54 protein-coding genes and 4 tRNA genes (2 of these 58 running past the window's edge) are annotated in these 56263 nt (G+C 69.0%); 35 read left to right on the plus strand and 23 right to left on the minus strand.

Features of this window, described 5'->3' with window-relative positions:
- The 3 genes in view from PYV02_RS02605 to PYV02_RS02615 are tightly spaced (at most 2 nt apart) and all read right to left on the minus strand, a layout consistent with a single transcriptional unit that may run on beyond the window.
- Positions 1–360: the 5' portion of a hypothetical protein gene (locus tag PYV02_RS02605; RefSeq protein WP_275755895.1), read on the minus strand. The gene continues 195 nt to the left of window position 1, outside the view; the window shows 360 of its 555 coding nt (coding positions 1–360); its start codon is at positions 358–360; its stop codon lies beyond the left edge, outside the window.
- Positions 357–977 (minus strand): hypothetical protein, encoded by a 621-nt coding sequence (locus PYV02_RS02610; RefSeq protein ID WP_275755898.1) that lies wholly within the window; start codon positions 975–977, stop codon positions 357–359. The genes PYV02_RS02605 and PYV02_RS02610 overlap by 4 nt, the downstream gene beginning before the upstream one ends.
- Before the next feature lie 2 nt (positions 978–979).
- A complete protein-coding gene (locus PYV02_RS02615) occupies positions 980–1468 on the minus strand; it encodes a YajQ family cyclic di-GMP-binding protein (RefSeq protein ID WP_275755900.1) in 489 nt (162 codons plus the stop codon).
- Between the two features lie 22 nt (positions 1469–1490).
- On the opposite strand from PYV02_RS02615, the gene PYV02_RS02620 reads away from it, so the two are divergent.
- The gene (locus PYV02_RS02620) at positions 1491–2240 is read left to right on the plus strand and encodes a lytic transglycosylase domain-containing protein (protein ID WP_275755901.1); all 750 of its coding nucleotides are present in this window, start codon (positions 1491–1493) and stop codon (positions 2238–2240) included.
- Here PYV02_RS02620 and PYV02_RS02625 read toward each other — a convergent pair.
- The 7 genes from PYV02_RS02625 to PYV02_RS02655 are packed head-to-tail and all read right to left on the minus strand — an operon-like array spanning position 2225 to position 10646.
- Entirely contained in the window at positions 2225–4348 is a 2124-nt protein-coding gene (locus PYV02_RS02625; RefSeq protein ID WP_275755903.1) for a hypothetical protein, read from the minus strand. The genes PYV02_RS02620 and PYV02_RS02625 overlap by 16 nt on opposite strands.
- The gene (gene tatC, locus PYV02_RS02630; protein WP_275755905.1) at positions 4345–5145 is read right to left on the minus strand and encodes a twin-arginine translocase subunit TatC; all 801 of its coding nucleotides are present in this window, start codon (positions 5143–5145) and stop codon (positions 4345–4347) included. Before tatC ends, PYV02_RS02625 begins: the two co-directional genes overlap by 4 nt.
- 28 nt (positions 5146–5173) lie before the next feature.
- Positions 5174–5464: a twin-arginine translocase TatA/TatE family subunit gene (locus PYV02_RS02635; RefSeq protein ID WP_275755907.1), complete on the minus strand. Its 291-nt coding sequence runs from the start codon at positions 5462–5464 to the stop codon at positions 5174–5176.
- Positions 5465–5484: 20 nt separating this feature from the next.
- Positions 5485–5667, minus strand: a complete 183-nt coding sequence (tatA, locus tag PYV02_RS02640) for a twin-arginine translocase TatA/TatE family subunit (RefSeq protein ID WP_275755909.1) — start codon at positions 5665–5667, stop codon at positions 5485–5487.
- Between the two features lie 40 nt (positions 5668–5707).
- On the minus strand, positions 5708–7297 hold the full coding sequence (locus PYV02_RS02645) for an FAD-dependent oxidoreductase (RefSeq protein ID WP_275755912.1): 1590 nt from the start codon (positions 7295–7297) through the stop codon (positions 5708–5710).
- Complete coding sequence (locus tag PYV02_RS02650) at positions 7294–8973, minus strand: FAD-dependent oxidoreductase (protein ID WP_275755913.1); 1680 nt, start codon at positions 8971–8973, stop codon at positions 7294–7296. Before PYV02_RS02650 ends, PYV02_RS02645 begins: the two co-directional genes overlap by 4 nt.
- 41 nt (positions 8974–9014) lie before the next feature.
- The gene (locus tag PYV02_RS02655) at positions 9015–10646 is read right to left on the minus strand and encodes an extracellular solute-binding protein (RefSeq protein WP_275755915.1); all 1632 of its coding nucleotides are present in this window, start codon (positions 10644–10646) and stop codon (positions 9015–9017) included.
- Positions 10647–10871: 225 nt separating this feature from the next.
- On the opposite strand from PYV02_RS02655, the gene PYV02_RS02660 reads away from it, so the two are divergent.
- From PYV02_RS02660 to PYV02_RS02680, 5 genes are all read left to right on the plus strand, one after another.
- Positions 10872–12449 (plus strand): FAD-dependent oxidoreductase, encoded by a 1578-nt coding sequence (locus PYV02_RS02660; RefSeq protein ID WP_275755917.1) that lies wholly within the window; start codon positions 10872–10874, stop codon positions 12447–12449.
- A complete protein-coding gene (locus tag PYV02_RS02665) occupies positions 12446–13507 on the plus strand; it encodes a LacI family DNA-binding transcriptional regulator (RefSeq protein WP_275755919.1) in 1062 nt (353 codons plus the stop codon). The genes PYV02_RS02660 and PYV02_RS02665 overlap by 4 nt, the downstream gene beginning before the upstream one ends.
- 74 nt (positions 13508–13581) lie before the next feature.
- Positions 13582–14490: an ABC transporter permease gene (locus PYV02_RS02670; protein ID WP_275755921.1), complete on the plus strand. Its 909-nt coding sequence runs from the start codon at positions 13582–13584 to the stop codon at positions 14488–14490.
- Entirely contained in the window at positions 14487–15395 is a 909-nt protein-coding gene (locus tag PYV02_RS02675) for a carbohydrate ABC transporter permease (protein WP_275755923.1), read from the plus strand. Before PYV02_RS02670 ends, PYV02_RS02675 begins: the two co-directional genes overlap by 4 nt.
- Positions 15392–18571, plus strand: a complete 3180-nt coding sequence (locus PYV02_RS02680; RefSeq protein ID WP_275755925.1) for a GH92 family glycosyl hydrolase — start codon at positions 15392–15394, stop codon at positions 18569–18571. Before PYV02_RS02675 ends, PYV02_RS02680 begins: the two co-directional genes overlap by 4 nt.
- Here the strand turns inward: PYV02_RS02680 and PYV02_RS02685 are convergent.
- Positions 18568–19581: a LacI family DNA-binding transcriptional regulator gene (locus tag PYV02_RS02685; RefSeq protein WP_275755927.1), complete on the minus strand. Its 1014-nt coding sequence runs from the start codon at positions 19579–19581 to the stop codon at positions 18568–18570. The genes PYV02_RS02680 and PYV02_RS02685 overlap by 4 nt on opposite strands.
- Positions 19582–19696: 115 nt before the next feature.
- Here PYV02_RS02685 and PYV02_RS02690 point away from each other — a divergent pair.
- The 3 genes from PYV02_RS02690 (at position 19697) to PYV02_RS02700 (ending at position 21982) form a co-directional block, all read left to right on the plus strand.
- A tRNA-Tyr gene (locus PYV02_RS02690) sits at positions 19697–19778 on the plus strand.
- 156 nt (positions 19779–19934) lie between these two features.
- Entirely contained in the window at positions 19935–20732 is a 798-nt protein-coding gene (locus PYV02_RS02695; RefSeq protein WP_275755929.1) for an inositol monophosphatase family protein, read from the plus strand.
- 203 nt (positions 20733–20935) lie between these two features.
- On the plus strand, positions 20936–21982 hold the full coding sequence (locus PYV02_RS02700; RefSeq protein WP_275755930.1) for a M23 family metallopeptidase: 1047 nt from the start codon (positions 20936–20938) through the stop codon (positions 21980–21982).
- Positions 21983–21985: 3 nt separating this feature from the next.
- Here PYV02_RS02700 and PYV02_RS02705 read toward each other — a convergent pair whose 3' ends face one another.
- On the minus strand, positions 21986–23710 hold the full coding sequence (locus PYV02_RS02705) for a glycoside hydrolase family 13 protein (protein ID WP_275755932.1): 1725 nt from the start codon (positions 23708–23710) through the stop codon (positions 21986–21988).
- Positions 23711–23823: 113 nt separating this feature from the next.
- On the opposite strand from PYV02_RS02705, the gene PYV02_RS02710 reads away from it, so the two are divergent.
- From PYV02_RS02710 to PYV02_RS02725, 4 genes are all read left to right on the plus strand, one after another.
- A tRNA-Thr gene (locus PYV02_RS02710) sits at positions 23824–23895 on the plus strand.
- Between the two features lie 33 nt (positions 23896–23928).
- Positions 23929–24002, plus strand: a tRNA-Met gene (locus tag PYV02_RS02715).
- Between the two features lie 240 nt (positions 24003–24242).
- On the plus strand, positions 24243–24785 hold the full coding sequence (locus PYV02_RS02720; protein ID WP_275755934.1) for a sigma-70 family RNA polymerase sigma factor: 543 nt from the start codon (positions 24243–24245) through the stop codon (positions 24783–24785).
- The gene (locus PYV02_RS02725; protein ID WP_275755936.1) at positions 24782–25585 is read left to right on the plus strand and encodes a hypothetical protein; all 804 of its coding nucleotides are present in this window, start codon (positions 24782–24784) and stop codon (positions 25583–25585) included. Before PYV02_RS02720 ends, PYV02_RS02725 begins: the two co-directional genes overlap by 4 nt.
- A gap of 43 nt (positions 25586–25628) precedes the next feature.
- Here PYV02_RS02725 and PYV02_RS02730 read toward each other — a convergent pair whose 3' ends face one another.
- Complete coding sequence (locus tag PYV02_RS02730) at positions 25629–26294, minus strand: hypothetical protein (protein WP_275755938.1); 666 nt, start codon at positions 26292–26294, stop codon at positions 25629–25631.
- Positions 26295–26369: 75 nt separating this feature from the next.
- The gene (locus PYV02_RS02735; protein WP_275755939.1) at positions 26370–26585 is read right to left on the minus strand and encodes a hypothetical protein; all 216 of its coding nucleotides are present in this window, start codon (positions 26583–26585) and stop codon (positions 26370–26372) included.
- Between the two features lie 465 nt (positions 26586–27050).
- Between PYV02_RS02735 and PYV02_RS02740 the strand changes: the two genes are divergently transcribed.
- The 3 genes from PYV02_RS02740 to PYV02_RS02750 are packed head-to-tail and all read left to right on the plus strand — an operon-like array spanning position 27051 to position 28967.
- Complete coding sequence (locus PYV02_RS02740) at positions 27051–27497, plus strand: FAS1-like dehydratase domain-containing protein (RefSeq protein WP_275755941.1); 447 nt, start codon at positions 27051–27053, stop codon at positions 27495–27497.
- Complete coding sequence (locus PYV02_RS02745) at positions 27490–27894, plus strand: MaoC/PaaZ C-terminal domain-containing protein (RefSeq protein ID WP_275755943.1); 405 nt, start codon at positions 27490–27492, stop codon at positions 27892–27894. Before PYV02_RS02740 ends, PYV02_RS02745 begins: the two co-directional genes overlap by 8 nt.
- Entirely contained in the window at positions 27894–28967 is a 1074-nt protein-coding gene (locus PYV02_RS02750; RefSeq protein WP_275755945.1) for a UDP-N-acetylmuramate dehydrogenase, read from the plus strand. The genes PYV02_RS02745 and PYV02_RS02750 overlap by 1 nt, the downstream gene beginning before the upstream one ends.
- A 152-nt stretch (positions 28968–29119) precedes the next feature.
- Here the strand turns inward: PYV02_RS02750 and PYV02_RS02755 are convergent, their stop codons facing one another.
- Complete coding sequence (locus PYV02_RS02755; protein WP_275756028.1) at positions 29120–29725, minus strand: LysE/ArgO family amino acid transporter; 606 nt, start codon at positions 29723–29725, stop codon at positions 29120–29122.
- Between the two features lie 75 nt (positions 29726–29800).
- On the opposite strand from PYV02_RS02755, the gene PYV02_RS02760 reads away from it, so the two are divergent.
- Positions 29801–30694, plus strand: coding sequence for a LysR family transcriptional regulator ArgP (locus tag PYV02_RS02760; RefSeq protein ID WP_275755947.1), 894 nt, complete (start codon positions 29801–29803; stop codon positions 30692–30694).
- On the opposite strand, the gene PYV02_RS02765 is transcribed toward PYV02_RS02760, so the two are convergent.
- Positions 30691–31899 (minus strand): pyridoxal phosphate-dependent aminotransferase, encoded by a 1209-nt coding sequence (locus tag PYV02_RS02765; protein ID WP_275755949.1) that lies wholly within the window; start codon positions 31897–31899, stop codon positions 30691–30693. The two genes, PYV02_RS02760 and PYV02_RS02765, sit on opposite strands and share 4 nt — an antisense overlap.
- Before the next feature lie 85 nt (positions 31900–31984).
- Positions 31985–33919, minus strand: a complete 1935-nt coding sequence (locus tag PYV02_RS02770; protein WP_275755951.1) for a choice-of-anchor G family protein — start codon at positions 33917–33919, stop codon at positions 31985–31987.
- Between the two features lie 256 nt (positions 33920–34175).
- On the opposite strand from PYV02_RS02770, the gene PYV02_RS02775 reads away from it, so the two are divergent.
- The 6 genes from PYV02_RS02775 to PYV02_RS02800 all read left to right on the plus strand — a co-directional run bounded on the left by PYV02_RS02775 (position 34176) and on the right by PYV02_RS02800 (position 37438).
- Positions 34176–34248 (plus strand) — tRNA-Trp (locus PYV02_RS02775).
- Between the two features lie 58 nt (positions 34249–34306).
- The gene (gene secE, locus PYV02_RS02780) at positions 34307–34588 is read left to right on the plus strand and encodes a preprotein translocase subunit SecE (protein ID WP_275755953.1); all 282 of its coding nucleotides are present in this window, start codon (positions 34307–34309) and stop codon (positions 34586–34588) included.
- Positions 34589–34642: 54 nt separating this feature from the next.
- Positions 34643–35656, plus strand: a complete 1014-nt coding sequence (gene nusG / locus PYV02_RS02785) for a transcription termination/antitermination protein NusG (RefSeq protein ID WP_275755955.1) — start codon at positions 34643–34645, stop codon at positions 35654–35656.
- Positions 35657–35733: 77 nt separating this feature from the next.
- Positions 35734–36165 (plus strand): 50S ribosomal protein L11, encoded by a 432-nt coding sequence (rplK, locus tag PYV02_RS02790; RefSeq protein WP_179493805.1) that lies wholly within the window; start codon positions 35734–35736, stop codon positions 36163–36165.
- 2 nt (positions 36166–36167) lie between these two features.
- Positions 36168–36857, plus strand: a complete 690-nt coding sequence (gene rplA / locus PYV02_RS02795) for a 50S ribosomal protein L1 (RefSeq protein ID WP_275755958.1) — start codon at positions 36168–36170, stop codon at positions 36855–36857.
- A gap of 56 nt (positions 36858–36913) precedes the next feature.
- Positions 36914–37438, plus strand: coding sequence for a GNAT family N-acetyltransferase (locus PYV02_RS02800; RefSeq protein WP_275755960.1), 525 nt, complete (start codon positions 36914–36916; stop codon positions 37436–37438).
- A gap of 6 nt (positions 37439–37444) precedes the next feature.
- On the opposite strand, the gene PYV02_RS02805 is transcribed toward PYV02_RS02800, so the two are convergent.
- Both PYV02_RS02805 and PYV02_RS02810 read right to left on the minus strand, forming a co-directional pair.
- Positions 37445–38629: an ROK family transcriptional regulator gene (locus tag PYV02_RS02805; protein WP_275755962.1), complete on the minus strand. Its 1185-nt coding sequence runs from the start codon at positions 38627–38629 to the stop codon at positions 37445–37447.
- 58 nt (positions 38630–38687) lie between these two features.
- Positions 38688–39644 carry an NADP-dependent oxidoreductase gene (locus tag PYV02_RS02810; protein ID WP_338056601.1) on the minus strand — a complete coding sequence of 319 codons (957 nt, stop codon included), beginning with the start codon at positions 39642–39644 and terminating at the stop codon, positions 38688–38690.
- Between the two features lie 119 nt (positions 39645–39763).
- Between PYV02_RS02810 and PYV02_RS02815 the strand changes: the two genes are divergently transcribed.
- Complete coding sequence (locus PYV02_RS02815; RefSeq protein ID WP_275755966.1) at positions 39764–40435, plus strand: DUF998 domain-containing protein; 672 nt, start codon at positions 39764–39766, stop codon at positions 40433–40435.
- Here the strand turns inward: PYV02_RS02815 and PYV02_RS02820 are convergent.
- The 3 genes from PYV02_RS02820 to PYV02_RS02830 are packed head-to-tail and all read right to left on the minus strand — an operon-like array spanning position 40419 to position 43219.
- The gene (locus tag PYV02_RS02820; protein ID WP_420833589.1) at positions 40419–41027 is read right to left on the minus strand and encodes a YqaJ viral recombinase family protein; all 609 of its coding nucleotides are present in this window, start codon (positions 41025–41027) and stop codon (positions 40419–40421) included. The two genes, PYV02_RS02815 and PYV02_RS02820, sit on opposite strands and share 17 nt — an antisense overlap.
- 41 nt (positions 41028–41068) lie before the next feature.
- Positions 41069–41740, minus strand: coding sequence for an ABC transporter ATP-binding protein (locus PYV02_RS02825; protein WP_275755970.1), 672 nt, complete (start codon positions 41738–41740; stop codon positions 41069–41071).
- 27 nt (positions 41741–41767) lie between these two features.
- The gene (locus PYV02_RS02830; RefSeq protein ID WP_275755972.1) at positions 41768–43219 is read right to left on the minus strand and encodes an ABC transporter permease; all 1452 of its coding nucleotides are present in this window, start codon (positions 43217–43219) and stop codon (positions 41768–41770) included.
- A gap of 109 nt (positions 43220–43328) precedes the next feature.
- On the opposite strand from PYV02_RS02830, the gene PYV02_RS02835 reads away from it, so the two are divergent.
- The 9 genes from PYV02_RS02835 (at position 43329) to PYV02_RS02875 (ending at position 52489) form a co-directional block, all read left to right on the plus strand.
- Positions 43329–44054 (plus strand): response regulator transcription factor, encoded by a 726-nt coding sequence (locus PYV02_RS02835; protein WP_275755974.1) that lies wholly within the window; start codon positions 43329–43331, stop codon positions 44052–44054.
- A complete protein-coding gene (locus PYV02_RS02840) occupies positions 44051–45517 on the plus strand; it encodes a sensor histidine kinase (RefSeq protein ID WP_275755976.1) in 1467 nt (488 codons plus the stop codon). Before PYV02_RS02835 ends, PYV02_RS02840 begins: the two co-directional genes overlap by 4 nt.
- A 78-nt stretch (positions 45518–45595) precedes the next feature.
- Positions 45596–46441 (plus strand): NAD-dependent epimerase/dehydratase family protein, encoded by an 846-nt coding sequence (locus PYV02_RS02845; RefSeq protein WP_275755978.1) that lies wholly within the window; start codon positions 45596–45598, stop codon positions 46439–46441.
- Positions 46434–47588: a hypothetical protein gene (locus PYV02_RS02850; protein ID WP_275755980.1), complete on the plus strand. Its 1155-nt coding sequence runs from the start codon at positions 46434–46436 to the stop codon at positions 47586–47588. The genes PYV02_RS02845 and PYV02_RS02850 overlap by 8 nt, the downstream gene beginning before the upstream one ends.
- A gap of 245 nt (positions 47589–47833) precedes the next feature.
- Positions 47834–48349 carry a 50S ribosomal protein L10 gene (gene rplJ, locus PYV02_RS02855; RefSeq protein WP_275755982.1) on the plus strand — a complete coding sequence of 172 codons (516 nt, stop codon included), beginning with the start codon at positions 47834–47836 and terminating at the stop codon, positions 48347–48349.
- 39 nt (positions 48350–48388) lie between these two features.
- Positions 48389–48778, plus strand: coding sequence for a 50S ribosomal protein L7/L12 (rplL, locus tag PYV02_RS02860; protein WP_275755984.1), 390 nt, complete (start codon positions 48389–48391; stop codon positions 48776–48778).
- 323 nt (positions 48779–49101) lie between these two features.
- A complete protein-coding gene (locus PYV02_RS02865; protein WP_275755986.1) occupies positions 49102–50442 on the plus strand; it encodes an ABC transporter substrate-binding protein in 1341 nt (446 codons plus the stop codon).
- Positions 50443–50543: 101 nt separating this feature from the next.
- Positions 50544–51512, plus strand: a complete 969-nt coding sequence (locus PYV02_RS02870) for a carbohydrate ABC transporter permease (protein WP_275755988.1) — start codon at positions 50544–50546, stop codon at positions 51510–51512.
- On the plus strand, positions 51509–52489 hold the full coding sequence (locus PYV02_RS02875; RefSeq protein ID WP_275755990.1) for a carbohydrate ABC transporter permease: 981 nt from the start codon (positions 51509–51511) through the stop codon (positions 52487–52489). The genes PYV02_RS02870 and PYV02_RS02875 overlap by 4 nt, the downstream gene beginning before the upstream one ends.
- Positions 52490–52541: 52 nt before the next feature.
- Here PYV02_RS02875 and PYV02_RS02880 read toward each other — a convergent pair whose 3' ends face one another.
- Complete coding sequence (locus PYV02_RS02880; RefSeq protein WP_275756030.1) at positions 52542–53864, minus strand: LssY C-terminal domain-containing protein; 1323 nt, start codon at positions 53862–53864, stop codon at positions 52542–52544.
- A 124-nt stretch (positions 53865–53988) separates the two neighbouring features.
- Between PYV02_RS02880 and PYV02_RS02885 the strand changes: the two genes are divergently transcribed.
- Positions 53989–54810, plus strand: a complete 822-nt coding sequence (locus PYV02_RS02885; protein WP_275755992.1) for a putative ABC transporter permease — start codon at positions 53989–53991, stop codon at positions 54808–54810.
- 59 nt (positions 54811–54869) lie between these two features.
- Positions 54870–56263, plus strand: partial view of an adenylate/guanylate cyclase domain-containing protein gene (locus PYV02_RS02890; protein WP_275755994.1) — the 5' portion only. Its footprint extends 784 nt past the window's final position; 1394 of the gene's 2178 nt are visible here — the first part of the coding sequence; it begins with the start codon at positions 54870–54872; the stop codon falls past the right edge of the window.

The following is a 56263-nucleotide window of genomic DNA, read 5'->3' on the forward strand; positions in this document are numbered from 1 at the left end:
CGTGCGATAGGCGAACAGCCTCCAGGATTCCGCGTCAGCCAGCCACCGGGCCTGCGTCGCGTCCGGGGCCGCCCAATCGGGCGCGGCGGCATCGGCGTCGATGGGCGGACGATGGAAGACCTCGAGTGCGACCGCGGGAGGCACGAAGGTGGCGCTGACCGTTGCGACCAGCCCGAGCCCGGAGACCGCGCCGAGCAGCGCGAGCAACAGCAGCCGCGGCACCGCGGGCGGTCGCAGAACTGGCGGCGGCGGGGGTGGCGGTGGGCCCGGGGCATCCCGAGCGAGCTCGGCCTGCGCCGCGGCGCGATCCTGGTCGGTGGACTCGCGGGAGAAGGCGCGACGCAGCAGCTCGTCGGTCACGGCACGCGTTCCTCGATCCCAGCCCGGTACAGCTCCTCCGGCACCCGGTCGTACACCCGGGATGCTCCGGTGGGGCCCCAGAAGATCGAGATGTAGTCGGGGTCGGCGACCGGTCGGGTGGCGAAGCTGTACACGATCCCGTAGCGCTCGAAGGCGGCGAGGCTCGTGCAGGTGCCGCCGCCGGAGAGCCCGCTCGCCGTGCGCAGGCAGAGCCCGTCGGTCTCGGTGAGATAGACGTAGACATCCCATTCGTCGACGCTCGTGAGCCAGCGCACGCTCGACAGGTCGGGGTGGTCGCCGACCCGATTGTGGTAGCTGGTCACCGGCAGCCAGGTCGGTGCCGCCCGGTCACGTTGGTTCTGCGCGCGTTCGAAGATCAGCAGCGAACTCGGCGGATGCTGCGCGCCCGCGACGATCGCCCCGCCGAGCAGCAGGGCCACGACGATGCCGAGGATCCACAGGCGATGCGGTGGCGACCACAGCGTCGCACGGGGAGGATCGAAGGTCGGCGGCATCCGGCCGCGCAGCGAGGCGAGCTCTGCCTGTGCACGCGCGCGCTCCTCCGCGGAGGAATCGCGCGCGTAGGCCCGCCGCTGGAGTTCGGCGAGCCGGGACATGGCTACCGGAAGTTCACGAACTGCAGCGCCACATCCAGGTCTTTGCCCTTCAGCAGCGCCATCGTCGCCTGCAGGTCGTCGCGGCTCTTGGACTGCACCCGCAGCTCATCGCCCTGGATCTGCGACTTCACGGTCTTGGGCGCCTCGTCGCGGATGATCTTGGAGATCTTCTTCGCGTTCTCGGAGTCGATGCCGTTCTTCAGGCCCACTTCGATGCGGTACTCCTTGCCGCTGGCGAACGGCGCACCCGAATCGAGGGAGCGCAGCGTGATCCCCCGCTTGATGAACTTCTGCTCCAACACCTCGAGCACCGCCTTCACGCGCTCCTCGGCGCTGGCCTTCAGCAGCAGCTTCTCGCCGCTCCACTCGATCGAGGCGCCGACGCCCTTGAAGTCGTAGCGCTGCGCGATCTCCTTCTGCGCCTGGTTGACCGCGTTCTCGGCCTCCATCTTGTCGACCTTGCTGACGATGTCGAATGAGGAATCTGCCATGTGCCCATGCTAGAACGTGACGGTGACCGGGCGCCCATGGATCGTCGCCGCCAGCGTGCTGGCGGTCATCGCCGCGATCGCGCTCGGTGTGCGCCTTGCGACGACTCCGGATGCCGCCGCGCCCCCGTACGCGCTGCAGGCGGCACCGCCGCCCACCGCCGAGTGGGAGGGCGGACCCCCGTACCTCGAGGCAGTGGACCCGGGCTGGGTGGAGCGCGCGGCGGCGGCCACCGGCATCCCGCCCGTCGCCATGCTCGCCTACGCCCAGGCTGCCGTCGCGACGGGCAACGCCTTCCCGGAGTGCGGCATCGGCTGGAACACGATCGCGGCGATCGGCCTGATCGAGAGCGATCACGGGCGGCACGGCGGTTCGCAGGTCGGCGAGGACGGCCGGGTGGACCCCCCGATCTTCGGCGTCCCGCTGGACGGCGACGGCGTGGCCCTCATCGCCGACACCGACGGCGGCGCGATTGACGGGGACGCCGAGCACGACCGCGCGGTCGGGCCGATGCAGATCATCCCGGACACCTGGCGCAGCTGGGCGGTGGACGCGAGCGGTGACGGCGCCGGCGACCCCCAGAACATCATGGATGCCGCGTTCGCCGCGTCCAACCACCTCTGCCGCTCGAGCGGCTGGGACATGGTCAGCCGCGAGGGCTGGCGGGCGGGGATCGCCGGATACAACGCCGGAGAGCAGTACCTGCGGGACGTGGCATCCGCGGCACAGCACTACCGCGAGGCGGTCGACTCGGCCGGTCAGCCGACCAGCTGATACGCGAACTGCACGGTCAAGTCCTCCGCCCCGGACGCGTCGCTGACCCGCAGACGCAAGCGCCGTGGCGACGAGAGACCGTTGATGCCGAAGGGGGCCGAGAGCGTCGTCGCCCCGGTGCTCGTGCTCGCCGTGATCGCCGCCGAGCCGGCGGGATCCCCATCGACGAGCATGCGCACCTTGGCGCTCCCCGCGCCGGTGCTCCTGATGATCTTGAGCACGAGCACGCGTCGACCGTCCAGGTAGAGCAGCTCGGAGAAGTCGTACTCCCCGTTGGCGACCGAGCCGGGGATGCGGCAGGCGAACCAGCCGTCGAGCTGCGCGATCCCCTTGTTGTCCGTCACCCGGGACGCCGGGCCGAGCGCATTGAGGGCGTAGGGTGCCTCGAGGTTGCCGTTCAGGTCGTTCGTGGCGATGAGCACGTCCTGCGCGTCGCTGACGATGCCGTAGCGCTGCCGGTTGGCGCCCTCCGGCAGGCCGCCGATCGAGTTGCCCGTGATCACGACGCGCGTCGCGTTGCCACGGATGTTGATCCCGGCGCCGTGACGATACGCGGAACCACCACCGCCGTAGCCGCCGAGCGAGGCCCCCGGCAGGTCGAAGTGCGTGTCGTCGATGACCGTGATGCGCCAGGTGCGCTCGATCGCCGCCCCTCCGGTGCCGGTCACAGAGACGTAGTCGCCTGTCTCCCAGCCGTGCGGCGTGGCCGTCTCGATGCGCACATCCGCCCCGCTCGCCGCGGCGGAGATCGGGATCGCGAAATCGGGATGCGCCGCCCGGCCGTTGTTGCCGATGACACTGCCGGTGACGACGATGCGGGTGGAGTCGATGTCGATGCCGTTGCGACCGGCGCCGCGCACCACCACGTCCGCGAACATCGCGGTGCCGGTGAAGCCGTTGGTGATGCGGACGCAGTCGAGCAGCCCGTCGGTGGAGATGTAGGTGTTCGAGAACTTGGCGTCTGCCCCGGCCTCGAGCAGCACCGGATAGCCGTGACTGTTCTCGAACCCGCCCGCGTTGAAGTACAGGAACTTCGGCAGACTCGCGGAACCGGTCGTGTTGCGCATCCAGATGCCGTGCCGGCCGAACAGGATCGCGGTCGAGATGAACTTGATCGAACCCCCGAGGCCATCGAGGACCACGTTGTCGGTGCCGCGATTCTTCGTGCCGGCCGAGATCGCACATTGCACGAACTCGATCGGGTCGGCACGGAATGCGTCACCGACACCGTTCAAGAGCACGACCTGCTCACCCCTGAAGCCGTTCCAGACGCAGTGCTGAAAACGAACCGTGTTGCAGCCGCGCAGCACGATGCCGTTGTAGCCCTCCTTGAAGCGGCAGGCATAGAAGGAGAGGAAGTAGTTGCCCTGGTCCGGGTCATCCGGATGCTTGTCAGTGCGGATGAACGCGCCGCCGGTGAGCGTGGGGATGCCCTCGGCATCGACGTCACCGCGCATCTGCAGATCGCGGAAGCCGCCGCCCCGCACACCGCGCAGCACGAAGGCGTCCTGGTCGCCGGTCGTGATCCGCAGTTGGGTGCCGAGGTCGAACTCGGCTCCGGTCGTCGAGTCCCTGCCATCGCCGGCGCCGGTGCCGACGAAGGTGACCGGCGCGGTGGTCACGGTGATGGTGCTCGCGATGCGGAACACGCCCGTGCCGAACTGCAGGATGCCGCCGTCGGGCAGCGCGTTGACGGCGGCCTGGATCGCGGATGCCTGGTCCGTGTCCGGATCGGGCAGCACACCGAACCATGCCAGCGGCACCGCACCATCGGCGACCGGGCGACGCCACCGACCGGTCGAGACCCCATCGACGGCGAAGACGAGGCCGCCGTCGTCCGCGCTCTCGTCCGCGTCATCCCAGCGGAGCATGCCACCGCCGACACCGGGGGCCGAGGCGTGATAGCCCAGCAGGTAGGCGACTTCGCCCTCCTCGCCCTCGGCGGCCCGAGCGGCGGCCACGCTGTCGAACACACGCATCGACTCTGGCGGGTCGGCGTGCGCGGCCGGAGCGGCCGCGAAGACCGTTGCTCCGGCCGCGAGGCCGCCGATCCCCAGCATGGTGAAGGCCCTCCGGCCGACGGCTGTCTCGGATTGCTCCTGGCTCATGCTTGTGTTCCCTTCTTCTCGCGCGGGACTCGGCCCGCGACCGTTGTGGAGTCGGCGGCCACCTCGCGGCGCGCTTCGGAGCGTCGAACGCTGCGGTCATGCAGCAGGGCCGTGCCGGCCGCGCCGAAGTACAGCGCGAGCATCGGGATCGCGAGCAGGAACATCGACAGCACGTCGGCGGCAGGCGTGGCGAGGGCCGTGAAGATGCAGATCGCGACGATGGCGTAGCGCCATCCGGCGAGGATCGTGCGTCCGGACAACACCCCCATCCAGTTGAGCACGACCAGGAAGAGCGGCAGCACGAAGGCGATCCCGACCGCGAGCACGAGCTTGAGCGCGAAGTCGTAGTAGATGCCGGCGCTGAGCAGGGTGGCGGAGGCCTCGGGTGCGAAGCCGGTCATGAGCACCACGATGTGGGGGAGCACCACGGCCCCGGCCACGCATCCTCCGGCGAACAGCGGCACGGCGGCGCCGACGAAGGCGAAGGTGCCCTTTCGTTCCGCGCGGGTGAGGCCCGGAACGACGAAGGCGAAGGCCTGGAACAGCCACACGGGCGCCGCGAGGATCAGGCCGATCTGCAGCGACAGCCGCAGGCGGAGGTCGAACGCCGAGGTCACCGTGTCGAAGTTGAGCGCGGCCTGACGCCCGCCCTCGTCGCCGGACTGCGTGATCGGCTGGATGAGCAGCGCGAGCACCGCATCGGCGAGGAACCATCCCACCACCGTGCCGATGAGCACGGCGATGGCGGCGATGAACACTCGACGGCGCAACTCCGCGAGGTGAGCGCCGATCGACATGCGCCGCTCGGGCGTTCGTCTGGGCTTCTCAGCGCGCATCGGACGTGCCCGCCGAGGGAGGGTGGGCGGCGTCGTCGCCCATCAAGGCGTCCCGGATGACGCGGCGCGGGTCGTAGCGGCGGGGATCGAGCGTGCGCCAGTCCGCGAGGTCGATGCCGGCGTCATCCCGCAACCGGCGGCGCGTCTCGTCGCTGAGGCCCCGCATCCGCCGTACCGCTCGGCGCAGCGTCGCGACCGCGCCGGGCAGCCGTTCGGGTCCGATGACGAACGCCGCGATGGCCAGGATGATCAGCAGCTTCTCGAACGTGAGCCCCGACATGATCTGCGCTCCGGCAGCGACTACGCCGCGGTGCGATCCTCGCCGGCGTCGTCGGGCTTCGGATCGCGCAGCTCGGTGCGCAGGATGCGCGTCGATTGGCCGAGGCTGCGCGCCAGCTGGGGGAGCTTCGTCGCGCCGAAGAGCAGCACGATCACCGCGACCACGATCAACAGGTGCCAGCCGGACATGTTTGCGAACATCATCGTTCCTCTCTGTTGCGGCCTCGGCCGCGTTGGTGTCGGCCTACCGGCCGACGTCGATCGAATCGGGGAAGTCCAGAGTGTCCGGGTAGTCCCCGGCGGCGTACACCTCGTCATCCCGCAGCCGGAGCACGCTGCCGAACTCCTCGAGGGCCACCGCCAATGCCGGGTAGTCGTAGTCCTGCACGGCGCGACCGGTAGCGAGCGACTGGTGCGCCAGCTCACCGCAGGCCTCGCCGAGCATCCCGAACGCCGGCTCCATGCGCGCCGAGAGGTAGCCGACGTGGCTCGCCGAGAAGCAGACCGCCACGGCGAGGTTCTCGGCGTCCGCCCGACGGGGCATCAGGCTCTCCGCGGGGAGCTGGTACAGGTCCACGGGCGGGTTGCTGGTGCTGCCGGTCAAGGTCCCCTCGGCGACCAGGGTGTCGCCCTCGGCCCAGTACTGCGTGATGTGGCAGTCCATGCCGTACTTCCAGTAGGCGACCGCCGTGGACTTGGTCGCGGATGCACCGAACAGGTCGTGCTCCGTGAGCACATGCTCGCCGACCATCCGGCGGGCCTCGCGGATGTAGAGCGCGTGCGGGAACCCGGCGCCGTGCGGGCTGTCGACGAACTCGTCGGCCGGGTAGCCGAAGGCTCGCGTGCGTGCGCGGAACGTCTCCGACAGGGAAGGGTCGTTGGCCATCCAGTGCAGGAGGCCCTGGTGCCAGCGCACCTGCTCGGCGATGATCTCATCCCGCCGTGCCCAGCTGCCGTCGGGGTAGTCCCAGTTCACCCCGGGCAGGTCGAATCCGACGACGGGACCCTGGTTGGTCTGGAACTTCTGCCGCGGCAGCGCGGCGGTCTGGGTGACGATGGCGTCGAGTCCCCCGAGCTCGCGCTGCTCGACGAGGCGCTGGAACAGTCGGTACTCGGAGGGGTCGTAGCCCTCCGGCCGAGCGAACGGCAGCCGGTCATCCGCTGTGGTCAGAACCCCGCGGAAGTTGTAGGCCTGCACGGCGGCGTCCGCGGCCCCGGGCAGGAGGTCCGGCCGCGCCCGCATGAGGTAGGCGCCCGGCTCGGCGAGGCCCGCGGCGCGGTGCGCGCGGGTCGGGAGGAACCCGGCATGCTCCTCGCCATACTCCTCGCGCGACTCGCGACCCGTGCGATACGGCACCCCGCTGGCGGCCATCAGGTCGCCCTCGTACGAGGCATCGATGAAGAAGTCGGCGCCGATCCAGCCCGGACCCGCGTCGGCGACGCGCACGCCGCGCACACGACCGCCACGCACCTCGACGTCGGCCGGGCCGTCGATCCGACAGCGCAGGAGCACGTCGACACCGGCGGCATCCAGCAGCTCGCGGCTCACCCGCTCGGCGACCTTCGGTTCGAAACGGTACTGCGCGTGATCCAGGCCGTACTCGCGACCGATCCCCTCGAAGAACTCCGACAGGGTCAGCCCGCCGAGCGCCGGCAGCACGTTGGGGATGTCGGTCTTGACCAGGCCGCCCGCGACGATCCCGCCGACATGCTCCGTCGGCTCGAGGATGCACACGGTTCGTCCCCGTCGGCGCAAGCGCACCGCCGCCATGATCCCCGCGAGGGATGCACCGTAGATCAGTACGTCGTAGCGCCGCCGCCGCAGGTCGTTCATCGGACCACCGCCCGCGGTCCGCGATCCTCGGGGAGCGGGTACAGCGGCGTGCGCCCGACCGCCTGCGAAGGTCGAGTGCGGCGGATCTGCTCGGGCCAGGCGACCGGTGCGCCCAGCTTCTGCTCGAGCGTGCGCTGCAGGTCTCCAACGAGTCGGGGTGACTCGGCGACCGCGTGCGGTTCGGTGCGCTCCGCGATGCACTGGGCCGCGAGCGCTCCGGCCGCCTCGCCGATCGACCATTCGACCGGGTGCAGGCGATAGCAGCCGTTGGTGAGGTGGGTCGTGCCGATGTTCTTCGCCGCCGGGATGAGGTTGCGAACACGCACGGGCACGAGCGCCCCGAGCGGGATCTGGAACGGGTAGCACTCCAGGTTGACGTAGTTCATGCCAGCGGCCGAGGGGTGCAGGTCGATGTTGTAGTGCCCGATACCGACCGAGTCGGCGAATCGAGCGGCGCCGTCGCCCTCGGGCCGGTCCACGACGGCGACGTGCTGCTCCACGACGGTGAACAGCGCCCGGATTCTGCGGGACTCGCGCACGTAGACCTGCTTGGCCAGGCCATCCTTCGTGCCCGTGATGTCGGGCCGGAGCCGGAGCTCGGGGTAGCCGACCCCACCGTCGTGGCGCGGAGCCTCGGTCTGCATCCAGTGCAGGTAGGAGAGCGAGAGCTCGCGCGCGCGTTGCAGAGCCCACTGCCGTTCGGTCTCGCCGATGCCCGGGCCGACCAGCGGCGCCTCCCAATAGTCGGTGTTGGGCCAGTTGACCAGCGAGATGTCCGTCGCGATCACGTTCGGATCGAACTGGGTGCGAGCCCGAATCCGACGGAAGTGCCAGAGGTCCGCTCCACGGGGTTCGTCCATGTCGACCTCGAAGATGCGGTTCTCCCGTCCGCGGTTGGAGTGGATGTCGATCTTGAACCAGGACAGCTGCGGTCCGGGCCAGAACGGGTCCACGTGCGTGAGCCAGTGGTCGTAGGAGGCCGGCCGGTCCACGACGTGCGACTCACCCGGCCTGAACTCGAGTGGGAAGCACCACGTCACCGCCTGCTGATCGCGCCAGTCCGCGACGTCGGGGGCGAAGCGCTCCCCGGTCTCGAGGCTCGACTCCGAGCCGACGACGTGCTCCACCTGCGCGAGTTCGAGCAGGTCACCGAGCTCGGTCGCGTCGATGACGATGTCGGCGGTGAGGTGTGTCGGCTCGCCGGTGTCGAGGTCGAGGAAGGTGACGCCGGACACCCGGTCGCCATCGACCGAGGCCGAAAGCGGTCTCAATCGGTGGCGTACCGTCACGAGGCCCGCCGAGCGCACCCCCGCGAGCATCTCGTCGATCGCGGCGACGGCGGCCAGCGGCTCGGCGCAGAGCCGACTGACATTGCCGAGCCCGGGGTTGAGCTCGTCGATCTGCCGTGCGGCATCCGTCAGCGGGTAGTTGCGCCGATAGTAGTCACGCACCCGCGTGCGCAGGTCGGCATAGCTCGACGAGGTGACGCCCTGCTCGATCCAAGGGTGCTCGTCCGAGGGCACGGCCTGCGCCGTCAGCTGCCCGCCCAGCCACTCGGTCTCCTCCGTGAGCACCACCGCAACGCCCAGGCGAGCCGCGGCGAGCGCCGCCGACACCCCGCCGAGGCCCCCGCCGACGATCAGGATCGGGGAATGGGCCGGTGTTGTGATGGTCATGCTGTCTCTCCGTTGCGGGTGGTCGGTGCGTGAGGTGGTGATCAGCTGTTCGCGGCGGCGAACGCCTCTTCGAGCTCGCTTGCGATCTGATCGCCGCCCGAGGTGCGCCAGGTGGCGACCGCCTCGTCCCAGTAGTCGAGCCCGCGAGTGCCCTTGAGCACCTCGGTCTGCGCGTCGACGAGCGCCTTCTTGAGGGCGGCGCCCTCGCGGTTGTCCGTCGTGGAGAACAGGCCTGCGGAGGCATCGGGCAGCAGATGCGGACCGACGCGCAGCTGGTAGTCGTACTGGGCCTGCACCCGCGACTTCGGGCCGGGACCGAGCACCGGCGGCTCGTCGACGATGTAGTTCAGCGGCAGGCCGAGGTCGGCGGTCGCACCCTGGATCGCGACCGGGCCGCCGTTCTCCAGCGTGAAGTTGACGTCTTCGACGCCGTACTTGCGGAACATCTGCTCGGTGGTTCCGATGGGCGCGGCGAGCCAGTTCGCGATGCGCAGCAGCTCCCGCACGCGCTCCTTGCTGTCGGACTTCTTGATCGCCGTGAACGCGAACGTGGTCTGTCCGAACCAGTGGCGGGCGTCCCCTCCCCCGTCGTACTTGGGGGCGACCAGGGCGCCGAACGAGGCATCCGGGTTCCCCTTCGCCAGGATGTCCCATGCCGCGTAGCCGTCACGGGTGAAGACGATGCGACCGCCGGTGATCAGCTGCCGGAAGTCCAGCGACCCGGCGAACGAATCGGGATGGAAGTACCCCTTCTTCACCAGCTGTGCGACGTCGCTCAGCGCCTGGCGCGCGGAGTCCGTGGCCAGGCCGAAGGTGAACTTGCCGCCGGACTCGGCCCAGTTGTTGGGGGTGCCGTTCATCTCCTGCACCACCCCGACGGTGCCCGGGCCGTTCGCCGTCGCGTAGACGTTGTTCTTGGTGTCGGTCACCTCGGCGAAGATCTCGGAGAACTCCTTGAAGTTCGCCGGTTCGAGAGTGAGACCGCGAGCCTCGAGCATGTCCTGGCGGCCGAAGTAGATCTGGCCGATCGGCGCACGCGCGGTCGGGATGGCGCGAATGCCTCCCGACTGCACCATCGTCGACCAGGCGTAGGTCGGGATGTTGGCCAGGAACGGGTACTCGGCGATCGCATCCCCGGAGAGATACTCCGTGAGGTCGGCGAACAGCGCGGGAAGAATCTGGTCGCGCCGGGTCTGGTTGAGCCGGATCTGCACGATGTCCGGGATGTCACCGCCGGCGAACACCGTGGCGAGCTTCTGCGTGTAGGCGCTGTCGGGCACCATGTTGAGGTTCAGGGTCACGCCGAGGCGCTTGTTCAGTTCCTGCCAGAATACGTTCTGGTCGAGTGCCGGGGGCACGGACGCGAAGAGGTTCACCAGCGCGGTGACCTCGCCACCGGATCCCGGCACCGCGGAGACGCCCTTCACGAGCTTCTGCGGGAACGTGAAGAACGCCGACATCGCATTGTCCTGCGCTGCGAGGTCGGGCGCGACCTTGTCCCACGGGATGTACCGGGGCAGCTCGATTCCCCCGGGGCCGACGACCGCGGGAGCACCGCCGCCGAGCACGGAGCCCGGGGAGCAGGCCGCCAGGAGCGAGGCCATCGCTCCGGCGAGGGCCACTCCGCCTGCACCGACGAGCAGTTGGCGACGGCTGAACTGGCTGGTTGTCATGTCGTTCCTCCTTTGGCTGCGACGCGACTTGCTATTGGCGATATCTTTTGGCGTATCGCTAGCTTTCCGCTTTCGGACGACGGTAGAGGCCGAAGAACGGCCATGTCAAGCATTCTTTTCGGGGTTCGCTAGATGCAAGTAATTGGTCATAACTAGCTTGCGTATCGCCGAACAACTTGCTAGACAAGGTCCGTACCCGACATCGTCGTCACGAAAGGACCGCAGGTGACCAAGGACCACGGCGCGCTTCCGGGCGTGCGCTACCTGCTCGAACCCGAGGTCTCGGCCGAAGAGCGGCGCAGCGACGTCGTCGTCTACGGCGCGACCTCCGGCGGGGTGGCGGCGGCGCGCCGTGCAGCGCTCGAGGGTCGGTCCGTCACCCTCCTCGTGTTCGACGACCACATCGGCGGCATGACCACCGGTGGCCTCGGACTGACGGATGTCGGCGACGCGCGCACCGTCGGAGGTCTCGCCCGCGCCTTCTACGACGCGATCGCGCACGCGTACGGCTCGTCCTCGCCGCGGTGGTTCTTCGAGCCGCACGTGGCCATGGACGTCTTCGAACAGTGGTTGAGTCATCCCCTCATCACCGTACGGCGCCGCCAGCAGCTCGCCGAGCTCGAACGCAGCGGGGCCAGGATCACGGCGCTTCGCACCCGCGACGGCAGTCGCTATCTGGCCGACGTTTTCATCGATGCGAGCTACGAAGGCGACCTGATGGCGGCGGCGGGAGTCAGCTACACCGTCGGTCGTGAGGACGCGTCGGTGTACGACGAGGCGCTGGCCGGCGCGCAGCCCGGCGACGGTCATCAGTTCATCGCCCCGGTGGACCCCTACCGCCGCGTCGGCGACCCCGCGAGCGGCCTGCTCGAAGGCATCGATGCCGCGCCGTTCGGCACGGTCGGCGATGGCGACCGGCGTGTGCAGGCGTACAACTTCCGGCTCTGTGTCACGACCGCGGCCGACCGCGTGCCGTTCCCGCGGCCGCACGACTACCGACCCGAGCGCTACGAGCTGCTGCTGCGGTACCTCGGCACCGGCGAGTTCGACCTCACCGGCCGCACCGTGCTGGTGCACGACGACGTCTACGACATGAACAACCACGGCGCGGTCTCCAGCGACTACATCGGCGGCTCGTGGGAGTGGCCCGAGGCCACGTTCGAGCGCCGCAGCGAGATCTTCGACGATCACGTCTCGTATCAGGCGGGGATGCTGTTCTTCCTCGCCAACGACCCTCGCGTGCCGGCCGCCGTGCGAGAGGTCGCGAACCGCTTCGGGCTCTCGCCGCGCGAGTTCGTCGGCACGGGAGGATGGTCCCCGCAGCTCTACGTGCGCGAGGCGCGGCGGATGATCGGCGAACGTGTGGTCACCCAGCGCGACGCTTCGCAACCCGACGCCGTGCACGATCCGATCGCTCTGGCGTCGTACACGATGGACTCGCACCACGTGCGTCGTTACGTCGCCGACGGCCGGGTGATCAACGAGGGCAATGTGCAGGTCGAGCTCGTCGGCCCGTTCGGCATCTCGTACCGCTCGATCCTGCCGGTGCGGGAGGAGTGCGAGAACCTGCTCGTGATCGCCGCGATCTCGGCCTCCCACGTGGCCTACTCGTCGGTGCGGATGGAGCCGGTCTTCATGATGATCGGCGACAGCGCCGGCACCGCGGCATCGCTGAGCATCGAGAGCGGCACCGCCCTGCACGACATCGACTACGCACGGCTCGCCCAGGCGCTGTCGGACCGCGGCGCACTGCTCGGGAGCCCGAGTGCCGTCCCCGCGTCGGCGGGAGAGAATGTGCCATGACGAGTGATCGTGCAATCCAGCCCCGACAGGCCGACATCGCCCGGGCCGCGGGCGTCTCCCAATCCACGGTGTCCCTGGTGCTCGCCGGCTCAGGCGATCTCTCCCGGGTGTCGCCGGCCACCTATGCGCGAGTGATCAAGGCGGCGACCGACCTCGGCTACGACGGCCCTGTGATGGTAACCAGGCCGCGCAGTCGGCGCCTGCAACTCGGCGTGCACACCTTCGAGCGGGTGTTCCCCACCCGGTCGAGCGACTACTACACCCAGTTCCTGACGGCGATCGAGGAGCAGGCCGCGATCGAGGGATGCAACCTCATCCTCTTCACCGCCCTGCATCAGCCCGGCGGCGATCACCGGCTGTACGCCGAGGGCCGCAACGAACTGCGGCACGCATCCGGAAGCCTGCTGCTGGGTCGCAGCACGGACGACGACGACGTGGCGAAGCTCATCGACGACAACTACCCCTTCGTCTACGTCGGGGAGCGCACGATCGAGGGACGCTCCGTCAACTTCGTCGGTGCGGACTATCGCACCACCACCGGTCAGCTCACCGCCGAGCTGCTCGGCCTCGGCCACACCCGGATCGGATACCTCGGCGAACCATCGCGCACGCCCCTCCAGGAGCAGCGCTGGAACGGCTTCCTCGACGTGCTCACGCGCTTCGGCCTCAGTGCGCCGACACCGAGCTTTCTGAGTCCGGACGAGCTGAGCGCCGAGTGGCTCGATGCCCAACTGCGCTCGGGCGTGACGGCGCTGCTCATCGAGGCTGCGACGCAGCTCAAGGTGATCGAGACCCTCGCGGCGATCGGCGGCATCGGCATCCCGGAACAGCTCTCGGTGGTGCTGCTCGTCGACGTGCCCGCCGACTCGCCGACGACGCGGGACTGGGCGCAGCTCAACGTGCCGCGCGCCGATATGGGCAGCAGGGCGGTGCAGCTGCTCATCGAGATCATCCGCAACCCGACCGGCTCCTACGAGCGTCAGGTGCTGCTGCCGTGCCACTACACGCTCGGCGCCACCACCGGCGCCCCGGCACCCCCCGATTCCACGAGGACGTGAGAAGGAACATGACCACCACCGGGTCCACTTGGACTGGCGCCGCACGGGCGCGAAACGACGGCAGCGTCAGGCGCGTGCCGCGATCGGCACGGCTGCGCCGCGACTGGGTGCTCCTGGCGCTCGCGGTACCGGGTATCGCTCTGCTCCTGCTGTTCCAGTACGTGCCGCTGCTGGCCAACGTCATCGCATTTCAGGACTACCAGCCCTACATCGGCATCTGGAGCTCGCCCTTCGTCGGGTTCCAGAACTTCGAGATCCTCTTCAATGGCGACCCGGCCTTCGTCAGGGCGCTGCTGAACACCCTCCTGATCTCCTTCGTGCAGATCGTCGTGATCTTTCCACTTCCGATCGCGCTCGCGCTGACGCTGAACACGCTGCTGCACGACACCGTGAAGAAGGTGGTGCAGACGGTGCTGTACCTGCCGCACTTCATGTCGTGGGTGATCGTGGTGGCGATCTTCCAGAACGTGCTCGGCAACGGCGGGCTGCTCAACACCTGGCTGCGCTCGATCGGAGCGGAGGGATTCGACATCGTCGGCAATCCCGACATGTTCCTGGCGCTCATCACGAGCCAGGCGGCGTGGAAAGACGTCGGATGGGCCTCGATCCTGTTCCTCGCGGCGCTCTCGCGCATCGACCCGAACCTCTACGAGGCCGCCGACATGGATGGCGCGAACCGGTGGCAGCAGACCTGGCATGTCACGCTCCCCGGCATCAAGGGCATCATCGTGCTGCTGCTGATCCTGCGGCTCGGCGATGTGCTCACCGTCGGTTTCGAGCAGATCGTGCTGCAACAGCAATCCGTGGGTCGAGAGGTGTCGGAAGTGCTCGACACCTACGTCTACAACAACGGCATCATCAACGGCGAATGGGGCACGGCTGCCGCCGTCGGCCTGGTGAAAGGGGTGGTGAGCGTCGTGCTCGTGCTGGGTGCGAACAAGCTCGCCCACCTCTTCGGCGAGAGAGGCGTGTATCAATCATGACGGCACTCACCTATCGGTCACGTCGTCGCAGGCGCACGCCGGCGGCCATCGGGTGGTCGACGCTCAAGGGGGTGGTGCTCGCCGCGGCCTGTGCGGTGGTGCTGATCCCGTTCGTCATGGTGATCTCCACCAGCCTGGCGGACCCCCAGCAGGTGAACGCGGCGGGCGGCTTCGTGCTCTGGCCCGAGCATCCGTCGTTCGCCGCGTACGAGGCGATCCTCTCCGGCGGGACGGTCACGCGGGCCGTGCTGGTGAGCATCGGGGTCACGCTCGTCGGCACCGCCGTCTCGCTCGCCTGCACCACGACGCTCGCCTACGCGCTCGCTCGCCCCGGCTCGTTCGCACACAAGCCGCTGCTGCTCATCGTGCTCTTCACGCTGTTGTTCAGCCCGGGCATGATCCCGACCTACCTCGTGGTGGCGCAGCTGGGTCTCATCGACAGCTGGTGGTCGCTCATCCTGCCCGTCGCCGTGAACGCCTTCAACGTGATCATCATGCGGGCGTTCTTCCTCGACCTGCCTCAGGACCTGTTCGAGTCGGCACGGCTCGACGGGGCCGGTGAGGTGCGCATCTTCCTGCGCATCGTGCTGCCGCTCTCCGGCGCGGTGATCGCCGTGGTCGGACTGTTCTACGCGGTCGCGTACTGGAACAACTTCTTCAACGCGCTGCTCTATCTCAACGACACCGCGATGTGGCCGCTGCAGTTGATCCTGCGCACCTACGTGATCAACGGCAGCCCCCTCGGCGGCGACGCCCTCGGCGCGGGCGGCGAGGCGACGCAGCTGCCCCAGCAGTCCTTGCAGATGGCGATCCTGGTGCTGAGCATCGTGCCGATCCTGCTGGTCTACCCCTTCCTTCAGCGGCACTTCGCGAAGGGCGTGCTCGTGGGCGCCGTCAAGGGATGAGGGATGACTACGCGGAGTCGTTCGAGCGAGCGAACGACCCCGAGCCTCCGCCCCTGCCCGGACTCGCCACCTGGGTGGACTCCGGTCCGGACCGCGGCAGCACGGCCGCGCTCGGGCGCGGCTTCACGGGCCTGCACGCACTCGCCTTCCGGCATCAAGCGGAGGAGGGCCAGGTCGATGCGGTCGTGCTCGCGAGCCCCCTCGCAGTTCGCGTGCACCCCGACTCCCAGCTGCGTTATCTGGTGTTCCCCGGTTCCGAATCGCAGCGACCGTTCGCCGCGACCGGGGTGAGCCTGGACCTGCTCTTCGACGACGGGTCTCGGGCCTCCGATCATGGGCTGCGCGACCAGATCGGGGCTGCGCTGCATCCCGCCGGGCAGTTGGCCGCACGTGCGCTCACACCGGACCAATGGAATCTCGTCGTCGTCGACCTCGGGGCGATGGCGGGTCGCACGGTGATCGCCGTCGAGCTGGTGGCGGTCGGGGCCGGGGTCTCTTGGGGCTGGATCGACGACGTCTCGATCGCTCGGGTGAACGAACCCGTCGGCCTGTCGCCCGCCGAGCTCGTGGATACTCGGCGGGGCACGAACTCGAGCCGCTCGGCCTCGCGCGGCAACACGATTCCGGCCACCGCCCTGCCGAACGGCTTCAACCTGCTCGTGCCGATGACCGACGCGACGTCGCAGAAGTGGCTGTACCAGTACTCGAGTGGGAACGGACCGGACAACCGGCCCCGCCTGGAGGCGCTGGGCATCTCCCACCAGCCGAGCCCATGGATGGGCGATCGCGACCAGTTGGCGATCATGCCGGCTCGCGCCGGAGACGAGGTGCTCGCACTCCCGAGCGCACGCGCCCTCGCCTTCGGGCACGCCGCCGAACAGGCGCGCCCCCACGAGTATCGGGTCGTCTTCGACTGCGGTCTGGAGGCGGCGATGGTTCCGACCATGCGAGGCGCCTGCCTCCGGTTCAGCGCATCGTTCGATCTCGCCGTGATCGTCGACAGGGTCGCCGGCGAATCGCGATTCGACATCGACGCCGACGGTCGGCTGTCCGGTTGGGTCGACGGCGGCACGGACCTCTCGGTCGGGCGCAGCAGGATGTTCGTCGCGGGGCGGTTCGACCGGCGCCCCGTGCACGTCGACGTCGCCCCCGATCGGGAGTCCGCGCTCGTCGCGCAGTTCGACGGGGATGTGGAGCTGCGCATCGCCACCTCGTACCTCTCGATCGAGCAGGCGGAGTTCAACCTGCGTGAGACCGAGGAGGGCTACGACGCCGTCAGGAGGGCGGCGAAGGACGCGTGGGATCGCGTGCTCGGCGTGATCGAGGTGGAGGGCGCCCGGCACGACGACCGCGTCACGCTCTACTCGAACCTCTACCGGCTCAATCTCTACCCGAACTGGTACGACGAATGCACCCCGACCGGTGAGCACCGCTACGCCAGTCCGGTGCTGCCGCAGCGCCCGTCGACGGACTCGACCACCGGGGCGCAGGTGCGCGACGGGCGCATGGCGGTGAACCACGGCTTCTGGGACACCTATCGCACGGTGTGGCCCGCCTACGCGCTGCTCTACCCCTCGCGAACCTCGGCGCTGATCGACGCGTTCATGCAGCAGTACCGAGACAGCGGCTGGATCGCGCGGTGGTCCTCGCCGGGTCACGCCGACCTGATGACCGGCACGAGCGCCGACGTGGCCTTCGCCGACGCGATCATCAAGTCGGTGTCGATCGCCGACGCCGACGAAGTGCTCGAGGCCCTGCTCAAGAGCGCGACCGTCGTGCCCCCGGCCGCGAATCTCGGGCGCAAAGGTCAGGCAGTGAGCCCGTTCCTCGGGTACGTGCCGAGCGGTGTCACCGAGAGCGCCTCCTGGACCACCGAGAACGCGATCAACGATGCCGGCATCGCGGCGTTGGCCGAGCACCTGGCCCGGGACGAGCGCACGAGCGGGGCGCGCCGCCGCGAACTCGAAGACCTCGCCCGGTATCTGCGCCACCGCTCGTCGGCCTACCGGCGCCTGTTCGACGCCGAGACCGGATTCCTGCGCGCCCGACGCGAGGACGGAGCCTGGGACCCGCCGGGCTTCGACCCGGAGGAGTGGGGCGGCCCGTACACGGAGACCAACGCCTGGACCTTCGCGTTCCACGCCCCACACGACGGCGGAGGACTCGTGGAGGTCTTCGGCGGCCAGCGCGAACTCGCGGCGCGCCTCGACGCCTACTTCGGCACCGTGGAGACCGGAACGAAAGCGGGAACGTACGGCGGCGTCATCCACGAGATGACCGAGGCACGCGACGTCAGGCTCGGGCAGTTCGGATTCAGCAACCAGCCTGCGCACGCCATGCCGTTCCTCTACCTCTTCGCGGGGCGTCCGTGGCGCACTCAGGAGCTGCTTCGCGATGTGCTCACGAGGCTGTTCCGCGGCAATGAGATCGGGCAGGGGTATCCCGGCGACGAGGACAACGGCGAGATGTCGGCCTGGCACCTGTTCGGATGCCTCGGCCTCTACCCGTTGCACCTCGGCGCCGCGCGCTACGCCGTGACCGCGCCGTTGTTCCCCGCCGCGCGCGTGCGGCTCGAGTCCGGACGCGTCCTCTCGGTCATCGCGGACCGGCACGGCGCCGATCGACCGTACGTCTCCGAGGTGAGCTTCGACGGCGTTCCCCTGACATCCCCGTGGATCGACCACGAGCGGATCGCCGCGGGCGGCGTGCTCCGCTTCGTCATGAGCGATCGGCCCTCGGCCTGGGGGATCGTGCCGCCGCCCGCACCGCTGCCGTCGCCGTTGCGCGATCTCACGCGCGGCGCGACGGTGCGCACGGACGGTGGCGCCGACGCCTCAGCCCTCATCGACGACGACGCACGCACCGACCTGGTGTTCCAGAGCGACCGCGTCACGGTCGAGCTCGAGCTCGCCGAGGGTCCGTCGAGCATCCTGCTCTACACCCTGACCTGCGCCGAAGCGTCGATGGCGCCGACGGGCTGGGAACTGCACGGGTGCACCGCCGATGGCTGGATCGCGATCGATGTCCGCCGAGACGAGCGGTTCCGCTGGCCTCGGCAGACCCGACCGTTCTCGGTGGCACCGCACCCGGCCTGCTCCGGCTATCGTCTGGTGCTGGAGGGCGGTGAGCGGGGGCTGGCGCTCGCCGAGTTCGAGCTGCTCGCCGAAGAGGACTAGGCCGGCCGCGCCGTGCTGGAGCGCACGATGAGCTCGTACGGCAGCGGGGTGTTGCTGAGCACCGCGTCGCGATGACCGGGGTTCAGCTGGTCCATCACCAGATCGACCGCCATGCGGCCCTGCAGCGCCGGGAACTGCGCGATCGTGGAGAGACCGAAGAACTCGCTCAACTCGTGGTCGTCGACGCCGATCACCGAGACATCCCCCGGAACCGACAGCCCCAGATCCCGCGCGGCGAGAATGGTACCCATCGCCATCTCGTCAGATGCCGCGAACACCGCCGTCGGGCGGGAGTGCGGGTTGCCCAGCAGCTGCTTGGCCGCCGCGTACCCGCCGGGCAGTGTGAAGTCCGCCGACTCGAACAGCTGCGGGTCGGGGGTGATGCCCGACTCGCGCAGCGCCTCCTCGAAACCGACGCGGCGCTTGCTGGGCACGTGGAAGTCCATCTCCGATTCGACGTTGCCGCCGATGTGGCCGATCGTGCGGTGCCCTAGCGCGAGCAGGTGCTCGGTGGCGAGCTTCGCGACGGAGATGTCGTCGATGCTGAGCGTGCGCACGCCCTCGATGGAGCCGCCGATGCCCACGATGGGCTTGTCGAGGTCGTGCAGGCGGCCCACCTCGGACTCGGTGAGTTCCAGGGCGATGGCGACCACGGCATCCACGCGCTTGCGCAGCAGAAAATGCTCGAACACCGTGCGCCGCTCCTCGCCACCGCCGCCCAGGTTGTAGAGGGTGAGGTCGTAGCCGTGGCTGAGCAGCGCGCTCTCCGCGCCTTCGAGCACGGCGCCGTAGAACCAGCGATTGAGGAACGGGATGACGACGCCGACGTTCTTCGTGCGGCCCGTCGCGAGCCCCGAAGCGCTGGATGACACGACGTATTGCAACTCGAGTGCCGCGGCGATCACCCGCTGCCGAGTGGCCTCGGAGACGTGCCCGTTGCCGCTGAGTGCGCGGGAAACCGTGGCCGTGGAGACGCCCGCGAGTTGCGCGACTGCGTTGATGCCGGTCATGCGGGTCCACCTCCTCGCGAACAGGGTGATCCTACTGGTCACACCACGGCGCCGGAGCTTGTATCCTTGTTCAGCGCGTTCGGTCAGGTGCGATCCACGTGGTCGGAAGCGCCCCGGCAAGTTACCCAAGCGGCCAAAGGGAGCTGACTGTAAATCAGCCGTTTTCAACTTCGGGGGTTCGAATCCCTCACTTGCCACACGAAGAAGGGCCCCGCTCAGGCGGGGCCCTTCTTCGTGTGACGGGTGATCGGAGCACCTCAGTGGGAGTCGAATCCCTTCTTCGCTTCGCGTGGCGGGTGGTCGGTCGGGCCCCCTGACCCCGCCGGTCACGCCAACCCGCCTACGCTGAACCCGTGAACACCGACCTGCTGTCCATCGCCCGCGACATCGCCCTGAGGGCTGGGGAGCTCGCCGCGCGGCGGCGTTCCGAGGGGGTGGAGGTCGCGGCATCCAAGTCGTCGTCGGTCGACATCGTCACCGAGGCCGACCGTGAGACCGAGCGCCTGATCCGGGATGCCCTCGCCGAGGCCCGGCCGAACGACGGCTTCTTCGGCGAGGAGTCCGGGGCCGAGGCGGGCTCGAGCGGGCTGACCTGGCTCGTGGATCCGATCGACGGAACGGTGAACTTCCTCTACGGCATCCCGCACTACGCCGTGAGCATCGCCGTGGTCGAGGGTGAGCCCGACCCGCTGACCTGGACCGCGCTCGCCGGCTGCGTCGTCAACCCCGCCAGCGGCGAGCTGTTCACGGCGACCGCGGGCGGCGGGGCGTTCCTGGGCGAGCGGCGTCTGGCGGTGGCCCCGCCGGTGCCGCTGTCGCAGGCGCTGATCGGCACCGGCTTCGCCTACGCCTCCGAGGTGCGCGGCGAGCAGGGTGGGCTCATCGCCGCGCTGCTGCCGCACGTGCGCGACATCCGGCGGCTCGGCACGGCGTCGCTCGACCTGTGCTTCACCGCGGCGGGCCGGCTCGACGCCTATTTCGAGCGCACGCTGAGCCCCTGGGACCATGCCGCCGGAGCGCTCGTCGCCCGGGAGGCCGGCGCGACGGTGAAGGGTCTGGGCGATGCCGCGCCGAGCCGGGAGTTCATCCTGGCGGGGCACCCGGAGGTCGCCCGCGCGCTCGAGGACATGCTGGCAGCCCTCTCCGAGTGAGACGCCACCGCTTGGCGTTCGTGAACGATGCGGGTACCCTGGGTGAATCCGTTATCGACGCGTTATAAATGTGCGCGTCATGCAACCCGAACACCGCGGCACCGCGTCGTCCGTGCGACGATCGCCGCTTGAGGAGTTCCGCCCGTCATGTCACTGAGCCCGAGTCCGACGCCGGTGACCTCGCATACCCGCGGCGGGCGCCTGTGACGTTCGATTCGGACTCGCCGTTCGCGCGCCTCGGGCTCGACCCCGCGCCGGCGGCGCAGAACAGCCAGGTGCAGGGCGACCAGCCGTTGACGCGGCGCCAGGCCCGTGAGCGGGATGCCGCGGCATCCGCACCCCTGCAGGCGCCGGAGTACGTGGCGATCCGCACCGAGGCGCCAGCGCCGACGGCGGCCCAGGACTTCCCGACCCGCAGCGCCAACCGCGCCCCTGCGCCGAGCCGCTCCGCCAAGCCCGCGGCCGCGCCGACGTTCGCGGCGGCCCCGAAGCGGGCCGGTAAGGCGAGCACCGCCCCGCGCGGTCGCAAGGTGAAGGTCAAGTTCACCAAGGCCAAGCGGCCCAAGTCGAGCTTCGGATCGAAGTTCCTCTCGCTCGGTGCGCTGCTCGGTGCCGCTGCGCTGCTGGTCGGCATGTCCGTGCCGGCGAACGCGTTCATCGACACCTTCCACACCGGGGCCGGCGCCGGAGCCACGGCCGAGCCGGTCGACGGACAGTCGATGAAGGTCTCCGCGGATGTCGCGGGCGCCACCACGGCCCGCGACGGCTTCGAGGTGATCTCCTACGCCGAACTGCTGCGGCTGAAGTACTCCGGGCTCAGCTACGCCTACACCGCGACGACCGGCGCGGTGCGTTGGCCGTTCCCGTATCCCGTGCCGATCACCGACGGTTTCGGCTACCGCGAGTACAACGAGTTCCACAACGGCGTCGACTTCGTCCCGGGCGCAGGCACCCCGATCTACGCGATCGCCGACGGCATCGTCACGACCGCCACCGAGCTCCAGTGGTCGTTCGGCAACCACGTGATCATCCGGCACAATCTGGGCGGCGTGAACGTGGAGAGCCTCTACGCGCACATGCAGACCGGCTCGAGCCCGCTCACCGTCGGCCAGGAGGTCAAGGTCGGCGACTTCATCGGTCTCGTCGGCGACACGGGTCGCGCCTACGGCGCGCACCTGCACTTCGAGGTGCACATCGACGGCGTGCCCGTCGACCCCTACGCCTGGCTGCAGGCGAACGCGGTCAACTGAGCGTCAGTTCGCGATCCAGACCGTGGTGTCGGTCGGCAGCACGCCACCGGTGATCTCCTCGCTCGCGAGCAGCACCTCGCCGATCGGCAGTTCGACCGGCACCTTGCCGAGGTTCGCCAGCACCGTGACCGGTCCGTTGCGGAATGCGACGACCGACGATCCGAAGCCCTTCAGCCACTCGATGCGCCCGGCACCGAGTTCGAGCTCGCGGCGCAGTCGCAGTGCGGTGCGGTAGAGCTCGAGGGTGCTGCCGGGAATGCCCACCTGGGTGTCGCGGGCGAACGGGTCCCAGTCGGCCGGCTGCGGCAGCCAGCTCTTGCCCGAGGTGTTGAAGCCGTAGGCGGGCTTGTCGGCCTCCCAGGGGATCGGCACGCGGCATCCGTCGCGACCGTACTTCTCGCCGTTGGTGCGGAACCAGGTCGGGTCCTGCCGGGCCTCGTCGGGCAGCTCCATGTCTTCGGGCAGCCCGAGCTCCTCGCCCTGGTAGAGATACGCGCTGCCGGGCAGGGCGAGCATCAGGGATGTCGCGGCCCGCGCCCGACGCAGCCCGAGCACCGGGTCGGGCTTGCCGGGTGAGAGCGGCCCGATGCCTGCGCCCTGGGGGCTGTCGGCGGTCAACGCCAGGCGCGAGGCGTGACGCACGACGTCGTGGTTGGAGAGCACCCAGGTGGACGGCGCACCCACGCCTTCGAAGGCCGCGAGCGACTCCTTGATCACGCGTCGCAACGCCGGCGCCTTCCAGTCGGTGAACATGTAGGCGAAGTTGAAGGCCTGACTCATCTCGTCGGGCCGCACCCAGAGGGCGACCTTCTCGAGCGGGTCCACCCAGGCCTCGGCGCACAGCACACGGTCACCCTCGTACTCGGCGAGCACCGAGTGCCATTCGCGCCAGATCTCGTGCACGCCCGCCTGACCCCAGTAGGGCGGGTCCGGGGGCTCGGTCGGGTCTTCGATGGCGGGCGCGAGCACGGAGTCGTCGTGCTGCCCGCCGCCCATCGAGGCGCCCTCGGCGGGCGGGGTGTAGTCGGGCAGGCCGGCCTGCTTGATCATGCCGTGCGCGACATCCACCCGGAATCCGTCGACACCGCGGTCGAGCCAGAACCGCAGGATGTCTTTGAACTGCTCGCGAACCCACGGGTTCTCCCAGTTGAGGTCGGGCTGGGTCTTGTCGAAGATGTGCAGGAACCACTGCCCGGGCGTGCCGTCGGGGCGCGTCACGCGCTCCCACATCGATCCGCCGAAGACGGACTCCCAGTTGTTGGGCGGCAGGTCACCGTTCGGCCCCTTGCCCTCGCGGAACATGTAGCGGTCGCGCTCGGGCGAACCCTCGGGGGCGGCCAGTGCCTCCTGGAACCAGCGGTGCTGGTCGGAGGTGTGGTTGGGCACCATGTCGGCGATCACCTTGAGGCCGAGCCCGTGGGCGGTGGCGAGCAGGCGATCGAAGTCCGCGAGGGTGCCGAACAGCGGGTCGACGTCGCAGTAGTCGGAGACGTCGTATCCGGCATCCTTCTGCGGGGAGCGGAAGAACGGCGAGAGCCAGATCGCGTCGACCCCGAGCTCGGCGAGCGCCCCGAGACGGCTCGTGATGCCGGCGAGGTCGCCCACTCCATCGCCCGTGGAGTCCGCGAAGGATCGCGGATACACCTGGTAGATCACCGCGGTGCGCCACCACTCGCTTCCGGTGGTCACGAGGGTGCGCTTGGCGTCGGCCGGGTCGGTGGTCGTCATTGGGCCACGATATCGCAAGCGCTTACACGCCTTCTGCGCACTCGACCGCCGAGCGGGCCCCCGCGGGGTGCTAATCTCTTACGGTGCCATCGGGCGTTCTGCCCGGATTGTGCGCCCCCTTAGCTCATTGGTAGAGCACTTCCTTGGTAAGGAAGAGGTAGTGGGTCCGATTCCCACAGGGGGCTCGGTGGTCCGTTTTTCTTCTGCGGATGCCGCGTGGCTGGGTAGCTCAGTTGGTGAGAGCGCACGACTCATAATCGTGAGGTCGCGGGTTCGAATCCCGCCCCAGCTACAGACGAAGAATGGCCCCGCTCCTGCGGGGCCATTCTTCGTCTTCGGGTGGGGCGGATTGAGACCCCGCTCTGGCGTGGGGCCCCGGCCGCCGGTTCCGGCGCACCGCGCAGCGGTGTGACGGCCGTGCGCCGCCGGGGAGTCGAATCCCGCCCCAGCCGTTCCGGCGCCCGCGAGTGGGCTGCGAAACTCGGGGCATGCGATGTGTCACATCCCCTCCCGCCCCGGACATGTCCTTGATGTGAGCGAACCAACGTCCAGCGAAGCGGATTACCGCGCGTTCTTCCGCGAGGTGTATCCGGACCTCCTGCGCTTTGCACAGCGACGGGTCGAGCCGTCCGAGGCGGAGGAGGTGGCCGCCGAGGCGATGCTGATCGTCTGGCGGCGCTTCGACCGTGCGCCACGGGAGCCGAGCGATCGGCGCGCGTGGACGTTCGGAGTGGCGCGCAACGTGCTCTTCAACACCCGTCGCTCGCGGACGCGCTGGAACGCCTTGGGCGTGCGGCTCGCCGCGCACGCGGTGCCGTCGACCGACGACCACGCGGAGCGGGTGAACGCGAGCGTCGACGTGCGGCGCGCGTGGGAGCAGCTCACGCCATCCCAGCAGGAGACGCTCGCGCTCACGATCCTCGACGGGCTGCGCGCGAACGAGGCGGCCGTGGTGCTCGGCATCAGCGCCGTCAGCTACCGTGCGCGGCTCACCCGGGCCCGTCGCGCGTTGCGAGTGCTGCTTCGGGATGATGCGGCCGCTCACACCACCCTGATCGAAAGGCAAGCGCAATGAAGTTCACCGACTCCGCCATCCGGGCACTCGATCCGGCCGACACCGGCCTGAGCGAGGCACAGCGAGCCAGGGCGGATGCCCTGCTCGAACGCATCGTCGCCGGCGAGGCCGCGGCGCCCGTCCGCCGCCGAGCCGCCATCGGCTGGCGCATCGCAGGAGCCCTGGTCGCGACCGCCGCGGTGACGGCGGCGATCGTCGTGGTGCCGGGCCTGGGGCGCGGTTCGGCCGCGGTGGCGTCCTGGACCGCCGAGCCGAGCGTCGCGACCGCGGCCGACCTGCGCGTCGCCGAGGCGGCCTGCCGGTCGACGTTGCGGTTCGTCGATGACATCGATCAGATCCCGCTCGCGCTCGCCGAACGCCGAGGCGACGTGCTCGGACTCTTGTTCTGGCGCGAGAACCCCGAGCTCGCCGTCTCGTGCCTCGCGGTGCTGCCCCTGGGCGCCGAGGCCGTCTCGGAGGTGCACGGCGGATCGGGAGGGTCGTCCGGCCCCGCGATCGTGCCGCCCGCCGGCACGGTCATCGAGGGCGCGATCTCGCAGGACACCATCGGCGGCTCCCCGCTCTCCATGGTCAACGGCGGCGTCGGCGAGAACGTCGTCGGGGTCACGATCCACTCGGGCGACCTCACGGCCGAGGCGACGGTCGCGGACGGTCGATACACGGCATGGTTGCCCGGTGCCGTCTTCTCCGGCATCGGCCAGCCGAGCGGGCGTGGCGGACCGGAGGTGACGCTCAGCTACGACCTGGAACTCAGCGACGGCACCGTGCTCACGAACGTCGAGCCGTACATCCCGCGCTGATCGCTGGGGATGAGGCGCCGGGTGCGTGCCCGGCGCCTCATCGCTACAGCCAGAGCGCGGGGATCGTCAGCGTCAGCACGAGCGCGACGAGGAAGATCGCACCGGCGACCGAGCTGAGCACGACCTTGACGAGGTAGTTGCGCACGATCGCGGCGATACCGAGCAGGAACAGCGACAGGGCCATGAGCACGGTGTTCAACGTCTGGCGGTCGCTGAGGCCGTTCGCCTCGTCGCCCTCGGCGATCGTGGCATCCGCGAGGTCGCTCTTCTCGGCGTAGCCGCCGAACAGTGCGGCCTGGTAGTCCTCGCTGTTGAGCGGGCTGTAGTAGAAGTCGGGGTCGGAGGCGTTCTGCTCGTCGGCCCAGGCGATGGCCGCCTCGAGCTCGGGGGAGACCGACTCGAAGAAGATGGTGTCGTACTTCTCCTGAGCGAGGGGGTCGCCGGCCGCGGCATCCAGCTGCAACTCGCGCAGTCGCACGATCAACTGCCCGTCCTGCGTGTACTGCTGGTTGCCTTCGAGGTACATCGACTCGGCCTCGGTGGCGAGGTTCGAGCCGACCGTGTACTTCTGCGTCATCTGACCGTCGTAGAGCGCGCTCTGGAACGAGGCGTACGCCGTCACGACGGCGATCAGGCCCAGCATGATCGCGATGATCAGCTCGATGTGGCGCTTGAGGAAGGACTCAGTGACGGGGGTTTCGGATGACAACGGGGCAACTCCGGTTCGACGATGGCGGGTGGGGCTGCGTCAGTATATTGCCGCGCAGCCGCCGCCCTTCGCCGGTCAGTCCCGCTGGAACGCCGCCTTCGCCTCCGCGACCGTCGGGAAGGTGCCGATGGTGCGCGCCAGGTGCGTGGAGGCGACGAATCCGAGAGTGTCGGCTTCGATCATCCCGGCGAACTCGCCGTCGCGGTGCCCCACCCAGAGTCCGGGTTGCACGACGGTCCACACGATGCCGGCGGGTCGCTGGCGCGCGGGTCGCGGCTGGGTCAACGTCATGGTTGCTCCTTGCGTTCTTCGTCGAATGCAGGGCGATGCTCTTGGTGGAGCGGGTGCTGTGTGTCGATCCAAACACTCGGCCCGGCGCGTGTCGAGGGGTTGCGGATGAACTCTCGGCGTGCGATCAGGATGTCGGCGGCCCGCGCTAGCCTGGACCGAGATTCGCGACACGCCGAAACACAACATGTAGGGGAATGACATTCGTGTGATTCCGGTTATATAGTGATAATCCACCGCAAACAGCGGGTGAACACGAGAAGACTTAGGGGAGGTTCCGATGGACAACGAGACTGACACCGTGGGTGGCTACGCCGTTCCCATGGACCCGATGGATCTCCTGCAGTGCGACAGCTGCCAGTAGGCAGCAGCACCTCAGATCCCGGCCCCGGTCGACCTCACGGTCACCGGGGCTTTCGGTTTCACGGGGCAGGATCGCGTGCCGCGGCCGGTCGCTAGGCTGGCTGCGTGTCAGTCAACCCCGATCTCGTGGGCCGAGCCTTCGCGCCCGTCGCGCCCTACCTCGTGGGCCGCGAGAAGGTGCGCGAGTTCGCTCGAGCCGTGTTCGCCACCAGCCCGCTGAACCACGACCCCGCCGCCGCGGTCGCCGCTGGGTACGCGGATGTCGTCGCTCCTCCCACGTTCCCCGTCGTGATTCAGGAGGCGACGCTGCAGCAGTTGCTCGCGGAGCCGGATGCCGGCATCGACTTCAGCCGCGTCGTGCACGGCGATCAGCGCTTCAGCTACACCCGCCCGGTGGTGGCCGGCGACGAGCTCACCGCCACGCTCGCGGTGACGAGTGTGAAGACGCTCGGCGGCAACGCAATGGTCACGGCGGAGTCGACGATGGTCGACGCCGCAGGCGAGCACGTCGTGACCGCGATTTCGACCTTGGTGGTGCGGGCGGATGACTGAGCTCACCGTCGGCGACGTGGTGGCCGAGCGCACCACCCACCTCACGCGCGACTCCCTCGTGCGGTACGCCGGGGCATCCGGCGACTTCAACCCGATCCACTACCGTGACGACATCGCGCGCTCCGTCGGGCTGCCGGGTGTGCTCGCCCACGGCATGCTCACCATGGGGCTCGCGGTGCAGCCAGTCGTCGATTGGCTCGGCGACCGTGGCTGGGTGCGGGACTATCAGGTGCGCTTCACCCGTCCCGTGCTCGTGGACCCAATCGACGGCGCGACGGTGACGGTCGTCGCGAAGGTCGGCGCGGTGGAGGACGGCGGCGCGCGCATCGACCTCACGGTGACGTTCGCCGACCAGACCGTGCTCGGCAAGGCGCAGGTGCTGGTCGCCTTCGCGTGATGCTGCTCTCCGAACTCACCACCATGCGGGTCGGCGGGCCGGCGCGCGAACTCGTGACCGCGACGACGCGGGACGAGATCGTGGAGGCCGCCCGCCGCGTGTGGTCCGCCGGCGACGAGTGGCTCGTGCTGGGCGGCGGCAGCAACGTGGTGGTCTCGGATGAGGGCTTCGACGGCACGGTCATCCACGTCGCCTCGCGGGGCATCGACCGCGCGACCGACGGGGTGCCGCGACTGCTCGTGCAGGCGGGGGAGCCGTGGGATGCGGTGGTGCACTATGCGGTCGAGCACGGGCTCGCCGGCATCGAGGCGCTCGGCGGCATCCCGGGTTCGGCGGGTGCGGCTCCCATGCAGAACATCGGGGCCTACGGGCAGGAGGTGGGCGGGTCGCTGGTCGCGATCGAGTTCCTCGACTACCTGACCGGGGAGATCGAGCACGTGCCGGCCTCTGAACTCGAGCTGGGATACCGCACGTCGGCGCTGAAGCGCGGCAGACAGGGCGTCGTGCTCGCCATCGAGCTCGAACTCACGCCCTCGACGCACGGCGCGGTCGGCTACGCCCAGCTCGCCGCGGCACTCGGTCTGCCGATGGGCGGGAGCGCGCCGCTGCGTGACATCCGCGCGCGGGTGCTCGAGCTGCGGGCGTCGAAGGGCATGGTGCTCGACCCGGGCGACCCGGACTCGGTCAGCTGCGGCTCGTTCTTCACCAATCCGATCGTGCCCGAGAACGTCGCGCGACGGCTGCCGGTGGATGCTCCGCGCTGGCCGGTCGAGCCCGAGCCGTCACCGGTCGCCGTGCCTCTCGGCGCCGAGCCCATCGCGCCGAGGCCGGAGTCCGACCTGGTCAAGCTCAGCGCCGCGTGGTTGATCGAGCGCTCCGGGATCGCGCGCGGCTTCCGGCTGCCGGGCTCGCGCGTGGCGATCTCGAGCAAGCACACCCTCGCGATCACCAATCGAGGGGATGCCACGGCCGAGGAGGTCGCGCAGCTCGCGCGCTACATCCGCACCCGCGTCGCCGCCCAGTTCGGCATCGAGCTGCAACCGGAGCCCGTCGCCGTCGGCGTGGAACTCTAGCCAGCACCTGCCCGCCGGACATGCGCGTGGCGGGAGTTGTTGACCCGTGGCGGGAGTAACACCTCTCGCCGCGCGTGAACTGCTCCCGCCGGATGCGGAATAACTCCCGCCACACAACCACAACTCTCGCCGCGCGCCGCCGCCCCCCCGGCTCAGTGCGGCACGACGAGGCTCACCGCGATCGCCACCATCACCACGGCGATCACGCCGTCGAGCACGCGCCAGGCGGTCGGCCTCGCGAAGGCGGGCGCGAGCAGGCGTGCACCGAACCCGAGCGCGCTAAACCACAGCACGCTGCCGAGCATCGCGCCCGCGCCGAACGCCCAGCGCCATTGCCCGTGCGTGCTCGCGACCGAGCCGAGCAGCACCACGGTGTCCAGGTAGACGTGCGGGTTGAGCCAGGTCAGGGCGAGCGTCGTGCCCGCGACGGCGAGCAGGCTTGCGCCCGTGGCATCCCCGGATGCCACGGCGAGCCCCGTGGGTCGCAGCGCTCGCCGCGCAGCCAGCGCGCCGTACACCGCCAGGAACACCGCACCGGCCCACCGCACGACGTCGACGAGCCACGGCACGCGGTCGAACACCCACCCCGCACCCGCCACGCCGAGCGCGATGAGCGCGGCGTCGGAGAGCGCGCAGATCAGGATCACGACCACGATGTGCTCCCGCCGCAGGCCCTGGCGCAGTACGAAGGCGTTCTGCGCGCCGATGGCGACGATGAGGGAGAGGCCGAGGCCGAGGCCGGCGAGCGCTGCGGGGATCACGGCACGACGCTACGGCGCCGAGCGTCGGTCAGTCCAACTCAAGATTATGATGCCTCATTAGGAGAGCTACAGATGCGGATCCAGCGCGAACAACTCGAGACCCTCGCGGCGGTCGTCGACGCGGGCACGTTCGACGCGGCCGCGAGACGGCTCGGCGTGACCCCTTCGGCCATCAGCCAGCGGATGAAGGCGTTCGAGCAGCAACTCGGGAGAGTGCTGGTCGTGCGCTCGAAGCCGGTGCGCGCAACCGAGTCGGCGGCACCGCTGCTGCGGTTGGCGCGTCAGCTCGCGCTGCTCGAGCACGACGCCGGCACCGCACTCGGTGTCGACGGCGACGGGGAGCTGAGCATCCCCCTCGCGGTCAACGCCGATTCCATGGCCTCCTGGTTCCTCCCGCCGCTGGCACGCGTCGCCGCCGAGCACCGGGTGACGTTCGACCTCCACCGAGAAGACCAGGAGCACACCGCCGCACTCCTCGCCGCCGGCACGGTGATGGCCGCGGTCACCTCGCAATCGCGAGCGGTGCCGGGATGCACGGTCACGGCCCTCGGCGCCATGGAGTACCGCGCCGTCGCGACCCCCGAGTTCGCCGCCCGCTGGTTTCCCCGGGGGATCACCGCGGACGCGGTCGCCGATGCCCCGATGCTCGACTTCGATCGGGACGACGAACTGCAGTCGCGCTACCTGCGCCTCGTCGCGCGGGGAGACGTGCATCCGCCCCGGCACTTCGTGCCGGCCTCCGCCGACTTCGCCCTGGCGGTGACCCTCGGCCTCGGCTGGGCGATGCTGCCGGATGCCCAGGCCGACGCCCCGCGTCGCTCCGGCGCACTGGTCGACCTCGACCCCGCTCGTCCGATTCGGGTGCCGCTCTACTGGCAGCAGTGGGATCTGCGCTCGCCCGTGCTCGACGCCGTCGCCGGCGAGGTGCTCGCCGCGGCTCGCGCGAGCCTGGTGAGCGGGCGCTAGCCGAAGAGCTTCTGCAGGCGCTGCACGCCCTCGAGCAGCGCGTCGTCGCCGAGCGCGTAGGCCAGGCGCAGGTATCCGCTCGGCCCGAACGCCTCGCCGGGCACGACGGCCACCTCGGCCTCGTTCAGAATGAGGTCCGCGAGTTCCAGCGACGTCGTCGGCGTGACGCCGCCCCACTCGCGATGCAGCAGGCCCGAGACATCCGGATACACGTAGAAGGCGCCGGCCGGGGTCGGGCACACGACGCCCGGGATGCGGGAGAGCTCCGCGACGATCGTGTCGCGTCGTCGCTCGAACGCGGCGCGCATGGCCTCCACGGCCTCCTGCGGTCCGGTGAGCGCTTCGATGGCGGCGCGCTGCGAGATGTTGGAGACGTTGCTCGTCAGGTGCGACTGGAGGTTGCTGGCCGCCTTCGCGACGTCCGCGGGGCCAACCATCCAGCCGAGTCGCCAGCCCGTCATCGAGTAGCTCTTCGCGACGCCGTTGACGAGGATGGCGCGGTCGGCGAGCGCCGGCACGGCGTCCACGATCGACGTGGCCGCCTTCGGGTTCGCACCCTGACCGTAGATGAGGTTCTGGTAGATCTCGTCGGCGATGACCCAGAGGTCGTGACGCTCGACCCACTCGCCGATCTCGCGCGTCTGCTCGGCCGAATAGACCGCGCCGGTGGGGTTCGACGGCGAGACGAAGAGCAGCACCTTGGTCTTCTCGGTGCGCGCGGCCTCGAGCTGCTCGACGGTCACCAGGTAGTCCTGGTCGGCCCCCGCGAAGACCTCGACCGGCACGCCGCCGGCGAGCTTGATGGCCTCCGGGTAGGTGGTCCAGAACGGGGTCGGCACGAGCACCTCGTCGCCCGGATCGAGGATGGTGGCGAACGCCTGGTAGACCCCCTGCTTGCCGCCGTTGGTCACCACCACCTGGCTCGGGGACACCTCGAGTCCGCTGTCGCGAAGGGTCTTCGCGGCGATCGCCTCGCGCAACTCGGGCAGCCCGGCCGCGGGCGTGTAGCGGTGGTTCTTCGGGTCGAGCACCGCGCGCGCGGCGGCCTCGACGATGTTCTGCGGGGTGGGGAAGTCCGGCTCGCCCGCGGCGAAGCTGATCACCGGGCGACCTTCGGCCTGCAGGGCCTTGGCGCGGGCATCCACCTTCAACGTGGCGGACTCGGCGATGGCGGCGATGCGGGCGGAGATGCGGTGGTGGCTCACCAGACCAGCTTAAAGCAAGGAGAGGGGCCGGAGCCGGGCCCTGGGGGACTTCCGACTCCGGCCCCTCATTGGGGTACCGGTGGCCCTAGGTCAAGGACCGGGGGTGGTTCTTCCGGTAGCCCTCCCTCGCCAGGTAGGCACCCGCTGCCAACAGGGCGAGGATGACCGCGATCAGGGTGGCGATGCCGACACCCGTGTACGCGAGCTGGTTGTTCGCGGCCGGCGTGCCGGGGTTGCCGGGGTTGCCGGGCGTGCCGGGGTCCCCGGGGTCACCCGGGTCTCCGGGATCGATCACCTGCGTGATGTTCGGACCGACCGTGGCGGCCGCGACGTTCACGGTCGCGACCGATCCCGCACCGGGGAGCACCGAGACGCGCACGGCGGTCTGCGTGAACATGCTGCCGGTGGCGACCGCGGTGCCCATCGGGCTGGCCATGGTCGTCTCCTGGAGGTTCACTCGCACGGAGAGCAGGTCGGTGAGCACCCGATCGACGCTCGTCGCCCCGAGAAGGCCCTCGACCGCGGGGTCGACGAGGTTGAGGTCGAGCGCGTCGACCACCTGGCTCACGACGCCGTCCTGATCGAACAGTCCATCGAGCAGGCCGCCGGCCAGGCCGTCGAGCACGCCGTCGATGTCGATCGCGGTGTTGACGGTGCCGCCGAGCAGCGAGATCGAGGCGCTGGACTTCGCGGCCACGCCGTTCAGGATCTGGTCGACCGAGCCCTCGATGTCGAGCACGACGGACGACTCGAGGGTCGGAAGCACCGTGTCGACCAGGGTGCAGACCGTCTCGGTCGTGTAGCCGATGATGCCCTGCGTGGCCCCACCGGTGAGGCCGCCCAACAGGCCGCCCACGCCCGACAGGATGTCGCCGATGATCGGCACCTGCTGCAGCACGCACTGCTCGGTCTGAGTGACACCGCCCCCCGAGAGCAGGCTGAGGTCGGCGTTCACCGTGACCTTCGCGTTGTGCAGGGTCGCCTCCACCCGATCGACGATCTGGCTCGCGAGCAGCTGCACGGTGTCGGTGATGCTCGTGAGCACCTTGCCGATGACCGCATCGGAGAGCAGTTCGGTGTTCACGGGCAGGTTGTTCAGATCGCCGCCGGCGAGAGCCTCGAGATCGACCGTCACCTCGCCGGTCTGCAGGTTGAAGCTCACTGCACCATCGCCGTAGGTGCCGGTGAGCAACGACTGCACGGCCGCCTGCACGTCCGCGTCGATCGACACGTTGACGTTGGCCGAGGAGCCGATCACGCCAAGCACGGGGTCGAGGATCCGGTCCACCGCATCGCCCAGCAGGCCGTCATCCGTGCCGATCGCGAGCAACTGCTGGTCCACGCCGGCGAGCGAGGTGTTCACTCGATCGGTGAGACCGCTGATGGCGGGGCTCGAGAAGATGAGCTTTGCGCCGGCGAGGGTGTAGTCGCCGCTCGCGGAGTTCTTGTTGGCGCTGGCCTGGGCCGCGACGGCCTCGAGGGAGAGCCGCAGGTCGCTGATCACCGAGTCGAACTCGCTCGACAGCAGCGGGTCGATGTCGAAGGCGAGGTCGCCGGCGGAACCGGTGCCGACGGCTCCCGCACCGATCGCGCCGTCGCTGCCGATCGCGCCGCTCGATCCCATCGAGACGCCGTTGCGGTCGGCTTCCGCGTACTGGCCGACCGCGCCCGCGTCGACGAAGTCGCCGAGGTCGAGCTGCACGCCTTGCGGCTGCTCGATGTCGATGGTCTGCAGCACGCTCGCGCTGAGCGGGTCCTTCGAGGTCTGCTTGTTCTGGGTGCCGTCGTTGCGGGCCTCGGCCGCCGCGAGCGCGACGATGTTCGCGAGGTCGGAACCGAGCAGGGTGCCGGAGAGGAACTGACCCTCGGCGTACGAGGCGGTGGCCTCCTCCGCGTTGGCGGAGATCGGGACGAGCGTGATGCCCGCCGTGAGAGCGACGACGCCCACGGTCGCGCTGGCGCGACGGAGCAGTGTGGATGACCCGTGGTGAACTCCAGCGCGCGGGATGTGTGTGAACACGACTGGTACCTTCCTGACGATTGGTGCTGCATCGGTGCGGAGTGTTTGCGCCCCGCTTCACCCGAAGAGACCGGGTACCCCCTCGGCTATGACGCCGCTTCGCCGATATTTCCCCTCCGTCCGCGATGACGTACACTGATGGAGGTAGTTGAAATCTGCCAAGCTTTCGCGCGCCCTCCGGCGGCACACCACCCCCGACACCCGCTCGTGGAAGCCTGCATTTCGATTCCCGGGGAACCGTTCAGACGGTTCTCGAAGGGCGGTGGCTCAATTGGTAGAGCAGCGGTCTCCAAAACCGCAGGTTGCAGGTTCGAGTCCTGTCCGCCCTGCAGCTCCTCCTGGCGTCAGCCGGGAGGGCGAGTAAGCCGAATCATCGGAAGGTAGACCGTGGCCAGGAAAGTGATCGACGAGCCCAGTGAGGACGTCGTAGCCAACGCCAAGAAGGACCGCGCCGCACGGCGCAGCCCCTTTGCGCGCATGGCCCTGTTCGTGCGCCAGGTGATCGGCGAGCTCAGGAAGGTCGTCACACCGACCCGTCGGGAGCTGCTGAGCTACACCGGCGTCGTGCTCGTGTTCGTCGTCATCATGATGGCGATCGTCTCGGGACTCGACTTCGGGTTCAGCGCGCTCGTGAACTTCCTGTTCGGCGATCCGACGATCGCCGGCTGACCCGACCCATCACGGCGCCGCCGCGTCGAGGTATTCCCCATGGAAAGAGATCCAGTGTCCGAGAACCACCGCGAAGACTACGAGCTCGCGACGGCCGCCGAGCAGTCCGCTGAGGACGACGAGGCCCAGACCGGCAACGAGCTCGCCCGCGAGGACCGCTCGGAGAACGCGGCGGAGTCGGAGGCGATTCACGTCGTCGACGATGAAGGCGACGACCAGGACCCCGATCTCGAGGGCCTGCTCGCAGCCCTCGACGCCGCGGTGGACCCCGAGGCGGACGCCATCATCGATGACGCGCTCGAGATCGACTCCCTCGACGAGGCCAACGCCTCGGTCGCCGCGACCGAGGACGAACTCGCGATCGAGGCCGAGGAAGAGGCGCTCGAGGAGCCCGAGGTCACTCCCTACGACGGGCCGGAGCTCGGCGACGATGACGAGGACGCCGCTGAGGTCGACCCCTACGACGAGTTCAAGGCCGAGCTGCGCGCAAAGCCGGGCAAGTGGTACGTCATCCACTCCTACGCGGGCTTCGAGAAGCGCGTGAAGCAGAACATCGAGAACCGCAAGGTCTCGATGGCCATGGAGGACTACGTCTTCCAGGTCGAGGTTCCGATGGAAGACGTCGTGGAGATCAAGAACGGCCAGCGCAAGCTCGTCAACCGCGTGCGCATCCCCGGCTACGTGCTCGTGCGCATGGACCTCAACGAAGACAGCTGGTCGGTCGTGCGGCACACCCCCGGTGTGACCGGATTCGTCGGCAACTCCCACAACCCGGTTCCGCTGCGGTTCGAAGAGGCCTTCAACATGCTCAAGAGCCTCGTGCAGGTCGTCGAGGCTCCGGCCACGAAGGGCGGCGGAGCCAAGGGCAAGGCCGCGACCCGCGTCATCCCGGCCGAGATCGACTTCGAGGTCGGCGAGACCATCACGATCAAGGAGGGTTCGTTCGCGGGCCTGCCCGGCACCATCAGCGAGATCAAGGCGGAGAGCGGCAAGCTCATCGTGCTCGTCTCGCTGTTCGAGCGCGAGACGCCGGTCGAGCTGTCGTTCGACCAGGTCACCAAGCTGTAGTTCCCAGACCACCGCATCCAACCGGATGACGGGAGAGCCGGCCAACACGGGTCGGTTCGAAGAGAAAAGAGAAGGTAATGGCACCCAAGAAGAAGGTGACGGGGCTCATCAAGCTCCAGATCCAGGCTGGCGCCGCCAACCCCGCACCGCCCATCGGGCCGGCGCTGGGTCAGCACGGCGTCAACATCATGGAGTTCTGCAAGGCGTACAACGCGGCGACCGAGTCGCAGCGCGGCAACGTCATCCCGGTGGAGATCACCGTCTACGAGGACCGTTCGTTCACGTTCATCCTCAAGACCCCGCCGGCCGCCGAGCTCATCAAGAAGGCCGCGGGCGTGCAGAAGGGGTCGTCGACCCCGCACACCGTGAAGGTTGCAAAGCTCACCAAGGACCAGGTCCGCGCGATCGCCGAGCAGAAGATGGTCGACCTCAACGCCAACGACATCGAGGGCGCGGAGAAGATCATCGCGGGCACCGCCCGTTCCATGGGAATCACGGTGGAGGCGTAATCATGGCTACGAAGTCCAAGGCATACCGCGCCGCCGCGGAGAAGATCGAAGAGGGCAAGTTCTACACGCCCAGCGAGGCCGTGGCCGTCGCGAAGGAGACCGGGTCGAAGAAGTTCGACTCCACGGTCGAGGTCGCGCTCAAGCTCGGCGTCGACCCCCGTAAGGCGGACCAGATGGTGCGCGGCACCGTCATCCTGCCGCACGGCACGGGCAAGACCGCCCGCGTCATCGTGTTCGCGACCGGCCCCGCGGCCGAGGCGGCCATCGCCGCCGGTGCCGATGAGGTCGGCGGCGCCGAGCTCATCGACAAGGTGGCCGCGGGCTACACCGCGTTCGACGCCGCGGTCTCCACCCCGGAGCTCATGGGTCAGGTCGGTCGTCTCGGAAAGGTGCTGGGCCCCCGTGGTCTCATGCCGAACCCGAAGACGGGCACCGTGACGCAGGACACCGGCAAGGCCGTCTCCGACATCAAGGGCGGCAAGATCGAGTTCCGCGTCGACAAGCACGCCAACGTCCACTTCGTGGTCGGCAAGGCGGGCTTCTCGCAGGAGCAGCTCAGCGAGAACATCAAGGCCGCGATCGACGAGGTCGTTCGCTCCAAGCCGAGCTCGTCGAAGGGCCGCTACATCACCAAGGGCACCGTCTCCACGACGTTCGGTCCGGGCATCCCGCTCGACGTCAACGCGCTCTAGGCACCTACGAGAAGGGGGTCGGCTTCGGTCGGCCCCCTTTCTCGTACCCTGAAGTCATGCTGATCCGCCCCGCGACGACGGATGACGCGGCCCTGCTGCACCGCGTCGCCGCCGAGACCTTCCCGCTCGCCTGCCCGCCGCACACCACGGCGGAGTCCATCGCCGCCTTCATCGCCGAGCACCTCTCGCAGGCCGCGTTCGCGCACTACCTCGCCGACGACGAGCGGGTGCTGTTTGTCGCCGAGGCCGACGGCGAGCCGGCCGGGTACACCATGGTCGTGTTCGGCGAGCCGGGCGATGCGGATGTCGCGGCATCCGTCACCACACGGCCGACCGCCGAGCTCAGCAAGGTCTACGTGCGCGAGGGCTTTCACGGTGCCGGCGTCGCCGCCGCCCTCGTGGACGCGTCGGTCGCCGCCGCGCGCGACCGTGGTGCTCGCACCCTGTGGCTCGGCGTCAACCAGGAGAACGAGCGCGCCAATCGCTTCTACGCCAAGCAGGGCTTCGAGCTGGTGGGCACCAAGCGGTTTCTCGTCGGGGAGCGGTTCGAGGACGACTACGTGCGGGAGCGCTCGCTCTAGGCGCCCTCAGCTGCTGAGGGCGTAGAGGTTCTCGGGCGAGAGCGCGTGGTGGATGGCGAGCATGCTCGCGCCGATCACCGCGGCGGCCGCGCCGGCGCTCGATTGCACCAGGGAGAGGTGCTCGGTGCCCAGCGGCATCGAACGGGTGTAGACCACCTCGCGCACCCCGGCGATCAGGTGCTCGCCGGCCTGGGCCATCGAACCGCCGATGACGATCACGGAGGGGTTGATGATCGACACGCACGCGGTGAGCACCTCGCCGATGTCCCGTCCCGCCTGTCGCACCGCCTGGATCGCCTCCAGATTGCCGCGCTTGACGAGGTCGACGACCTGCTGGCCGCTCTCCACGTCCAGGCCCTCGGCCCGCAGCGCGGTCGCGATCGCCGGTCCGGATGCGACGGCCTCGAGGCATCCGCGATTGCCGCAGTGGCACGGCACCCCCGCCCCCCGCTGGATCTGCACGTGCCCGATGTCGCCGGCGATGCCCTGGGCGCCGCGCTGCAGCAGACCGCCGGAGATGATGCCCGAACCGATGCCGGTCGCGACCTTGACGAAGACGAGATGCTCCGTCGTCGGCCACGCGACCGAGCGCTCGCCGAGGGCCATGATGTTCACGTCGTTGTCGACGAGCACCGGAACCTCGAGGTGCTGCTGCACCCAGCCCGGCACGTCGAACCGATCCCAGCCCGGCATGATCGGCGGGTTGATGGGCTTGCCCGTGCTGTGCTGCACCGGCCCGGGCAGGCCGATGCCGATCGCGATGAGATCCCGCTGGTCACGGCCGACCGCCGCGAGCAGCTCGCGACCGGCCTCCACCATCCAGCCGAGCACCCGCTCCGGCCCGTCCGCGATGTCGATCGCGCCGTGGCGCTCGGCCAGCATTGTGCCCACGAGGTCGGTGACCGCGAGCGTGGCGTGCGAGGCGCCCAGGTCGGCGGCGAGCACGAGCCGCGCCCCGGGGTTGAGGGCGAACTGCGACGAGGGCCTGCCGCCCGTCGACACGGCATCGCCGACCGGACCGACGAGGCCGAGGGCCATGAGCTCGTCGACGCGCAGACCGATGGTCGAGCGCGCGAGGCCGGTGATGTTGGACAGCTCGGCGCGCGTGCGCGGTTGCCCGTCCCGCAACAGCTGGAACAGCTCGCTCGCGCTCGACGGGCCGAGCGCGGAGGCGCGGGCCACATCGGTCATGGCGTTCATTCAATCACAACCGCCGTGCCGCAGACGGGGGCGCAGTGCCGCCGCCGGTTCAGCCGTCGGAGACCTTGAGCACGATCTTGCCTCGGGTGTGGCCGCCCTCGACGGCCGAGTGGGCGGCCGCGGCATCCCCGAGTTCGAAGACCTGGTCGACGAAGACGCGCACGTCGCCGGACTCGAGCAGGCGGGCGATCACGGCGAGCGTCGCACCGTCCGCGGGCACGCGGTAGTCGGTCGCGCGCACCCCCGCGGCCGCCGCCTCGTCGAACATCGTCGGCCAGCTGCCGGTCGGCACGTTCACGATCAGACCGCCGGGCCGCAGCACCGACAGCGAGCGGGTGCCGGTGTCGTCCTTCACGTTGCCGATCAGGTCGATCACGACGTCGACATCGTGCACGACCTCCTCAAAGCGCGTGCCGGTGTAGTCGATGACCTCCCTCGCGCCCAGCTCGCGCAGCCAGCCGGCGTTGCGGGGCGAGCCCGTCGCGATCACGTGCGCGCCGAAGAACGCCGCGAACTGCACCGCGAAGTGCCCGACGCCGCCGGCACCGGCGTGCACGAGGATGCGCTGCCCCTCGTGAGCCTTCGCCACATCCACCACGGCCCCCCACGCGGTGAGCGCCGCGACCGGCACTCCCGCCGCCTCGACGTGCGAGAGGGCGCGGGGCTTGCGTGTCAGGCACGTCGCCGGCACCGTGAGGTACTCGGCGTAGGCGCCACCGAGGCGAGGCACCATGGTCATGCCGAACACCTCGTCGCCCGTCTTGATGGGATGCGCCGCATACGGAGTCTCGACGACGATGCCGCTGAAGTCGTTGCCGAGCACCACCGGGAACGAGCCGAACGCGGCCGACACCCCCTTGCCGGAGCGCGACTTCGCGTCGATCGGATTGACCCCGGCGGCGACCACCTTCACCAGGAACTCGGCGTTGACGCGCGTGGGTGCCGGCACGTCCGCGAGGTGCAACACCTCCGGCCCGCCCGTCGCGTCGATGACGACAGCACGCATCGTGCTCATCCTGGGCCTCCCCGACCTGCATCCATCACCAGTTAAGGGGTCGAATGAGTCGTCCCTGTTACGACGATGTCACTTCGCTGCAAACTCTGCCGTCCAGCTATCCTGCGAGGATGCACCGTCGTCTCGACCTCGTGGCCGCGATCGGCGGAAGTCTGTTCGTGATCGTCGCGCTCGCCATCATCTGGGGGGCGCGACTGACGATACCGCGCGAGCTTTACGTCAGCGAACTCGGTGCGCAGGGCATGCCGACCGCCGAGTGGTTCCGTGCGGCGCTGCTGCTGATCGTCGTGGGAGGCAGCCTCGTCGCCTGGGCCGGCCGGGGCATCCGTTCGCGCGTGCGGGTGCTGAGCGCGTGGACTCCCGCGGTGTCGTTATGGGTGGGATGCAGCCTGTTCCTGTTCGCCTCGCAGGTGACCTGCACATCCGGCTGCCCGCTGCCCTACGGCGACACGTTCACCTGGCAGGACTTCTCGCACACGCTCGCGGCGGTGCTCGCCTTCGCGGCGGCGTGCTGGGCGATGCTGCAGAGCGCATTCGCCCGCGGGCACCGTGTGCTCGCGGTGCTGTCGGCGGTGACGGGCATCCTCGTCGCCGTGATCGCGGCCACCGGCGGGCTGTTCTCGCTCTTTCGGTTTCAGCAGGAGTTCGGGAGTCGGCTGGAGTTCGTGGCGACGACGTTGGCGATCGCGTGGCTCGTGCTGTTCGGTGCGACGCTGGCGGCCCGCATCCTGAAACCATCAGAGATGGTTACTGAGAAAGAGCTGGTCAGCGCGACCGCATGAGGTCGAGCAGTCGGTCGGCCAGCGACACGAGCACGTGGATCTCGTTGTCGTCGCGCTCGACCCAGCGGCACTGCGGTTCGCGATCGATGGGCACGAAGTCGCGGTGCTGCTCCCACACCACAAGCGTGCGTTCCGCCCCGAGCACGTACTGCTGCCACCACACCTGACGCAGGTACGATCGCGGGATACTGCGCCACGCGTGCTGCGTGGTCTTGATCTCCGCGAGCACCACCGTGCCCGCCAGCACCGCCACCCCGTCGGGCGTGGCGAGGTGATCGGGCTGCCCGTGCGCGTGGAAGAGGGTCGAGCTCGGCAGGATGCCGTGGCGCGCGCGCACCCACTTCGCGATCTCCGGTTCTCGCGCCCGGCCGTGGTCGGTGAAGGCGTTGCCGGAGAAACCGGAGCCCAGCAGCTTGTCGCGCAAGACGGACTGCAGCGCTCGCTCGCTGGAGAGCCTGGCGACATCGGTGGCGGTCACGCCGCGGCTGCGTGCCCGCACCCACGCGACCCGGTCCTCCTGCCTGGCGACGATGCGCCGGCGGTGGTCCGGAAGCCAGAGGTCGAGCTCGGGCTGAATGGTCACGCCAACCATTGTCGCCCGGCGCCCCGACAGCGGGGCGCCGGGCGCGCGCACTACTTCTTCTCGGTGACCTTGCCCTGCTTGATGTGCAGTCGCCGCTGGGCGCGTTTGGCGACGGCGGAGTCGTGCGTCACGACGATGAGGGTGAGGCCCTGATCGCGCCACAGCCCCTCGAGCAGGGCCATGATCTCGTCGCGGGTCTCCTCGTCGAGGTTGCCCGTTGGCTCGTCGGCCAGCAGTACGACGGGGTTCTTCACGAGTGCCCTGGCGATCGCGACGCGCTGCTGCTGCCCGCCGGACAGCTCTGCCGGACGATGGCTGCCGCGGTCACCGAGTCCGACATCGGCCAAGGCCTTCGCCGCACGCTCCCGGCGCTCCCGGTGCGGGACACCGAGCGGTGCGAGCGCCGTCTCGACGTTCTCCTGCGCGGTGAGGGTGGGGATCAGGTTGAAGCCCTGGAAGACGAACCCGATCTCCTTGGCGCGAATGCCCGAGAGCCGGGAATCCGCGAGGGTGGAGAGGTCGTCGTCCGCGAGGACGACCGAGCCCTTGCTCGGCCGCTCGAGCGCGCCGAGCATCTGCAGCAGCGTCGACTTGCCGCCGCCCGTCGGCCCCTGGATGGCGACCATCTGACCGTCCGGGATGCTGAGGGTCACGGAATCGAGCGCCGTGACCTTCCGCGAGCCCTGCGTGTAGGTCTTCGTGACATGAGTGAGTTCGAACATGGTGTGATCTCGTTTCGTCGTGATCGGTCAGGCGACGCTTCGAAGAGCCTCGGCGGGGCGCAGTCGCGCGGCGCGCCAGCCGCCGATCGCCCCGGCGAGGACGCCTCCGAGGATGGCCAGTCCCACCGCGATCAGGATGATCGTGCCGGTGACGGGAGCCTGGAGCACGATGTCGGTCGTGGTCGCCGTGGTCTGCTGGCCGAAGGGGCCGCCGCCGGGCATCCCCGCAGGAAGCCCCGCCGGACCCGCCTGTGCCGTTGATCCCGCGGTGAGCGTCGGCGCGATCAGGTTGATGACGAGCACGCCCACGAGGCCCACGGCGACCCCGAGTACGCCGCCGATGGCACCCTGCACGAGGGACTCGCCGGCGACCTGTCCGACGATGCGGCGGTTGGTCCAGCCGATCGCCTTGAGCGTGCCGAACTCCCGCGTGCGCCGCGAGACCCCGGAGATGGTGAACAGGATGGCGATCAGGAACGCTGCGGCCAGCACGATAATCGAGAGCCAGGTGCCGAGGTTCGTTACCAGCGACGACGCGCTCGCGAGCGAGCCGGAGACGCTGGACGCGAGGTCTTCCTGGGTGCTGACCGTGGCATCCGGCAGCGCCGTTTCGAGTTCGGTCTTCACGGCGCTGATCGCGTCGGAGGAGGCGGCCCGCACGGAGATGGTCGACACCTGGCCTTCGAGGTCGGCGATGCGCTGCGCTACGTCGAGCGGGATGAAGGTGTTGGCCGCGGTCTGCGCGTCCGACGAGGTGGACGAGACGATCCCGATGATCTCGAAGTCCTCGCCGCCGATCTGCATCGTGTCGCCGACCGCGAGCGACTCGGTCGTCGCGTAGGTCGAATCGAGCACGACGACGTTATCGCCGGCATCGGAGGCCGTGAACGTGCGACCGTCTTCGAGTGCTACGGAGGTGAGCGGGCCGACCGCCTCGCCGTTCACATCGAGTCCGAGCACGCTGAAGGCTTCGATGTCGAACGAACTGCCACCCCCACCACCCGGTGCGCCCTGCGGCTGTTCGCCCTCCGTCGGAGTGGACTGCGTCATGTCGGGCATCTCGCCGCTGAACGTGGAGTTCTCCAACGCCAGTGTGCCGGTCGCGGCCGAGACGCCGTCCACGGCGAGCACGGTCTGCAGCTGACTCGCATCGAACGTGGTCGTGCCGCGGCTCGTTGAGAGCCTGGACTGGCTCAGGCTCGTCGTGCCGTCCGAGGTCTGACCGGCACCGGCGTCGAAGTCGAAGCTCGGCCTTCCGCCCGCCTCGCCCTCCGTGGGCGGCTCGGGCGTCTGGGTGACGGTGATGTCGGTGCCGACCCCGTAGACAGATGCCAGCACGGCGGCCTGGGCATCCTTGACTCCCACGGAGACGGCGTTGACGACGATGACGAGCGCGATGGCCAGCGCCATCCCGATCGCGATGATGGCGGTCTGCTTTCGGCGGTTGCCGAGCTCCCGCAAGAGGTAGGTAGCGAACATGACCGTCACGGTATGGACGGCGGCTATGCGGTGCTTAGGGCGAGCCTGTGAGTTCGATAAGAGGCATCCCGTCACAGCTGGCTCATAGGAAACTCCCAATACTGGAGGTATGACCGAGTCCACGAGAATCACCCGAGGTGACGGCAGCCCGATCCGCGCCGTCGTCGTCGACGACGAGGACTCGCTCACCGACCTGCTCTCTATGGCGCTGCGCTACGAGGGATGGGACGTACGGCTCGCTTCGGACGGGCAGCAGGCCCTCAGTGTGATCCGCGAGTTTAGGCCGGACGTGGTGGTGCTCGATGTGATGCTCCCGGACATCGATGGGCTGTCGGTGCTGACCCGATTGCGTGCCGACGGCATCCAGACCCCCATCCTCTTCCTGACCGCGAAGGACTCGGTGGATGACCGGGTCGCCGGCCTCACCGTCGGCGGCGACGACTACGTGACCAAGCCGTTCAGCCTCGAGGAGCTCGTGGCGCGCCTGCGCGCGCTGATCCGGAGGTCGGCGATCACCCTCGCCGAGAGCGGCGACGGCGTGCTCACGGTTGGCGATCTCACCCTCGACGAAGACAGCTACGAGGTGCGCCGGGGAGACGTTCCCGTCGAGCTCACCGCAACCGAATTCGAACTGCTGCGCTTTCTGATGCGCAACCCGCGTCGGGTGCTCAGCAAGGCGCAGATTCTCGACCGGGTGTGGAGCTACGACTTCGGCGGGCGTTCGAGCGTCGTCGAGATCTACATCTCTTACCTGCGCAAGAAGGTCGACTCCCTCGGCCCCCCGATGATCCACACCGTGCGAGGCATCGGCTACGTTCTGAAGCCGGCGCCATGAGGCCCCTCACCCTGCGTCGCCGCCTCGTGCTCGGCATCGTGGCGCTGCTCGCGGCGTTGACCGTCGTGATCGGGGTCGTGAGTGTCTTCGCGCTGCAGGGCTTCCTGCTCAATCGCCTCGACGCGCAGCTGGATGCAGCGACCAACCGCTCGCAGGGCAGCTTCGACGACGACGACTGGCCGACCCTCCCCGACCCAGGGGACAGGCCGGAGCCCTCACCGGAGACCTTCCTCGCACTCTCCGGGCAACCGACGGGAACGCTCGGTGCGATCGTGCGCTCCGGCGAGATCGTGACCGTCGCGGTGCTCGACGACGATGGCCACCCGGTTCAGCTGGATGCCGACGAGTACCAGTGGCTCACGACGGTGCCCGCCGGCGCGGCACCGAGCACGATCGACCTGGGTGGCGGGCTCGGCGAGTACCGCGTCGTCGCGCAAGAGGACGTGCGCCTCGGCGGGGCGCTCGTGATCGGCCTCCCGCTGAGCGAGGTGCGCGCCACCGTCGTGCAGCTCGCGGTGCTCATCGCCGTGATCGGTGCGATCGCCGTCGCGCTCGCGGCCGCCGTGGGCGCCCTCGTGGTGCGCCTCGCGCTGCGCCCGCTCGAGCGGGTCGCGGCGACCGCGACGCGGGTCTCCGAGCTTCCCCTCGACCGCAGCGTCGACCTCGCCGTTCGGGTGGATGAAGCGGATGCCGACCCGGCGACCGAGGTCGGTCGCGTCGGAGCGGCGCTCAACCGCATGCTCGAGCACGTGGCATCCGCGCTCGCCGCACGCCAGGCGAGCGAGAGCAAGGTGCGCACCTTCGTCGCGGATGCGAGCCACGAGCTGCGCACGCCCCTCGCGTCGATCCGCGGGTACTCGGAGCTCACGCGCCGAACCTCGCAGGACCTGCCGCCCGATGTCGCCCACGCCGTCGGGCGGATCGAGTCGGAATCCGTGCGCATGACCGGCCTCGTCGAAGACCTGTTGCTGCTGGCCCGACTCGACGAGGGCCGCCTGCCGGACACGAGCGAGGTGGACCTCGGCCGGCTGCTCGTCGATGCGGTGAGCGACGCCAGGGTCGCCGGTGGCGAACACGAGTGGGAGCTCGACCTCCCCGATGCGCCCGTCGTCGTGCTCGGCGAGGCCGCTCGATTGCATCAGGTGGTCGCGAACCTGCTGAGCAATGCCAGAACCCACACGCCGGCGGGCACGCGGATCGTGACCTCGCTCGAGCTGCGGGGCGGATCGGCGACGATCTCGGTCGCCGACAACGGCCCCGGCATCGACGAGGCGCTCGTGCCCACGGTCTTCGAGCGGTTCGTGCGCGGAGACGGCTCACGGTCCCGCGCGGCCGGAAGCACCGGGCTGGGATTGGCGATCGTGCACGCGGTCGTGGAGGCGCACGGCGGGCGGGCCGAGGTGGAGAGCGCGCCCGGTCGAACCGTCTTCCGTGTCATCCTGCCCGCCGCGCCGCACGCCTGAGTGCGAGGTCAGGTGTAAGACTGGTGCGGTGATGACCACCCGACGTCGCGACGTTCGCGCATGCCCCGGGGCTGCGCGATGAGGATCGCCGTCACCGGCGGCAACGGCAAGCTGGGGCGCGCCACCGTCGCCCACCTGCGCTCCACCGGGCATGACGTGACGGTGCTCGACGTCACCGGTCCGGACCGTCGGGCCTACACCCGAGTGGATCTCACCGACTTCGGACAGGTGATCGACGCGCTCGCGGGCATCGACGATCGGCACCACGGCATCGACGCGGTCGCGCACCTCGCCGCCGTGCCGGCTCCGGGTCTCTGGTCGGATGTCGCGACCTTCCACAACAACATGGCCGCGACGTTCAACGTCTTCCAGGCCTGCCGTCGGCTGGGCATCCGCACGATCGCCTATGCCTCGAGCGAGACCGTGCTCGGCCTGCCCTTCGAGACCCCGCCGCCCTATCTGCCCCTCGATGAGGAGTACGCGACGCGCCCCGAGTCCACCTACTCGCTGGTCAAGCACCTCGAGGAGGAGCTCGCGCGCAAGCTCGTGCGCTGGGATCCGCGACTGAGCATCACCGCGCTGCGGTTCTCGAACGTGATGGAGGTCGAGGACTACGCGTCGTTCCCCGGCTTCGACGCCGACGCGCGGCAGCGCTCCTGGAACCTGTGGGGCTACATCGATGCCCGCGACGGCGCGGAGGCGATCCGCCTCGCGATCGATGCCGCCCGACCGGGCTTCGACGTCTTCAACATCTTCGCCGCGGACACCGTGATGTCGCGGCCGAACGCCGAACTGATCTCCGAGTTCTTCCCCGAGGTCGAGGTGCGCGCCGATCTCGGCGTGAACGACTCGCTCACCTCGACGGCCAAGGCGGCGCGCCTGCTCGGCTGGCATCCCGCTCACAGTTGGAGGAACCATGTCTAGGCGCATCGCCCTCGCCGTGCTCGTGGCGACCATCGCGACTCTCGCCGGCGCCCAGGCGGCCAGCGCGTCGCAGGGTTCGGTGCCCGCCGAGGTGGCCGCGTACGCCGCCGACCCAGACGGGCTGCTCGCCGCGGTCGACGACGTCGCCGGCGTGGGTGCCGATGGCAAGGGCATCGCCTTCGACGACACTGCGAAGGTCGGTCAGCTCAACCGGGTGTTCGTGTTCACGCCGGCGTTCCTCGCGGGTGACGAGACCGAGACGCCCGTCGAGCGGACCAACGAGTGGACGGCGCCGATCGAACTCGGCGGCAAGCCGCTCGGCCTGGCGACGATCTGGATCAACCCGGCGAGCGTCGCGCCCGAGCTCGGCTCGTTCGCGGTCGGTGCGACGATCGGAGCGGCGCTGCGGGATGTGCCTGCCGACGCCTATCTCGTTCGCGACGAGTCCCACGGCGCCTGGTTCACCCTCGTCGGGGAGGACCTCACGCCGCTCGTCGCGGGGACCACCGGTCTCGACGCTGCGACCTCACTCGCCGACTACCAGCGGTCGCTGCTGGCCGAGGCCGCGGCGGTCGAACCCGCCCCCCAGTCGATCGCGCCCGTGCTCTCGCTCGTGGTGATCATCGTCTCGATTCTGATCATCACGGCGGTGCTGATCGTGCCCGTGCTCCGCCAGCGACGCCGGTCGCGGCCCGCGGATGCGGCCACCGCCGCCATCGCGGCCACCGCCGCGGCGCCGGAGCCGGAGCCGGAGTCGAAGCCGGTTGCGGCGACCCCGCCTGCGAAGGGGACCGCGAGGACGCCCGCGCCCGCGACGGCGCCGTCGAAGGCGCTGGTGAAGCCGACGGCGACCGCGACCGGGAAGGCCGTCGCGACGCGGTCCCAGCCCGCCCCGGCGGCGAAGACCGGCGCGGCGAAGGCGGGCGCTGCGAAGACCGGCAGTGCGGCACCCAAGTCCGCGCCCGCCAAGGCCGGCACGGTCACGCCGAAGTCCGCCGCCTCGCAGACCAAGAGCACGCCGGCCAAGGGCACGTCGGCCAAGGGTGCGCCCGCGAACGGCACCCCCGCGAAGGCGACCCCCGCGAAGCCGTCCACCGCGCGGCCGGCCGCACCTCGCAAGCCCAAGCCCGCATCCCCGGCAGAGTGAGTTGCGGCTGGCGGGCATTTCGCCTAGCCTGGCCTGAGCCAAAGACCGCAGGTCATCGGCGTGCGCACACAGCCTCCGGGCACCGTCGCATGACGATCTGAGTGTTACTTCTGTAACGGCCAGCGCAGGTGTGTGAAGTCGATGTTCGCGGGTCATCCCGCATTCCGAAGCTCCGTGCGCTTGCGCCGGGGCTTTTCTCATTGCCCCGGTGGTCCACGGCATCCAACCACGATGTAGGGAGCACCATGGCGAACAAGGAAGCATCGGTCGCCGAGCTGACGGAGAAGTTCCGCAGCTCGAACGCGATCCTGCTCACCGAGTATCGCGGTCTCACCGTCTCGCAGCTCAAGCAGCTGCGCAAGTCGATGAGTGCCGACGCGACGTACGCCGTGGTGAAGAACACGCTCACGAAGATCGCGGCCAACGCGGCAGGGATCACGTCTTTCGACGCTGACCTGGTCGGGCCGTCCGCGATCGCCTTCGTACACGGTGACACCGTCGCCGTTGCGAAGACGCTGCGTGACTTCGCCAAGGCGAACCCTCTGCTGGTCGTCAAGAACGGGTACTTCGACGGTAACCCGCTCTCGGCCGCAGAGGTCAGTAAGCTCGCCGACCTCGAGTCCCGGGAGGTGCTCCTCGCGAAGTTCGCGGGAGCAGCCAAGGCCTCGCTGTTCGGTGCCGCTTATCTGTTCAACGCTCCGCTCGCTCAGGCCGCTCGCGCGGTCGACGCGTTGCGGCAGAAGCAGGATGCCGCGCAGTAGGCGCGGATCGACAACCTCAGTACAACAAGGAGAAACATCATGGCAAAGCTGACTGCTGACCAGCTCATCGAGGCGTTCAAGGAGCTGACGCTCATCGAGCTCAGCGACTTCGTCAAGAAGTTCGAGGAGACCTTCGAGGTCACCGCCGCCGCCCCCGTCGCCGTTGCTGCCGCTCCGGCCGCCGGTGGCGCTGGCGCTGCCGAAGAGGTCGAGGAGAAGGACTCGTTCGACGTCGTGCTCGAGTCCGCCGGCGACAAGAAGATCCAGGTCATCAAGGAGGTGCGCACCCTCACGAACCTCGGTCTCGGCGAGGCGAAGGCCCTCGTTGACGGCGCCCCCTCCACCGTGCTCGAGGGCGCGAACAAGGAGACCGCCGAGAAGGCCAAGGCGCTGCTCGAAGAGGCCGGCGCGACCATCACCCTCAAGTAGTTCCCGCTTCACGACGAAGGGCGTCGCTCCCCGCTGGGGGCGGCGCCCTTCGTCGTTGTGCCGCGACCCTCAACCGAGGGGTCGCAACATGCCGCAGCAGTCGGCAGCTGCGCGGCGTGCCGCGACCCCTCGGCGGAGGGTAGGCCACCTCGGGTGCGTTGGCACATCGCCGTTCGATCACGGTCTCCGCAAGCGCTTGCAATGGCCCCCCGCCGTGGCATAGCTTGTCAGTTGACACCGGTTCGACGTCCGAACCGGAGTCGACCCTGCACCACAGGAGCCGCCCGCTCCGGCGGAAACCGGCCTCAACGTAGAGGAGAAGCATGAGTATCACCCTGCATCGCCGCTTGCTCGTACCCGCAGCGGCGGCCGGCGTCATCGCACTGGCCCTTACCGGCTGCGTTGGCGATCAGACCGGCGACACGTCGGACATCGACTGCGCACCGTACGAGGCGTACGGCACCTTCGAGGGCGAGGAGGTGACGATCGGCGGCACCATTCAGGACACCGAGGCCGATCGTCTCGTCGAGTCCTGGAGCGACTTCGAGACCTGCACCGGCATCACCATCGACTACCAGGGCACCAAGGAGTTCGAGGCGCAGATCTCGGTGCTCGCCGAGGGTGGCAACGCGCCCGACCTCGGCATCTTCCCGCAGCCGGGCCTCTTGCAGAAGCTCGCGCTCGGCGGATTCCTCCAGCCCGCGCCCGCTGAGGTCGAGGCCAACGTCGACGAGTTCTGGTCCGAGGACTGGAAGGGTTACGGCACGGTCGACGGCACCTTCTACGCCGCGCCGCTGATGGCGAGCGTCAAGGGCTTCGTGTGGTACTCGCCGAGCGAGTTCGCCGACAACGGATACGAGATCCCCACGACGCTCGATGAGCTCACCGCCCTCGCGGAGACCATCGCCGCGGACTCCGGTCACCAGCCCTGGTGCGTCGGTCTCGGCTCTGGAGACGCGACCGGCTGGCCCGGAACCGACTGGGTCGAGGACTACGTGCTGCGACAGTCCGGCCCTGAGGTCTACGACCAGTGGGTCAGCCACGAGATCCCGTTCAACGACGCGGCGATCGCCGAGGCGTTCGACGGCGTCGGCGACATCCTCAAGAACCCGGCCATGGTCAACGGTGGGTTCGGCGACGTCTCGACCGTGATCTCGACCGAGTTCGGTGACGCGGGTCTGCCGATCCTCGACGGGCAGTGCTCGCTGCACCACCAGGCCTCGTTCTACGAGGGCTTCTGGCCCGAGGGCACAACCGTGGCCGAAGACGGCGACGTCTACGCCTTCCTGCTCCCGCCCGTCGCGACCGACGACCCGCAGGCGGTCACCGGTGGTGGCGAGTTCGTGGGTGCGTTCAGCTCGGGTGACGCCGTCACCGCGGTGCTGGCCTACCTCTCGAGCGACACCTGGGCCAACAACCGGGTCTCCCTCGGCGGCGTGATCAGCGCCAACAAGGGGCTCGACCCGAACAACGCGTCCAGCGCCATCCTCAAGCAGGCCGTCGAGATCCTCCAGGGTGACACGACGTTCCGCTTCGACGCGTCCGACCTCATGCCGGCCGCGGTCGGTGCTGACTCGTTCTGGAAGGGCATCGTCGCCTGGGTATCGGGTAACAGCACCCAGCAGACCCTCGACACCATCGAGGCGAGTTGGCCGCAGGATTGATCGCGACCGATTGATCTGAGGGGCGGGGTTCTGCGGGACCCCGCCCCTCTCCAACCCTTACACTTGCCCCACCCTGGTTCGACGCTGACGAAAGGGCGACAATGACCACTGCCGATCTCCTGGGCAAGATCCTCCAGGTGTTCATGGGTCTCGCGGTGTTCGCCGCGATCATCGGTCTGCTGATCTTCTTCATCGACAAGGCGCCCAAGCGCGGCCGGGACTACTGGCAGCTGACCGGCTTCCTCGCGCCCGCGCTGGTGCTGCTCGTGATCGGGCTGATCTATCCGGCCGCTCGCACCACGAGCCTCGCGTTCCTCAGCAAGCAGGGCGATTTCACCTGGGCGAACTTCCAGTGGATGTTCACCCAACCGGCAGCGCTCGTCACCCTCGGCAACACCATCATCTGGGTGGTGCTCGTGCCCACCCTGTCCACGGCGATCGGCCTCGCCTACGCGGTCTTCATCGACAAGTCGCGGGGCGAGCGCTACTTCAAGGCGATCGTGTTCATGCCGATGGCGATCTCCTTCGTCGGTGCGGGCATCATCTGGAAATTCGTCTACGACTACAAGTCCTCCGGGCGCGACCAGATCGGTCTGCTCAACGCGTTCGTCACCCTCTTCGGAGGACAGCCCGTGCAATGGCTGCAGACCCCGCCGATCAACACCCTGCTGCTCATCGTGGTGATGATCTGGATTCAGACCGGATTCGCGATGGTCGTGCTCTCCGCTGCGATCAAGGGCGTCCCGCTCGATCAGATCGAGGCCGCCCAGCTCGACGGTACGAACGCATGGCAGCGCTTCACCAATGTCACGCTGCCGGGCATCCGCAGTTCGCTCGTGGTCGTCGTCACGACCATCTCGATCGCGACTCTCAAGGTCTTCGACATCGTGCGCACCATGACGGCCGGCAACTTCGACACCTCGGTGATCGCCAACGAGATGTACACCCAGGCGTTCCGGGCGGGCGAGCAAGGGCGCGGTGCGGCGCTCGCGGTCGTGCTCTTCCTGCTCGTGCTGCCGATCGTCATCTACAACGTCAACGTGCTGCGCAAGCAGAGGGAGATCCGATGAGCACGACACCTGCCGACCTGCCCATCGCGGGCACCAAGATCGGAGCGATCGAGTTCGCCGACCAGGGCACGAAGACCAAGCGGGTCAAGCGGCGCCTCACCTCGCGCGGTGCCACGATCGCCGCCCTCATCATCGCCGTGCTGTGGACGATCCCGACCTTCGGGTTGCTGGTCTCATCCTTCCGTCCCGAGGAGCTGATTCTCAATACCGGCTGGTGGACGATCTTCCAGAACCCCGGCTTCACCCTCGACAACTACCGCGACGTCCTCTTCTCCGGATCGCAGTCGTCGCCCCAACTGGGGGCGTACTTCATCAACTCGCTGGCGATCGCGATCCCGGCGACGGTGTTCCCCCTGGTGTTCGCCTCGATGGCCGCCTACGCGTTCGCGTGGATCAAGTTCAAGGGCTCGAATGCGCTCTTCATCTTCGTGTTCGCGCTGCAGATCGTGCCGTTGCAGATGGCGCTCATTCCGTTGCTGCAGTTGTTCACGGCGTGGCTGCGACCGGGGCAGGCGTGGTTGCACGACGTGGTGCCGATCATCCCGGAACAGAACTACCTGCCCGTCTGGATCGCGCACACGATCTTCGCGCTTCCGCTGGCGATCTTCTTGCTGCACAACTTCATCTCAGAGATCCCGAACGAAGTCATCGAGGCGGCTCGCGTCGACGGCGCCACGCACGGTCAGGTGTTCTTCCGGATCGTGCTGCCGCTGGCGCTGCCGGCGATCGCCTCGTTCGGCATCTTCCAGTTCCTCTGGGTCTGGAACGACCTGCTCGTGGCGCTCATCTTCTCGGGCGGCACCCAGGATGTCGCTCCGCTCACCCAGCGATTGGCAGAGCTCACCGGAACGCGAGGTCAGGACTGGCAGCGACTGACGGCGGCGGCGTTCGTCTCGCTGGTCGTTCCCCTGATCGTGTTCTTCAGCCTTCAGCGCTACTTCGTGCGCGGACTGCTGGCCGGTTCCACGAAGGGGTAGCGCGCTGCTCCCGCGCCCGCTGTGACGTCGGCGGGCGCGGGAGTCCCGCGGACTAGATCGTCGAGGGACGACCCGCGGTGCGCTTGGGAGTCTTGCGGGGCCGGCGCGCGTAGACGAGCGCGCGTTCGCTCGACAGGGCGAGCAGCAGCAGCACGTCGGTCGCGATACCGGGCAGGCCCGATTGCAGGGCCAGTGGCGAGTCCGCCGCCTCGACCGTCGTGACCTGCGCGAGCAGCGCGAGGGTGCTCAGCGCCATTGCGAAGACGCGGGCACCGTTGTGTCCGAGGAACACGAACCAGGCCAACACGAGATCGAAGACCCCGAAGACCGCGATCACGAGCGCGATCACCACCACCGCCACGCTGAGTCCGACGGTCTCGGGCGTCTCGAAGGCGGCGGCGACATCGTCTGGGTTCAGCGCGAGCAGCAGCGCCACCGCGAGGGCGAGGATGGCGCGGGCGACGAGGAACAGCGAGCCGACGACAGTGGGGGCAGGCCTGCGGTCTCGGCTGTCGCTCGGGGCCGTCGCATCCGCCCGGTCGCCCGGCTCGACATCGCGAACGTCGATGACCGGCAGGTTGCCGTCGGTCTCGATCGAGTCGCCCCCGCCGTTGCGGGCGTGGTAGCCGGTGGCGAAATCGAGCAGCACGTCGACCCGCGCGGCCGGCTCGGCAGCGCGGACCGTGGCGACGATGTGGTCGCGCTCGACGTCGGTGTCGGCCTCGATCTTGTGCGTGATCTGCAGCGTGAACAGCGACAGCCCGACGGCGCGGTCGTAGGTGCCGGCGGCGAGCCAGTCGACGCGGCGGCCGCCCGGCAGCGGCCAGCCGTCGGGGCAGCGCCAGAAGCGCACGTGGTGCCGCTTGCCCGGCGTGCCGTTGACCTCCTGCTGGTACGCGAAATCCTGCTTGCGACCGAAGAGCAGTAGCGGGCTCACCGGCGCCTCGAGATAGCTGCGACGCAGCAGGGTCGAGGTGACGATGCGCCAGCCGGTCGCGAGCGAGAGATCGTCCGCCCGGGTCCAGCCGGCGGCGAGCATGGCAGCGTGCACCTGGGCCTCCGAGCCGAGCAGGGCGAGGTTGATGGGATCGCCGAGGAGTCCGTCGCTGGTACGCGCACGACCGATGAAGTAGTCGGGAACGTAGATGCGCGTCAGGATGCGGTGCAGCCTCGGCAGCACCAGGTACGCGATCAGCACCCAGAACACGACCACGAAGAGGATCTGCCACCACCCGAAGCGGAAGCTCTCCTGGAAGACCACCACCGCGAACCAGATGGCCGCGGCCCCGCCGAGCACGAAGAACACCCAGTCGAGCGCCGAGTCGACCGCCGGACGCGGGGCGGCGTCGGGGAAGGGCGAGGGCAGTTGCTTCATCCGTGCCACGCCACGACGCAGCACCTCGCCTGCGTCGTGTCGCGTTGCCACGTGCGCAATCTACCCGTGGGGAGTCGGCCGCGCTGCTACTCTGGCGCGGTTCACCGCAGAAGGGGGTCGGGCAATGGGGTTCGAGAACGTGGGCGAAGGCGTCTACCTGGCACTGTGGCTGTTCTTCATCTACAGCTTCGCCGGCGTGATCGTCGAGATGATCTACTGCTGGACGATCGAGTACCGGGGTGTGATCGAATCGCGGCTGGGCCTGCTCTACCTGCCCTTCAATCTGCTCTACGGCGCCGGTGGCACGATCATCACGCTGGTGCTGATCGACTACTTCGACGATCCGCTGATCGTGTTCGCGCTCGGTCTGGTCGTCGGCACCGCGCTCGAGTACGTCACCAGCCTGGTCATGGAGAAGGCCTTCCACGCCGTGTACTGGGACTACAGCAAGGAGTTCCTGAACATCCAGGGCCGGGTCTGCCTGAAGTACGCCATCTTCTGGGGACTGCTCTCGCTCTTCCTGCTCTACGTGCTCGACGTCATCAACTACCGCATCATCCTCGCGATCCCGCAACCGGCCGGGTTGGTCGTGCTCGCCGTCTTGGTCGTGCTGACCCTCGCGTCGATCACCCTCACCTTGGCTGCGTATCGGCGCACCGAGCAGAAGAACACCTACCTGAAGGCGATCAAGGCGGGGCAGAGTGCGGTGCTCCCCGACTCCTGGTGGACCCGCCTGGTCGACCGGCTCGTGCCCGACTCGGTGCTCATCAACACGTTCCCGCGCATGAGCCTCATCGTGGAGTACCAGGAGCTCAGCGGCCACCATCGCAAGCTCATCGTCTGGAACCCCAAGATCGGCAGAGCATCCATGCTCCGGCGCGAAGCCGGGGCGCGCGCCGAGCGCATGACGCAGCGCGAAACGGGGGCCGTCGCGCCGTCCGCCTGAGGCACTACTGTGAAACATCGCCATCTTCACGGCGTTGGATTCCGGTTGTGAGGGCATCGATGTCGACGACTGAGCAGACCCCGGCTCGCAGCTCCGAGCCGCCGATGGTCGTGCAGCAACGCGGGCGCCGTCGGGGCGGGCTGAGCGTGCAGTCGATCGTGCTCATCATGCTGCTGTCGGTCAGCGTCGTCTCAAACGTGCTGGTCGGTGTGATCGGATACGTGAACGCCACCGACTCGTTGCGTGAGGCGGCGTTCCAGCGACTCATCGAGGTGCGCGATTCGCGAGCGCGCGAGGTCACTAGGCTGTTCTCGACGATCGAGAACACGATCGTCGTCCATGCCCACGGGCAGAGCGTCTACGACGCGACGATCGCCTTCACCGAGGGCTTCGACGAGCTCGAGCAGGTGCCTCCGAGTGCGGAACAGGATGCCGCGCTCGCCGCGTACTACGCCGACTTCTTCGGCCCCCAGCTCGAGCAGATCACCGGCTCGCCCGTGGATGCGTCGAGCTTCATCCCCCCGGATCGCGCGGCGAGGTATCTGCAGGTGCACTACACGGTTCCGCATGCCGACTTCACCTCGGCCATCGCCGTGGACGATGCCGGAGATGGCAGCGATTGGTCGGCGGCGCACGCGCAGTACCACGACTACTTCCGGGCGATGACCGAGCGGCTCGAGTACGAAGACGTGCTGCTCATCGACACCAGCGGTCGGGTCGTCTACTCCGCCTACAAGGGGATCGACCTCGGCGCGGACATCGCGAGCGGGCCCTACCGGTTCACCGCGCTCGGTGAGGCGTTCGTCGAGACCATCTCGTCCAATGTGACCGACGAGGTGACCTTCACCGATCTCGGCGACTACGCCCCGGCGCTCGGCGTGCCGGCGGGCTGGGCGATGACCCCGGTCGCGCGCGACGGCGTCATCGTCGGGGTGATGGCCGTTGAACTGCCGCTGGATCGGCTCAGCGCGGTCATGACGGCGAACGGCGACTGGACCCAGGGCGGGCTCGGCGAGACGGGCGAGGTGTACCTGGTCGGCGCGGACTCGCTGATGCGCTCGCCGTCCAGGCTGTTCACGGAGCGCCCCGACGAGTACGTCGAGACGGTCGTGGCGGCGGGCACGCCCCGCGGCACCGCGGAGCTCGCACTGGCGCGCGGCAGCACCCTCGCCGTGCAACCGGTCACCACGAGCGCGGTCGAGGCGGCGCTCGGGGGTGCGACGGGCACGCTGATCGGCGAGAACTATCTCGGGCATGAGGTGCTGGCCGCCTACCGGCCCCTCGAGGGATTCATGCCGAACTGGGTCGTCGTGGCCGAGACCGACACGAGCGAGGCCTTCGCGCCGGTCACTGATTTCACGCGCAACCTCGTGATCTCCTCGGCCGTGCTCGCCCTGATCGTCTCCGTGCTGTCGCTGATCCTCGCGCGCGTGCTGGTGCGACCGCTGCGCCA

It is taken from the genome of Antiquaquibacter metalliresistens (assembly GCF_029211225.1).
GTDB classification, from domain to species: domain Bacteria; phylum Actinomycetota; class Actinomycetes; order Actinomycetales; family Microbacteriaceae; genus Rhodoglobus; species Rhodoglobus metalliresistens.

Bases quoted from the DNA above. Each gene is read 5' to 3' on its own strand.
- PYV02_RS02610 (WP_275755898.1), bottom strand. From the start codon at position 977: ATGTCCCGGCTCGCCGAACTCCAGCGGCGGGCCTACGCGCGCGATTCC.
- PYV02_RS02615 (WP_275755900.1), bottom strand. From the start codon at position 1,468: ATGGCAGATTCCTCATTCGACATCGTCAGCAAGGTCGACAAGATGGAG.
- PYV02_RS02625 (WP_275755903.1), bottom strand. From the start codon at position 4,348: ATGAGCCAGGAGCAATCCGAGACAGCCGTCGGCCGGAGGGCCTTCACC.
- tatC (WP_275755905.1), bottom strand. From the start codon at position 5,145: ATGTCGATCGGCGCTCACCTCGCGGAGTTGCGCCGTCGAGTGTTCATC.
- PYV02_RS02635 (WP_275755907.1), bottom strand. From the start codon at position 5,464: ATGTCGGGGCTCACGTTCGAGAAGCTGCTGATCATCCTGGCCATCGCG.
- tatA (WP_275755909.1), bottom strand. From the start codon at position 5,667: ATGATGTTCGCAAACATGTCCGGCTGGCACCTGTTGATCGTGGTCGCG.
- PYV02_RS02645 (WP_275755912.1), bottom strand. From the start codon at position 7,297: ATGAACGACCTGCGGCGGCGGCGCTACGACGTACTGATCTACGGTGCA.
- PYV02_RS02650 (WP_275755913.1), bottom strand. From the start codon at position 8,973: ATGACCATCACAACACCGGCCCATTCCCCGATCCTGATCGTCGGCGGG.
- PYV02_RS02655 (WP_275755915.1), bottom strand. From the start codon at position 10,646: ATGACAACCAGCCAGTTCAGCCGTCGCCAACTGCTCGTCGGTGCAGGC.
- PYV02_RS02665 (WP_275755919.1), top strand. From the start codon at position 12,446: ATGACGAGTGATCGTGCAATCCAGCCCCGACAGGCCGACATCGCCCGG.
- PYV02_RS02675 (WP_275755923.1), top strand. From the start codon at position 14,487: ATGACGGCACTCACCTATCGGTCACGTCGTCGCAGGCGCACGCCGGCG.
- PYV02_RS02680 (WP_275755925.1), top strand. From the start codon at position 15,392: ATGAGGGATGACTACGCGGAGTCGTTCGAGCGAGCGAACGACCCCGAG.
- PYV02_RS02685 (WP_275755927.1), bottom strand. From the start codon at position 19,581: ATGACCGGCATCAACGCAGTCGCGCAACTCGCGGGCGTCTCCACGGCC.
- PYV02_RS02705 (WP_275755932.1), bottom strand. From the start codon at position 23,710: ATGACGACCACCGACCCGGCCGACGCCAAGCGCACCCTCGTGACCACC.
- PYV02_RS02725 (WP_275755936.1), top strand. From the start codon at position 24,782: ATGAAGTTCACCGACTCCGCCATCCGGGCACTCGATCCGGCCGACACC.
- PYV02_RS02735 (WP_275755939.1), bottom strand. From the start codon at position 26,585: ATGACGTTGACCCAGCCGCGACCCGCGCGCCAGCGACCCGCCGGCATC.
- PYV02_RS02745 (WP_275755943.1), top strand. From the start codon at position 27,490: ATGACTGAGCTCACCGTCGGCGACGTGGTGGCCGAGCGCACCACCCAC.
- PYV02_RS02750 (WP_275755945.1), top strand. From the start codon at position 27,894: ATGCTGCTCTCCGAACTCACCACCATGCGGGTCGGCGGGCCGGCGCGC.
- PYV02_RS02760 (WP_275755947.1), top strand. From the start codon at position 29,801: ATGCGGATCCAGCGCGAACAACTCGAGACCCTCGCGGCGGTCGTCGAC.
- rplK (WP_179493805.1), top strand. From the start codon at position 35,734: ATGGCACCCAAGAAGAAGGTGACGGGGCTCATCAAGCTCCAGATCCAG.
- rplA (WP_275755958.1), top strand. From the start codon at position 36,168: ATGGCTACGAAGTCCAAGGCATACCGCGCCGCCGCGGAGAAGATCGAA.
- PYV02_RS02800 (WP_275755960.1), top strand. From the start codon at position 36,914: ATGCTGATCCGCCCCGCGACGACGGATGACGCGGCCCTGCTGCACCGC.
- PYV02_RS02805 (WP_275755962.1), bottom strand. From the start codon at position 38,629: ATGACCGATGTGGCCCGCGCCTCCGCGCTCGGCCCGTCGAGCGCGAGC.
- PYV02_RS02810 (WP_338056601.1), bottom strand. From the start codon at position 39,644: ATGCGTGCTGTCGTCATCGACGCGACGGGCGGGCCGGAGGTGTTGCAC.
- PYV02_RS02815 (WP_275755966.1), top strand. From the start codon at position 39,764: ATGCACCGTCGTCTCGACCTCGTGGCCGCGATCGGCGGAAGTCTGTTC.
- PYV02_RS02820 (WP_420833589.1), bottom strand. From the start codon at position 41,027: ATGGTTGGCGTGACCATTCAGCCCGAGCTCGACCTCTGGCTTCCGGAC.
- PYV02_RS02825 (WP_275755970.1), bottom strand. From the start codon at position 41,740: ATGTTCGAACTCACTCATGTCACGAAGACCTACACGCAGGGCTCGCGG.
- PYV02_RS02830 (WP_275755972.1), bottom strand. From the start codon at position 43,219: ATGTTCGCTACCTACCTCTTGCGGGAGCTCGGCAACCGCCGAAAGCAG.
- PYV02_RS02835 (WP_275755974.1), top strand. From the start codon at position 43,329: ATGACCGAGTCCACGAGAATCACCCGAGGTGACGGCAGCCCGATCCGC.
- PYV02_RS02840 (WP_275755976.1), top strand. From the start codon at position 44,051: ATGAGGCCCCTCACCCTGCGTCGCCGCCTCGTGCTCGGCATCGTGGCG.
- PYV02_RS02845 (WP_275755978.1), top strand. From the start codon at position 45,596: ATGAGGATCGCCGTCACCGGCGGCAACGGCAAGCTGGGGCGCGCCACC.
- PYV02_RS02850 (WP_275755980.1), top strand. From the start codon at position 46,434: ATGTCTAGGCGCATCGCCCTCGCCGTGCTCGTGGCGACCATCGCGACT.
- rplJ (WP_275755982.1), top strand. From the start codon at position 47,834: ATGGCGAACAAGGAAGCATCGGTCGCCGAGCTGACGGAGAAGTTCCGC.
- rplL (WP_275755984.1), top strand. From the start codon at position 48,389: ATGGCAAAGCTGACTGCTGACCAGCTCATCGAGGCGTTCAAGGAGCTG.
- PYV02_RS02865 (WP_275755986.1), top strand. From the start codon at position 49,102: ATGAGTATCACCCTGCATCGCCGCTTGCTCGTACCCGCAGCGGCGGCC.
- PYV02_RS02870 (WP_275755988.1), top strand. From the start codon at position 50,544: ATGACCACTGCCGATCTCCTGGGCAAGATCCTCCAGGTGTTCATGGGT.
- PYV02_RS02875 (WP_275755990.1), top strand. From the start codon at position 51,509: ATGAGCACGACACCTGCCGACCTGCCCATCGCGGGCACCAAGATCGGA.
- PYV02_RS02880 (WP_275756030.1), bottom strand. From the start codon at position 53,864: ATGAAGCAACTGCCCTCGCCCTTCCCCGACGCCGCCCCGCGTCCGGCG.
- PYV02_RS02885 (WP_275755992.1), top strand. From the start codon at position 53,989: ATGGGGTTCGAGAACGTGGGCGAAGGCGTCTACCTGGCACTGTGGCTG.